Source organism: Nitrosomonas sp. Nm58 (genome assembly GCF_900107335.1).
In the GTDB taxonomy this organism is placed as follows: Bacteria; Pseudomonadota; Gammaproteobacteria; order Burkholderiales; family Nitrosomonadaceae; genus Nitrosomonas.
In genome coordinates this window covers 57,672-101,968 of record NZ_FNPQ01000005.1, presented here as the reverse complement: position 1 = coordinate 101,968, position 44,297 = coordinate 57,672, and the positions used below count along the sequence as shown (strand labels likewise).

Annotated in this window: 27 protein-coding genes (1 of these 27 only partly in view); 17 read left to right on the top strand and 10 right to left on the bottom strand. The window is 48.4% G+C overall.

The features are described from left to right. Window positions 1-419: 419 nt before the first annotated feature. The gene (locus BLW34_RS03840) at window positions 420-1,868 is read right to left on the bottom strand and encodes a mannose-1-phosphate guanylyltransferase/mannose-6-phosphate isomerase (protein ID WP_090575829.1); all 1,449 of its coding nucleotides are present in this window, start codon (window positions 1,866-1,868) and stop codon (window positions 420-422) included. Between the two features lie 68 nt (window positions 1,869-1,936). After that, window positions 1,937-3,055 carry a non-hydrolyzing UDP-N-acetylglucosamine 2-epimerase gene (gene wecB, locus BLW34_RS03835; protein WP_090575851.1) on the bottom strand — a complete coding sequence of 373 codons (1,119 nt, stop codon included), beginning with the start codon at window positions 3,053-3,055 and terminating at the stop codon, window positions 1,937-1,939. Between the two features lie 260 nt (window positions 3,056-3,315). Between wecB and BLW34_RS03830 the strand changes: the two genes are divergently transcribed. From BLW34_RS03830 to BLW34_RS03815, 4 genes are all read left to right on the top strand, one after another. Beyond that, window positions 3,316-3,540 carry a (2Fe-2S)-binding protein gene (locus tag BLW34_RS03830; RefSeq protein WP_090575826.1) on the top strand — a complete coding sequence of 75 codons (225 nt, stop codon included), beginning with the start codon at window positions 3,316-3,318 and terminating at the stop codon, window positions 3,538-3,540. 10 nt (window positions 3,541-3,550) lie between these two features. After that, window positions 3,551-4,015, top strand: coding sequence for a bacterioferritin (gene bfr / locus BLW34_RS03825; RefSeq protein ID WP_090540312.1), 465 nt, complete (start codon window positions 3,551-3,553; stop codon window positions 4,013-4,015). 136 nt (window positions 4,016-4,151) lie between these two features. Continuing rightward, window positions 4,152-6,620, top strand: coding sequence for a TonB-dependent siderophore receptor (locus BLW34_RS03820; RefSeq protein WP_090575822.1), 2,469 nt, complete (start codon window positions 4,152-4,154; stop codon window positions 6,618-6,620). Between the two features lie 151 nt (window positions 6,621-6,771). Then, a complete protein-coding gene (locus BLW34_RS03815) occupies window positions 6,772-9,036 on the top strand; it encodes a hypothetical protein (protein ID WP_177165950.1) in 2,265 nt (754 codons plus the stop codon). A 138-nt stretch (window positions 9,037-9,174) separates the two neighbouring features. Here the strand turns inward: BLW34_RS03815 and BLW34_RS03810 are convergent, their stop codons facing one another. After that, entirely contained in the window at window positions 9,175-9,789 is a 615-nt protein-coding gene (locus tag BLW34_RS03810; RefSeq protein ID WP_090540316.1) for a calcium-binding protein, read from the bottom strand. Window positions 9,790-9,946: 157 nt separating this feature from the next. Between BLW34_RS03810 and BLW34_RS03805 the strand changes: the two genes are divergently transcribed. The 4 genes from BLW34_RS03805 (at window position 9,947) to BLW34_RS03790 (ending at window position 18,787) form a co-directional block, all read left to right on the top strand. Continuing rightward, window positions 9,947-11,518 carry an adenylyltransferase/cytidyltransferase family protein gene (locus BLW34_RS03805; RefSeq protein WP_090575819.1) on the top strand — a complete coding sequence of 524 codons (1,572 nt, stop codon included), beginning with the start codon at window positions 9,947-9,949 and terminating at the stop codon, window positions 11,516-11,518. Window positions 11,519-11,876: 358 nt separating this feature from the next. Beyond that, window positions 11,877-16,676: a DUF4347 domain-containing protein gene (locus BLW34_RS03800; protein WP_256203561.1), complete on the top strand. Its 4,800-nt coding sequence runs from the start codon at window positions 11,877-11,879 to the stop codon at window positions 16,674-16,676. 400 nt (window positions 16,677-17,076) lie between these two features. After that, the gene (locus BLW34_RS03795; RefSeq protein ID WP_218138765.1) at window positions 17,077-17,703 is read left to right on the top strand and encodes a phage tail protein; all 627 of its coding nucleotides are present in this window, start codon (window positions 17,077-17,079) and stop codon (window positions 17,701-17,703) included. Between the two features lie 121 nt (window positions 17,704-17,824). Continuing rightward, window positions 17,825-18,787, top strand: coding sequence for a tetratricopeptide repeat protein (locus tag BLW34_RS03790; RefSeq protein ID WP_177165949.1), 963 nt, complete (start codon window positions 17,825-17,827; stop codon window positions 18,785-18,787). Window positions 18,788-19,087: 300 nt separating this feature from the next. On the opposite strand, the gene BLW34_RS03785 is transcribed toward BLW34_RS03790, so the two are convergent. Next, window positions 19,088-20,350 carry a PepSY-associated TM helix domain-containing protein gene (locus BLW34_RS03785; protein ID WP_090575814.1) on the bottom strand — a complete coding sequence of 421 codons (1,263 nt, stop codon included), beginning with the start codon at window positions 20,348-20,350 and terminating at the stop codon, window positions 19,088-19,090. Window positions 20,351-20,807: 457 nt separating this feature from the next. Here BLW34_RS03785 and BLW34_RS03780 point away from each other — a divergent pair, with 457 nt between their 5' ends. The 8 genes from BLW34_RS03780 to fghA all read left to right on the top strand — a co-directional run bounded on the left by BLW34_RS03780 (window position 20,808) and on the right by fghA (window position 34,321). Then, complete coding sequence (locus BLW34_RS03780) at window positions 20,808-23,042, top strand: TonB-dependent siderophore receptor (RefSeq protein WP_256203560.1); 2,235 nt, start codon at window positions 20,808-20,810, stop codon at window positions 23,040-23,042. A 72-nt stretch (window positions 23,043-23,114) separates the two neighbouring features. Continuing rightward, window positions 23,115-24,104: an alpha/beta hydrolase gene (locus BLW34_RS03775; RefSeq protein ID WP_090575808.1), complete on the top strand. Its 990-nt coding sequence runs from the start codon at window positions 23,115-23,117 to the stop codon at window positions 24,102-24,104. Window positions 24,105-24,188: 84 nt separating this feature from the next. Beyond that, a complete protein-coding gene (locus tag BLW34_RS03770; RefSeq protein WP_090575805.1) occupies window positions 24,189-25,535 on the top strand; it encodes an efflux transporter outer membrane subunit in 1,347 nt (448 codons plus the stop codon). 48 nt (window positions 25,536-25,583) lie between these two features. Continuing rightward, window positions 25,584-26,858: an efflux RND transporter periplasmic adaptor subunit gene (locus BLW34_RS03765; protein WP_090575803.1), complete on the top strand. Its 1,275-nt coding sequence runs from the start codon at window positions 25,584-25,586 to the stop codon at window positions 26,856-26,858. Then, entirely contained in the window at window positions 26,855-30,001 is a 3,147-nt protein-coding gene (locus BLW34_RS03760; RefSeq protein WP_090575800.1) for an efflux RND transporter permease subunit, read from the top strand. Before BLW34_RS03765 ends, BLW34_RS03760 begins: the two co-directional genes overlap by 4 nt. A gap of 363 nt (window positions 30,002-30,364) precedes the next feature. Continuing rightward, a complete protein-coding gene (locus BLW34_RS03755; RefSeq protein WP_090575796.1) occupies window positions 30,365-31,687 on the top strand; it encodes a DUF2325 domain-containing protein in 1,323 nt (440 codons plus the stop codon). A gap of 672 nt (window positions 31,688-32,359) precedes the next feature. After that, window positions 32,360-33,466, top strand: a complete 1,107-nt coding sequence (locus BLW34_RS03745; protein ID WP_090575790.1) for an S-(hydroxymethyl)glutathione dehydrogenase/class III alcohol dehydrogenase — start codon at window positions 32,360-32,362, stop codon at window positions 33,464-33,466. 9 nt (window positions 33,467-33,475) lie between these two features. Continuing rightward, entirely contained in the window at window positions 33,476-34,321 is an 846-nt protein-coding gene (gene fghA, locus BLW34_RS03740) for an S-formylglutathione hydrolase (RefSeq protein ID WP_090575787.1), read from the top strand. Between the two features lie 61 nt (window positions 34,322-34,382). Here fghA and BLW34_RS03735 read toward each other — a convergent pair whose 3' ends face one another. The 3 genes from BLW34_RS03735 to BLW34_RS03725 all read right to left on the bottom strand — a co-directional run bounded on the left by BLW34_RS03735 (window position 34,383) and on the right by BLW34_RS03725 (window position 37,399). Further along, entirely contained in the window at window positions 34,383-35,612 is a 1,230-nt protein-coding gene (locus BLW34_RS03735; RefSeq protein ID WP_090575784.1) for an EAL domain-containing response regulator, read from the bottom strand. Between the two features lie 74 nt (window positions 35,613-35,686). Beyond that, entirely contained in the window at window positions 35,687-36,733 is a 1,047-nt protein-coding gene (locus tag BLW34_RS03730; protein ID WP_090575782.1) for a metal-dependent hydrolase, read from the bottom strand. Window positions 36,734-36,745: 12 nt separating this feature from the next. Then, the gene (locus BLW34_RS03725; protein ID WP_090540346.1) at window positions 36,746-37,399 is read right to left on the bottom strand and encodes a TetR family transcriptional regulator; all 654 of its coding nucleotides are present in this window, start codon (window positions 37,397-37,399) and stop codon (window positions 36,746-36,748) included. A 193-nt stretch (window positions 37,400-37,592) separates the two neighbouring features. Between BLW34_RS03725 and BLW34_RS03720 the strand changes: the two genes are divergently transcribed. Next, entirely contained in the window at window positions 37,593-38,456 is an 864-nt protein-coding gene (locus BLW34_RS03720; protein ID WP_090575779.1) for a hypothetical protein, read from the top strand. A 102-nt stretch (window positions 38,457-38,558) separates the two neighbouring features. Here the strand turns inward: BLW34_RS03720 and BLW34_RS03715 are convergent, their stop codons facing one another. The 3 genes from BLW34_RS03715 to BLW34_RS03705 form a co-directional block, all read right to left on the bottom strand. Continuing rightward, complete coding sequence (locus BLW34_RS03715; RefSeq protein WP_090575842.1) at window positions 38,559-41,069, bottom strand: ABC transporter permease; 2,511 nt, start codon at window positions 41,067-41,069, stop codon at window positions 38,559-38,561. 61 nt (window positions 41,070-41,130) lie between these two features. Continuing rightward, entirely contained in the window at window positions 41,131-44,226 is a 3,096-nt protein-coding gene (locus BLW34_RS03710; protein ID WP_090575777.1) for an efflux RND transporter permease subunit, read from the bottom strand. Window positions 44,227-44,233: 7 nt separating this feature from the next. Next, window positions 44,234-44,297, bottom strand: the end of a protein-coding gene (locus tag BLW34_RS03705) for an efflux RND transporter periplasmic adaptor subunit (RefSeq protein WP_090575774.1). 1,097 nt of this gene lie beyond the right edge of the window; 64 of the gene's 1,161 nt are visible here — the last part of the coding sequence; its start codon lies beyond the right edge, outside the window — the gene reads right to left on this strand; it ends in the stop codon at window positions 44,234-44,236.

The following is a 44,297-nucleotide window of genomic DNA, read 5'->3' as shown; positions in this document are numbered from 1 at the left end:
TTATGATCTTCCGGCACATTCTCAAATAATTGTGCTTTTCGATGTTTGCCATTAACACTCACTACAACACACAATTCTTTACTTGAAACATCAATTCCGATGTAATTCATTGCTATTTCCTCAATACCATTTTTGTTATCATGCTTTCTGGTTCCCTGACCCTGGCACTTCATCTATCTTCCTTGCAAATTCAGGTTCAGAAGCAAAGCTTACAGACCTTGGATACTCCACGATATCGATGACGAGGGCGGGGAGCCTATCTTCTCACAAGCTCAAAGCTTAAGGTCGGACCGGCTTCCCCAGAAATCAGCGCAAGTTTAAAACAATTTAGTCGTTGGTTTTAATATACAAGGTCGGATGAGGGATTATAAAAACCGAATTTTGAAGTGCGATGAGTATAAATTGGATGAGATCCCTGGTTAACCCTCATTTCTCCCATACTTGTCATCAAAGCGGACAATATCGTCTTCCCCCAAATAAGAGCCGGATTGAACTTCGATCATCTCAAGCGGTAAACGACCCGGGTTCTCCAAGCGGTGGCGAACGCCCAATGGAATATAAGTCGACTCATTTTCACTGACAAGATAGCTGTTGTCATCACGTATCACCTTTGCCGTCCCGCGCACGACAACCCAATGCTCTGCGCGATGATGATGCATTTGCAATGATAAGGCGGCGCCAGGTTTGACTACGATTCGTTTTACCTGGAAACGCTCTCCCGCATCCACCGCATCATACCACCCCCAGGGACGATATATCTTGCGATGCAACAGCACCTCAGCACGCCCGCTGCGCTTCAGTACATCAACAATCGTCTTGACATCTTGCGTTCTATCTTTATGCGCAACTAGAATGGCATCGGGTGTTTCAATCACAGCCAAATCGTGAACGCCAACACAAGCCACCAATCGATTCTCGGAAATAACCAGCGTATTCTGGCATTCATGCAACAGGACATCTCCACGCACCACATTGCCCGTTTCATCCTTGGGCAGTACATGCCACAGCGAATCCCATGCACCGACATCAGACCATCCCGCAGAAAGCGGAATGACCACCCCAGAAGGCAATACATCACGCTGTTCAGTCAATCGTTCCATGACCGCATAATCAATGGAATCACTTGGGCACAGCATGAAAGCTGTTTTATCCACACGTAAAAAGTCACCATCTACCGAGCCTTGATCCCATGCGGCACGGCATGCTGCCAGAATATCCGGGTGGCATTGCTCCATTGCTGATAACCAGATTGATGCGCGCATCATGAATATCCCGCTGTTCCATAAATAAGAACCATCGTCCAGATAGGCTTGCGCAGTGGCTTGACCCGGCTTTTCAACAAAACGGGTGATACCAAAAGCATCCTGCTCTTTCAATGCTTCACCCGCTTGAATATAGCCATAACCTGTTTCCGGCGCGTCCGGTGTAATGCCAAAAGTTACCATGGCCCCTTCCTCAGCAAAGGCCATTCCCTTGCGCACGCTCGTTTGGAAAGCAGAAATATCTACGATGACATGATCAGAGGGCATCACCAACAAAACAGGATCGGCATCATTACGGCCAGCAGCCAATGCAGCAAGTGTTAATGCAGGAGCGGTGTTACGCCCAGCGGGTTCTAATAAAATACTACATTCTTTATCGATTACCCTAAGCTGCTCGGCAATAACAAAACGGTATTCTTCATTACATACAATCATGGGTGCTTGGATACGTACATCTGTTAACCCGTCCAAACGACGCACAGTCGCTTGTAATAATGAATCTTTATTAACCAGGGATAACAGCTGCTTAGGATATCTCTCACGCGAAAGTGGCCATAAACGCGTACCAGATCCGCCGGACAGGACTACAGGAATCAGCGATTGCATGTTTTTAATTCTGATCTCTTAAAACGATGTCAAATTATAACTGCTCATTTTGCATAAGCAGCGCTACTTCAACTACCCGCAAGCTTTGAGGCAAGTACCTCAACGATACGTTCAGCCGCTCTACCATCCCATAAATGAGGCCGACGCCCCTGTTTGCCCTCACCACGTAAAATTTTACCCACTTCAGCGATAATACGCGCGGGATCGGTCCCAACAAGTGTATTCGTCCCCTCCTCTACCGTGATTGGGCGCTCGGTATTCTCACGAATGGTAATACACGGCACACCCAATGCAGTCGTTTCTTCTTGCAAACCGCCGCTATCCGTTAACACCACGGCAGCGTCTTTCCATAAATCGAGAAAGGGCATGTAAGCTTGAGGTCCTACCAACGTAATATGCCTTCCCAGATCAATATCAAATTTTTTCAAATTATCACGGGTCCGAGGGTGAACTGGAAAAATCAGCGGCAGTTCAATAGAAATTTCTTTTAATGCCTTACTTATATTAGATAGCACCTCAACATCATCGACATTACTGGGCCGATGGAGCGTAATCACACCATAGCGTCTTGCCTGCGCTGCATGGACTTCTTTAAATTTGCTTGTCTCAGAAGCCTCCATTTCGGTTTGGGTTAGTTTGTTAATCTGATAAAGCAGATTATCCACCATGACGTGCCCGACATGATAAATGGCTTCATCGGGTTTTCCTTCCCGGCGCAAATGCATCATTCCGCTTGGTTCTGTTACAAAAAACCAATCTGAAATACTATCCGTGACCAGGCGATTGATCTCCTCTGGCATTTTTATATCGCCGCTACGTAAGCCTGCTTCTACATGAGCTACAGGGATATGAAGCTTTTTAGCCACAATTGAACAAGCGAGAGTTGAATTAACATCTCCTACTACTACGATAGCATCAGGTGGTTCTGCCTGACAATACTCTTCAAAAGCCAGCATGATTTTGGCTGTCTGCTGGGAATGGCTACCTCCTCCTGCTGCCATGAAAATATCGGGTTCTGGAATGCCAAGTTCCTCAAAAAACACATCATTCATCTCCCGGTCGTAATGCTGACCGGTATGAACGATTCGATACACCAAATCCCCACTTTTCTGCAATGCCCGCACGATAGGTGCAATTTTCATAAAATTGGGCCGTGCACCCGCAACGAGATAAATTTTCTTAGACATGGTTCCTCCCGGTTTCTCTGGTCTCTGGTAATAGCTGTCGCTGATTGTAAACCATCCGCCAGTTGAAAAAGATGAGAATTCAGGCGATTTTATAGGCTTATTATCTTGAACCGCCACTAAAAAAACGCTCGCTAATTATAACTACTTGCATTCTCCACAAATATGAATATAATTACGAATCATTCTCATTAGCGATAATGTTTGTACTATACTCATCATTAACAAACGAATTCTAAACCAATCGACAAAAGGCGTGCTTCATGTATATTTGTGTCTGCAAGGGAGTTACTGATCATGCTATTCGTCAAGCCGTTCTTCAAGGCGCTGAGCGAATGCGTGATCTAAAAGCTTGCCTGGGTGTTACTGAACAGTGTGGTCTCTGCGCCTGTCACACAAAAATGGTGCTGGATCAAACACGAAAGCAGAAAACCTTGGCGCAACCCCCTTCGCCTGAACCCACTCGTCCCCACGAGTCCATCATTTGAGGAGAGAGTTATGAAAGGTAATGCAGACATTATTCGTTGGTTGAATCGCCAGTTACAGCATGAATTAACTGCAATCAATCAGTATTTTCTTCATGCACGCATGTACGAAAACTGGGGTTTTAACAAACTCGGAGAGCACGAATATCAAGAATCCATTGAGGAAATGAAACACGCTGACGAGCTCATTAAGCGTATTCTGTTTCTAGAAGGATTACCCAATTTACAAGAGCTGGGTAAACTTTTGATTGGCGAATCCGCGCAAGAATGCGTAACCTGCGATTTGAATCTTGAAAGTGCTTCACGTGAGACGCTCATTGCCGCGATTGCTGCTTGTGAAACAGCTCAGGATTATGTTTCACGAGAAGTTTTTAAACAGATTCTGGAAGATACTGAAGAACATATTGATTGGCTGGAAATGCAACTGGAAGTCATGCAAAAAGTCGGTATTCAGAACTGGCTACAAAGCCAAATGTAACATTCTTAACCTGTCGCTGGCCGGACACTGCCAGCGGCATTCGACATTATCAGCCAGCCAACTCAACCAGCCAGCTATCCCCTCCCCCCCCTGACAAATCAATCTTTTGCTTTGACCAATCTTATTGGAAATAATAATGCCTGCCCTTAGTTCTGTATTTTCTACTACTCAGAATTGGATAAAAACTTTCATTCAAGCGCAAAACAAATGTCGAGGCACTCAATCCAATCGTATAATTTTATATACGACATTATTTTTTCTCGTATATGCTGTTGTTTTACCAAACATTGTTTTTGCTGAATCGCCGGAAGTTACTGAATCTGCTACACGCACTTATAACATTCCCGCAGGCTCTCTGGAAAACGCCCTCAATCAGTTTTCGAATCAATCAGGCGTAAAAATATTTTTTGATGCTGCAAGCGTTCAGGGCAAAACGACACAGGGTTTAACGGGTAATTATGAAACCAAAGCCGGATTAGATCGATTACTTGCCGGCACTGAATTGCAAGTAATGTCGCATGCTGATGGCTTCACACTTGTAAAATTATCTGCCAGTTCCGCAACGAGTCCCGTTGTCACGACCTTACCCTCGATACAGATAACAGCCAATCGCGAAAAGAGTCGCTATATGGCCACCAACAGTATCACAGCAACCAAGACCAATACGCTGTTACGCGATGTGCCTCAATCAATCTCTGTGATAACAGAAGGTCTCATCAAGGACCAGGCAGTACGAAGTATAAGCGATGCTGTGCGCTATGTACCGGGTGTCGGTGTCTCACAAGGTGAGGGAAATCGTGATGCCCTGGTTTTTCGTGGCAATCGCTCAACGGGTGATTTCTTTGTTGATGGGGTTCGTGATGATGTTCAATACTTCCGTGATCTCTATAACATCGAGCGAATTGAAGTGCTGAAAGGCGCCAATGGAATGATTTTTGGGCGCGGTGGCTCTGGCGGGGTGATTAATCGCGTGACCAAACAGGCAGGCTGGGAACCCATTCGCGAGTTTTCTTTTCAGGGAGGCTCATTTAATCTGAAGAGAATAACAGCGGATGTCAACCAAGCCATTAATGATCAAGTTGCTTTCCGGGTAAATGGCCTATTTGAAGATGCTGGAAGCTTTCGTGGTGGCGTAGATTCAAATCGCCTGGGTATTTCGCCAACCGTAACCATTAAACCCACTAACCGCACCAAAGTTGTTTTAAATATGGAACGATTTCATGACGATCGCACTGCCGACCGAGGCATCCCTTCCTTTCAGGGCGGCCCGGTAGATGTTAAAAGATCTCAATTCTTTGGAGATCCGAGACGAAGCAATTCTAATGTCGAGGTCTTATCATTTAATTCCTTGATCGAACATCGATTCGATCTTGGGATAACCCTGCGTAACCGGACAAATTACGCTCAATACGATAAATTTTATGAGAACGTGTTTGCCAATGGCCCTGTCTCTCCCTTTACAAGCCTGATATCACTGGGTGCCTATAATAATGCCACTGACCGTGAAAATGTTTTCAATCAGACGGATTTCCTGTATTTACTTGAAACAGGGCCTATCGCGCACACCCTGCTGGCAGGTATCGAAATAGGACAACAGATCACCAATAACAAACGGGAAACCGGGTTCTTTAATAATGATCTTACTCCTAGAGGAGCTAGCTTCCGCGTTCCTCTCAGCAATCCCATCACCAATGCTCCCATAACGTTCATTAATGCGGAAGGAGATGCGCATAACCGCAGTAAAGTTGATATTACATCTTTTTATTTCCAGGATCAGATTGAATTCATCCCTCAACTCCAGGCAATAGTCGGCGTGCGCTACGATCTGTTCGAGACAAATTTTCACGACAAGAATGGTAATCAAGATCATCTGAAAACCAAAGATGGCTTATTGTCACCAAGATTTGGCTTGATTTACAAACCGATCGAACCTGTTTCAGTTTATGCAAGCTTCAGTCAGGCATTTGTGCCGCGCGCCGGCGAACAACTGACTTCTTTGACTGTAACCACACAGACACTCGAACCAGAAAAATTTACCAATCTGGAAGCCGGTATCAAATGGGATATTCGTCCCAATCTATCCATAACGGGGGCTGCATTCCGAATAGACCGTACCAATGTGATTACAGTTGATCCCAATGATTCATCCCGGGCTTTTTTAACCAAAGGACAACGCACTGAAGGCGTCGAAGTAGGTATCAATGGTCAATTAACTTCAAACTGGAGCGTGATGGGCGGTTATGCTTATCAGGTTGGCGAAATTACCAGCTCACAACTTGGCGCACCCAAAGGAAACACGGTTGGTGAACTTCCTCGCAATACATTTTCAGCATGGAGCCGATATGACCTAACACCCAGATTTGGTGCCGCAGTGGGGGTCATCTATCGCAGCAGTATGTTCGCTTCAACTGATAATACGGTTAGCATCCCGGATTTTACCCGGGTTGATGCAGCCGTATTTGCTCAGCTAAGCAAACAAGTCCGTGCTCAAATCAATGTAGAAAATTTACTTGATGCAAAATATTTTGCGTCGGTTCAGAACAATAACAATATTACGCCTGGATCGCCTGTTGCAGTCCGTGCATCCTTGATTGCTAATTTCTAACTAATAAATTAAACCTGGAAACCCTTCAGGTCTAATTTATTACCAATCCATTTTTATATTCTAAAGGAATACGAGCGACAGTGATTATATGATTGATAATAATTATTATTTGTATTACTGTTATTATTTTCAACAATGGAGGGTTATATAAATGCTTTTATCTAGATTTTTAATCATGCTGGGCAGTATCTTGATGCTGTACGGCGGGATTACTACGTTGAGTAACGAGAGCGGCATTGTCTATGCTGCAACACTTCAAACAACCTCTAGCAAAGAGGCCATTGAAACGGCTGTTTCTGCTTTCAAGACTATTGGCACATTGCGAAGAGAATCACCCATTAACGCAGATGCCATTGCAGGCGCCTATGCGGGTGCGCTGCAAACCCTTACACAGGAAGTCGATACCACCAATAGCTTGAGTCTGGATAGCGATATTCTGGCTGCAATTGATGATATCAAAAAGAACAATGCGCCCAAGTTAGCGGGCCAGGTCATCGACAAGACTTTGCAGCGTGTTTTCTATCAAATTATTTTTAATCGCATTGCAACGATACGAGAACAATTTAATGATGGAACCCCTGCCGCGCTCATTCAAAAGTTAGATGAAGCAGTCGCATCGTTTCAAGCGATTACTGGAACTGTTGCAAGAGCCAATCAGGTTCTGACTGCGGATAGACGGTCCCTGCAAGAAGGCGCCAATTCCGGATTGGATATTTTAATTAATGAATCATTTGAACGCGTTAGGGCAACGTTAAATAAAAGCAACCCAGTCGAAGATTTTGCGAACTTCGGGGTTGAGCGCTACGCTATCAGGATGTCATTAGCTCGCGCCTATTACAATTCGGTTTTACGTGAAGTGGCCGGTGTTATTGAGAATAGAGACCGGGATCCGGAAACCACAGCCATAGAGCTAAAAGAAGGTGAAATTTTTTATCGTATTATTGAATCACTTATCGCCAGAGATAATCCAGCAGGTAGTTTGCTCATTAAAGCTCAGCTGACAGGAAATGCTTCAAGAATTGTAGCAGATGAAATCGTCAGTGAATTAAGTAAGGGATTGATTGGCCGAGTCAAAGCTGAAATGAACGGTCAAGAACAGAATATTGGCAAAGATCGTGCTCATGCGATGGCAGAAGCTGCAGGCGCAGTGTATTTCGCCAATATCCTTCTGCCGGATGTAGAACTCCGCCTGGGTGCTGGCGTGCGCAGCAATCTGGAGAATGCGTTAAGTCTTCTGCAAGGCGCCAGCAGTGAAAATAGTGCGCCTAAATCGGCAGAAGCACGTCAAGCCATATCAACCATTCTGGCTAGCTATGAAAACGAGCTTAATGTAGCCAAATATAATAATACGAGCGACACCGCTTTTATTGATAGCGCTGTTTCAGCTTATCAGGCTATTGGTGAGTTACGTAGACAAACGCCTGTTAATGCAGATGCTATCGCTGCAGAATATGAAGGAGAGTTGCAACAATTGACTCTGTTGGCTGATAGCATTTATGGATTGTCAATGAACAGCGATATATTGACCGCCATCGGATTTATCAGGAATGAAAATCAGGTTGCGTTGGCTGCACAAGCCATTGACAAAACATTACAGCGCGTTTTCGCCCTGGTCATCTATAACCGGGTAACGCTAGCCCTTGATGCCTTTGATAACCTGGCACCTGAGGCGCTTGAACTTGAATGGGATCGGGCGTACGCGGCGTATCAGGCAATTATCGGCACGGCATCCAGAGAAAACAAGGTGCTGACAGCGGATAGACTGGCTATTGAGACGGGCACCAACCCCAACCTGGATGACCAAATAACACTGGCATTTATTCAGGGCAAAGAGGCATTAGGCAAGGAAAATGCCAATGACAAAACCCATGTTGCGATCGCGCGCGAAAACATCATTATTCCAGTGGTTAGAAGTTTCCTCATTGGCGTATTGCGTGAAGTGGAAGGCATTATTGCTGACCGGGACAGGGATATCGATGAAGCCAGAGAAAAACAGATTGAAGGTGTGTTTTTCTACCGGATTATTGAAGTATTTATCGCGCAATTCAATCCAGCCGGCAGCAATCTTATTAAAGCCCAGTTGGCTGGAGATTTAGCCGGTACGGTTGCAAATCAGATTGTGAGCGAAATGAGCAAAGGCATCATTGGCCAGATTCGCAATAATCTAGCTCAAATTGAGTCGACATTTAACACGGATCGCGATCGAGCCATAGTGGCGGCTGAAGGATTGTCGCTTTATGCCAATATCTTTCTTCCAGATCTGGGGTTACGTCTAAATTCATTAGAACGCGTAAAAATGGAAAATGCGCTGCAAAACTTGAAAGAAGCTTGTGCTTCAGGTGCAGTTGACAAAGCGATCGCTGCTCGTGAGGCCCTATTGGCAGTTATCGCCAATTATGAAAAAGAGCTGATTTAATACAAAATACCCGCCATGAAATCTTCATGGCGGGTATTTTTTCTAAAAAGAAACAGGCCGTGATCTTGATGTTTTCTTGATCACGGCCTGTTCTGTTTTATAATCGCCAGCTTCGCAAAGCTGGCTCTAGCTAAGTAATTAGAGATTAAAAACCACCATATCTGCGGTGATATCAGCGGTATGTATACCCACAAGATCAATGGAAGCGCCTACGTCGCCAAACTCAACGGTCACGCCATCAACCCTTTCATTGAAGCCGGTTATAAATGGCAGAAGCTGCTCGATACTATTAATGCCGAGTACTTCTGAATCAAAGAAGAAACGGTCCTCGCCAATAACAAAATCTTTTACCTGAAAATGACCGGGCGCATAAAAACCAAACGTATCGTGACCACTATCTCCAGTCATCCTGTCATGGCCATGACCTGCCCGCAGAATATCATTGCCTTCGCCGCCAAACAGCTTGTCGGTGCCTTCCCCGCCATCCAGATCATCATCCCCGGCATCGCCAAACAGAGTGTCGTTACCTCCCAAGCCTTTAAGCGTATCGTTCCCGCCATTTCCTTCGATCCTATCATGATCCTCGTTGCCGCCATTTCCTTCGAGGAAATTACCGGCCTCATCCCCAATAATAAGCAGGTCATTTTCATCGAATCCGCCTGAACCAAAGCCAAAAAATTCGATACCATCAATAATTTCAGAAGTTTTCCCAGAATTACTGAGATTTGGGCGGGGTTCGCGAGTAACAGCCATGTTGTTTCCTCCAATTGCATTAGTTTAAATCAAAAATTTACAAATTCACTTATTATTCTTATTTAAAAATAAGAATAATAATGAGAGTAATTCTCAATAATAACAAAATAATAAGTAAAATACCAAAAAATCACGGAAATCTGTAGAAAATCAAATCATGACTGAGAAACTGATGGAATCATTGCAGCAAGCACGAAACTTTATTCAAGCGGGTAATTTTACCGAAGCAGACAAAATACTGAGTCCGTTAAAAAAAGAATCCCCCCTATCACCCGATATCGCCAAACTATGGTGCGCGCTGGCAATGCGAACAGGTCAGGTAGCCGAGATTTTGCCGTATGCAGCGAAAATTTATGCCCATAGCCAAGGTGATTTCCAGAAAGCGTACTGGGCGCAATTGATGGGGACTGCAAGCTTCCTGGCATTGGACCTGGCAACTGCCCTGGATAATTTCACTGGTGCAATCAATCATCTCATTGCATTGGCCAAATCCGGAAAAGCGCCCGCAAAGCGGAAACAGACAGAAGAGCAAACTGGTGCAGAAAACCTGTTTGTTTCCGGCAAGGCAGAACAGTTGTTATGGACCACCTGTGCAGAACTGGCATCACAGGGAATACCCGCATTCCCGTTTGCGGGAACGCTGCTCGGCATAGTGCGCAACGGCCATCTACTGGATTTTGACAAAGATCTGGATATTGCAGTCTGGATGGAATCCTGGGAAGCCTGTTGCAACGCGCTTGAAAAAATGGGGTGGTGCAAGGTGCCCACGGGCATTACCTACAGTAATTATCGTGACTATGTGCACTCAGAGACCGGCATGACACTTGACTTATGTGGCCTGCAGTACAGAAATGAGCAGCAGATCACAGGTGGTTTTTCCTTGCCGGATCATCCGGCAGAGTATCAACGGGTCTCGGTTTTTCCCCGATTCGATTTGGTACAACGCAGCACCGCGTACGGTAACGTATGGTTTCCCCAACCTCCCGAGAAAATTTTAGCTGCATTTTATGGCGACTGGCGCACTCCCAATCCCCACTGGGATACCGTCATCTCGGCATTAAATCTTGAAAAATTCACCTGGCTGGTACGCTGCTATGCCTATCATCGCCTGATTAAGTGCTGGCTAGCAGGAAATCTTGCCAAAGCATGGCGTTATGCTCATCAAATCGCCCTGAAAGATCCCGATGATGTCGCCATTTTGCGTAGCCGCCAATGGCTGGAACGAACCCTGTCACGTTTAGGCCAGGATATTCCATCCTGGCCCGGAAACCGGCCTCAGCGACGTGTTTATACACGAATGGTGGCCGATTTGTTTCATGAAGGTCACGTGAATTTCTTACGCGAAGCGCGCGCACTGGGCACCCATTTAACGGTTTGTGTCGTCCCGGACGAGCGGGTGCTGGAAAACAAAGGAAAACTCCCTGTCATGACGCAGGCAGAGCGTGCTGCAGTCGTTTCAGCTTGCAAATACGTGGACGTGGTCATTACCGACAGCCCGGTGAATACCACGCCTGAATTTATGGCGCAATACGGCTTTGCCATTTATACGTTCGCCTGCGCTTCCGAGGAAGAACGGACAGAAAAATACAAACTATGCACGACGCTTCCACCCGATATGATTAAAGAACTCGTCTATACGCCCGGCATCTCCACATCTGATCTCGTCACACGTATTTTGAATGGCGCGGGAAGTACAGACCGAGAATCTGAGAATCCGCAGGCTGGCTAACAAAACCTGCACCTGACATCAACTTGGGCGCTTCATTCCCAGTTCAGCCTCACCGCTGCATAATGGTTGAAGCGTTTGCTCCACCCCTGCAGGTATTACAAAATAATATCTCCCCCCACCAGCCAAAGCAAAACCACTTGCCGGTTGCCCTTCATTATTCTCCTGATAGCGTAAATAACCCGAGAATCTCCTACAAATCGGCCCTTAGGCAATTTATCCAGTGAATATAATCGACTGAATAAAAACAATCCTGCGCACCATCAATATGCCGCATACATTTTTCCTCAAGAAGAGATTATCGGTAAATTGTCGGCGCACTTCCAAGCGTTTAATAAACAACTCTCAGGAGACAACCTTAATGGCCAATACTAAACTCAGTCTCACGGCACATGCTGAGCACACATCAGAAGTAACGATAATTTCATCCAGCAAGATTGCTTTAGAAACAACTCAAGCACTGGCAAGCAAGTCTCCTGAAAATGGCTTCTCTCTGACTGCCCCTCCCCTACCCTTTAAAAATGACAATATATCTCTTTCAACCGAACGTAAAGAAATTGTCTTTATCGATCAAGGCGTCGAAGATTACCCATCGCTGATTGCCGGTACCAAGGCTGGCATGGAAATCCATGTAATCAACAGCGCCGAAGACGGCGTGCTGCAGATAACCGGTATACTGAAGCAGCAATCTGCTATCAGCGCTGTGCACATCGTTTCTCATGGCAATGTGGGTTATCTGGCGTTGGGTGATAGCGTGCTTTCCGCCGAAACACTAAATCATTATCAGGATGCCTTGTTCTCCTGGCGGCGAGCGCTTAATGACGATGCCGATATTCTGGTTTATGGTTGTGAAGTAGGTAAAGGCGCTGCCGGCTATAGCTTTATTGAGAAACTGACAGAGATCACGTCAGCCAATATCGCAGCTTCGCATAATCTAACCGGTCACCTAAATAAAAATGCTGATTGGAACCTGGGGGTCAGGATTGGCCATATTCGATCCTCCATCCCATTCAATGACAAGATAATTTCAGCCTATCAAGGTACTCTGGCAACTGAAGTTGAAGATTTCAATACCGATCCCTCGGTCAACCTTACTCCATCATTTACGCTGAATGGATTCACCTATACCTTCACTGCTGATGGAGATGGTGGTGATTTTATCTGGGAATCTAACTTAGGGGTGGATAGCACCGGAGGAATCAAACCGGATAGTGGTGCTGGTGCAGGCCCAAATTTGGTAACCACAGAGCGCTATACCATTGCTAAATCCGATGGAACCGCCTTTGTATTTAACAGTGTCCAGCTGTGGTCCGGAAGCCAAAGTGTAACGGTTACGGGGAAGTTGAGTAACAGTACTGTTGGAACGACAACCTTGACTGCAGATAATACTGCATTCCAGAATGCCGCTTTTACAGGTGGCGCCACCGTTGTAGATATAATTGAAATCTCTTCACTAGACTTTGATATTTCCAAGTCAGACATGTTGGATAATTTTTCCTATGATCTAACTGTCCCCACTTCTAGTCCGTTTATCAGCAGTGCCACTTATAATGCCAATACAGGCGTATTCGTCGTGACCGGCGCCGACATTCAAGCAAACAGTAGCGGGGCTGATATCGATGCTTCCAAATTGACCTTTACTGGCGAGGGAGGCGCAACTTATACCCTGACCGATTCAGCAGATGTTGAACGTGACTCGGCAACGCAATTTACTATCACCTTAAGTGCCACTGACAAGGCAGCCATCAATCAGACCATCAACAAGAACGGCACGTCATCAACCAGCGGCACCTCCTACAATCTGGCCGCCGCAGATGACTGGAATACCAATGTGACAGATGGCGATACCGCCGATGCTACCGGAAACGGCATCACCGTCAGCAACGTCGCCGTCCCTACTATCACTTCAGCCACCTATGATGCCGACACAGGTGCGTTGGTGGTAACCGGCACCGGCTTCCTGAGCCGATCTGGCGCAACCAATGATATCGTCGCGTCTAAATTCACGTTTACCGGGGAAGGCGGTGAGACCCATACCCTGACAGACACAGCCAATGTCGAGATTACATCAGGTACGGCTTTCATAATCACCTTGAGTGCCACTGACAAAGCCGCCATCAATCTGATTCTCAATAAAAATGGCAACTTATCAACCGATATCAGCACTTACATGCTATCTGCAGCAGAAGATTGGGCAGCCGGCGCCGATGCTGCCGTTGATGTCGAAGATACATTTAACAACATCACCGTCAGCAACGTCGCCATCCCCACCATCACCTCAGCCACCTATGATGCCAGTACCGGTGCTTTGGTGGTAACCGGCACCGGCTTCCTGAGCCGCTCAGGCGCAACTAATGATATCGATGTTTCCAAATTCACTTTCACGGGTGAAGGCGGCGCAACCTATACCTTGACCACGGCCAATGTAGAGACCACGTCAGGTACGTCTTTTGCAGTCACGCTGAATGCCACGGATCAAGCAGCCATCAATCAGATCATCAACAAGAACGGCACGTCATCGACCAGCGGCACCGCCTACAATCTGGCTGCCGCTGAAGACTGGGCAGCCGGCGCTGATGCCGCTATTACCGTTGCCGATCTGATGGGTAACGGCATCACCGTCAGCAATGTCGCCGTCCCCACCATCACCTCAGCCACCTATGATGCCAGTACAGGCGCTTTAGTGGTAACCGGTACGAATTTCCTGAAAGCAAGCGATGCCGCCAATGATATCGATGTTTCCAAATTCACTTTCACCGGTGAAGGCGGCGCAACCTATACCTTGACCACGGCCAATGTAGAGATCACGTCGGGTACGTCTTTTGCAGTCACGCTGAATGCCACGGATCAAGCAGCCATCAATCAGATCATCAACAAGAACGGCATGTCATCGACCAGCGGCACCGCCTACAATCTGGCTGCCGCTGAAGACTGGGCAGCCGGCGCCGATGCCGCCGTTACCGTTGCCGATCTGACGGGTAACGGCATCACCGTCAGCAATGTCGCCGTCCCCACCATCACCTCAGCCACCTATGATGCCAGTACAGGCGCTTTAGTGGTAACCGGTACGAATTTCCTGAAAGCAAGCGGTGCTGCCAATGATATCGATGTTTCCAAATTCATTTTCACCGGTGAAGGCGGCGCAACCTATACCTTGACCACGGCCAATGTCGAGATCGCGTCAGGTACGTCTTTTGCAGTCACGCTGAATGCCACTGATCAAGCAGCCATCAATCAGATCATCAACAAGAACGGCATGTCATCGACCAGCGGCACCACCTACAATCTGGCTGCCGCTGAAGACTGGGCAGCCGGCGCCGATGCCACCGTGACGGTCGCTGACCTGACAGACAATGGCATCACCGTCAGCAACGTCGCTGCGCCCTCATCTGGAAGCAGCGGCACACCCACGCTAATTGACGGTGTAATCGTCACGACAACAATCCGGCCCGATGGCGCTGCATTGCTAACCACGCCAGTCGTTGACATCACTCGGCAAGATGATCCAACCACTTTATTCAGAGACCATGCTGACATTCCTGTCGTCTCCAATTCACAAGATGATCCCATCCTGACTGTCAGTATTCCAGCTGGCGTGGGTTTAAGTGCGGAAGGCCGACCGCAGGTATTGAATAAGCAAGACGCCGCCAGCGACTTAATCCAGCGTATTGAGCAAAAGACCACGGCAGGCAGCGAGTCGCGTCAGACCCTGACAAGTCATGGTCAGAATTTTCTTGATTCGTTGGCCCCGGGCGAATCTGCCAGCGTTCATACACTTGAACTCTTTGTCAGTGATCATCAGAAACCTGGTGCGCCTATTATTATCACGGGTCCAGATGCGCCCACTGAAAGCAAGCAGATATTAATCATTGATGCTAGCAATCTGCCTGCTGACACGGTATTGCATATGAATAACGTTGCATTTGCAGTCATTATCGGATCGGTCCGTGTGGTGGGCGGTAATGGTAAAAATTTCGTAACGGCTGATGTTCAAGATCAGGTTGTGATACTGGGTGCAGACGATGACATCCTGTTTGGCGGTGGCGGTAATGATACCGTGGGTAGCCTGGGCGGTGATGATCAGGTTTCGGGCGATGCAGGCAATGATATTGTCTATGGCGGAAGCGCGAACGATACTTTAAATGGTGGCAGCGGGAATGATCGGTTAAATGGCGGCCTGGGTTTCGACAGCGCCATTCAGGAAGGGCAATTGACAGATTTTCAGGTTGAAATTCACGGTCACGAAGTCGTTCTGACACATCGTAATGGCGCAGTCGACACCCTCACGGATGTTGAACTGGTGCACTTTACCAGTGGCCCCAGTCTGGCCATTGTGCATTCTGCCACTGAGGCTGCCGCACATCATCTGGTTAAAACCTGGCTGGGGCGTGATCTGACGGTGGCTGAGGGGAATGCTGTGCAGAACTGGCGCGATGCTGATGTCGACGATATTGTAGCCGCTTTTCTTGACCTTCCAGAAGCGATGGGCCTGCGTGATAAAACAGGCAATGAGCTGCTGGCTGGTCTGGAAAATAACCCGAACATCCTGCAGCTTAACGTGGCACGTGAATTTATTGGCACTACTGCCAATAACGATCAAGGCTATCTCCCCTTAGGATTAGCTTTGAATGCGGACGGCGGCATGGGCCATGATGTGCTACGCATGCCAGGGAGTCGTCATGATGTTCACCTCGAGTTTGTCGGCGATACTTTGGAGCTGACCCGCCTGAGTGATGGTGCCATGCTTGGCCTTAAAAATGCCGAGGCGATTGCTTTTGACAACGGCGAGACGGTTATATTGGCCCACAATTCGACAGAAGCTATTTTAGCGCGCTTATTCCATAGCTTCTTTAATCGGGATGCCACCGCCGCAGAGTGGCAATTAGGACGGGAAGCGCTTGCAGCCCAAGTGAGTCCCGATATTATCCTTGATTGGTTCCAGCAAAAAGCCGGTCTAGGTGACCTGTCGAATACCGACTATCTCCAGGCTATCTTTACCCAAACACTGGGGCGCCAGGCAACAGAAACTGAATTAAACGAGCAGTTGCCCCGGCTGGAAAAGGGTCAAATTAATCGCGAATGGCTGGCAGTTGAAATTGCCGGGAGTACTGAGGCGATCAATCTGGTGGGTAATGTGATCCTGCACGAAGGATGGATTTAAATTCAATGCGCCATGGAATTAGCCAGAATAGTTCATAAATTGGCACGTGCCCTCACTTGCCTTTTGACTAATGAGAAAGATTTTGCTCAGTCGGGTGTATGAATCACCACACCCCTTCTTCTCAAAACTTCCCTATTAATCAGAATCCTGCGTGATCATCACGCGAATTTATGAAATATTCGGGCTAAAGGTTGAAGTATGAATATCACGACCGACAGGGTTTTACTGTTATGTCAGTATTCATCTTGATAAATAGGACAAGTTACCCCTGTTGTTATCGTTTTTCTAAATCAGGCTTTAAAGGCACAATGACTGCTATGCTGTATGGATAGTCCGGAAATAGACTTTGCGGACAACTCTATACTTTTTTCCCTGTCACAAAATCAAGAAAGGAGTAATCGTGACCCATCATTTACGTCGTTCCGCTTTATCTCTTACCCTCAGCGTTGTGCTATCTTCCAGTGCTCTGATCAGCAATCCGGCACAAGCATGCAGTGGCGATAGTCCCATGCTTGGCAGCTTGTGCGTTTTTGCCGGAAATTTTGCACCGCGCGGCTGGGCATTAGCAAATGGCCAAATAATGTCTATTTCCCAGAATGCCGCCTTGTTTTCGATACTGGGCACGACCTACGGAGGCGATGGCCAAACGACTTTTGCGCTGCCTGACACAAGGGGACGCTCCGTGATAGGTGCGGGGGTCGGCCCAGGATTATCAAACTATCAGCTCGGCCAAAAAGGTGGCGCTGAAACCATTACCCTGACTCAGGCGCAACTTCCCATCATCACGCCTACCGCTACTGTTCATGCCCAAAGTAGCGCCGGCAACAGCGATAATCCCAGTAATGGTGTCTGGGCAACGCTGGGTCGCCAGAATACTTATTCAAATGCTGCTCCTAACGTCACCATGAGCCCCAATGCGGTAACCATCAATTCGTTTGGTGGCGGAGAACCTCATGAAAACCGCTCTCCCTATATTGCCATGAACTGGATTATTGCACTACAAGGTATCTTCCCTTCCCGTGATTAAAGACTGATTCCGTCCATGACTTTAACCCGAATATTTCATAAATTCGGGTTAAATGGGCTGCTGAGTGGTTATACTCAGTAGCCTTTTTAATAGAATTTCGTTCCGATTGAAAATGCAGCTTATGGCAAGCAAATATAAAACGAGTGACTGGATAATTGGCCTGACGATTGGATTGCTATCGATACCCATGTCATTCGCCCAGCCACCTAAGGATGAATTAGCCGTTGCACAGCAATGGCTGGCAGAAGGTAACTACCCGCAAGCATTCGAAGTATTTCACTCCTATGCGCAAGACAAACAGAATCATCTGGCGCAATTTACTTTAGCGCTTTTTTACCAGCAAGGCTGGGGCATGGAAAAAGACGAGGCACTTGCCTGCCGGTGGCATGGGGAAGCAGCAAAAGGAGGGATACCGGCAGCCAGTCACTTTTTTGCCCAATGTCTGCAAGAGGGCATTCATCGACCCGTCGATTATAAAGCCGCCATTCATTGGTATCAGCAAGCGGCTGATCTGGGACATACCCTCTCCCTTTGCGCCATTGGCGAACTAGCCATGCAGGGAAAAGGCATGGAAAAAGATCCGCAGAAAGCCTTGGAATATTGCGAGCGTGCCGCCGCTGCAGGTTCCGTGCCCGCTCAATTACAGATGGGAGGATTTTATCTGGAGGGCGATCAATCAATACGTGATCCCCAGAAAGCAGCCATCTGGTTTGGCTACGCCGCCGAAAAAGGCTCTTTGCAAGCAAGCCACTACCTTGGCGTGATCAACCGTGATTTTTTCCGTGATACCGATCGCGCTTTATACTGGTTTGAAACAGCCGCCAGCCAAGGCTATATCCCCGCTTACTACCCGACTGCCAAATTATACTTTACTGCGCCCGTGTCAAATGAAACAGGCATGCCTGAAGCAGCAAATCTGGCTAAATCTTATTTATGGCTATCTGCCACCCAACGACAATCACACCATGAAAATGAACTGCAAGCAGCGGCGAACATGCTTGAAAAGGTGCTACAAGTAATGCCTGCCGGCTGGCAAACGGATCTTGACCAGAAAGTCACTCAACACCTGCAAAAATATCAGTAGCCATAAAATGGCAAAATACAGCGATGCCCTGTCTACTCTAACAACGAACTTTCGTGCTATGAATCTCCTGTATCCAAATAAGGCTAATCTATCCCACTAACCCGAATATTTCATAAATTGGCACGTGCCCTCACTTGTCTTTTGATTAATAAGAAAGATTTTGCTCAGTCGGGTGTATGAATCACTACCCCCCTCCTTCTCAAAACTTCCCTATTAATCAAAATCCTGCGTGATCATCACGCGAATTTATGAAATATTCGGGCTAAGGTACTGTTGTGAACATCCTCGGAATGATGCTCACTATTTGTTTGAAACAGCTTTGGCGCGCGCCAGGCGTTTCCTTTGCCAAATAATCACACCCGTCACAGAAAGCATCGCGACCAACAACCCTAGCATGGAAACCAGAATGCGCCCTGGTAAACCAAGGATGCGACCAGAATGCAAAGGATATTGGGCCTGGAGGAATAGATCACCCGCACTGCCTGCGCCTGGTATATTGTCGCTTAGAAAGGATCCATCCTGACCGTCAAAATAAAGCCATGGATTACCTAGACCCAAATCAGGATGATCATGTCCTGGCTCATGAAACGTTACACCATAAATACCATACGCCGGCTCGTAAAACATACCCCCTGGCGGGATATCCCAATTTCTTTTTTGTGCTTCTGCACGGGCGCGCTGAATAATCTCATGTCGCGCGATCGCAGGCTCGATCGGTTCGTCAGGTGGATTGGGTATGCGCATTGCAAATGGATCGGGTGTGAGCGTAGAAAATAGGGATACGATTGGCCGCATCACCTCCAATTTAAGATTCATCGATACTGCGGTCACAGCAAGTATCAACAATAAGCCCCACAACCATACGCCTCCTGAACGATGTAAATCAAAATTCAGCTTATAGCTACCTTGCCGCCAGCGGAAAATAAACGATTTGCGCCAGGCCTGAAAATGGGGGAATGAAATCCATAATGCGATGAAGCAATCGATAGACCAGACGATCGCCAGAATGCCCATGAACAGAATGCCTAATTCGATCCCGAATGCATCCGGAATATGCATGCTGTAGTGCAACCTGTACAGGAAAGGCAGAAAATTTTCCCGGTTGAGCGAAATTTCACCCCACCTGCGGGTACCCTGCACTTCTCCACTAACGGGATCAAGCGCAACCTGGTTAAACCCCAGATCAAAAGGCTTGCCCGTAGCGGGATCAAGGCGAGCACTGACCCCTAATCCCAGATTCTGGTCAGGCTCCAGGGACAAAGGCAGCCAGGTGATGAGCATTCTTGCATCAGATGCTTCGAATTGATCAGCAAGTTCTATGGGAGACAACGCGTCTCCTTGGCTTTGCCTTTCGAATAACTGTGGATTAAGCCATTCATCGAGCTCATGATCCCATGAGATCACCGCACCGGTCAGCCCTGAAATAAACAGGAAGACGGCTAGAAAGAGGCCTGCCCAACGGTGTAACAGCGTGAATATTGAGCGGCCTGCTCTGGATTTACTGGATTGTTTTTCTGGTTGCTCAATTTCCTCAGGCAATGCCAATTCAATAAATTTTTTCATCGTATCAATTTATGCTTCATTATTATCAATGATGTTTTAGCCGTTATACATGCCACGCTTAATGGCTTGATATCATCAAACGACAGATAGCCGCCCAGTAAACATAGCGCTTTTCATGCTAAATCCCTTATATAGAAGAAGACGAATGTGGGCGCGCAATATTTACTTTACCTCAAAAGAAAGCCAGCCAATTCTTAAGCGACCGTTTGATTTAACCCGAATATTTCATAAATTCGCGTTAACTCTCTGCAATTTTCCCCCTCAGTAAATCTATCAAAAATATTAAATGATAATGTTTCTCATTCGTCTCCACTTATTGAGGTAGGAGAATCACTCATATCCGGTTACTCAGTCCGCTAAAAAGCAGCTGCCATAAATTGATTGCTTTTCTGGATTCTTCCTTCTTCACGGCTCGTAATTCTTTGAACACAATCATAACCAAATCATGAGGAATCATATGAAACCGGGTGGTATCGCTTTTCATCTCAAGCATCCCCTTCTGTTTGCTTTGCAATTTGCTGCGTTTGCGCTATCAAGCAATAGTTACGCACAGTCACAACAATCTACGGAGAAACCAGCAAAATCGGAAAACCAGCAAACTCAAGCTGGTACGACATCGGATCATCCAGGCCCGGATCAATCGAATATCACTGTATTACCCTCTGTGACAGTCAATACTAAAGCATCCGACACGGCAGGATATGTCGCCAAACGTAGCCTGACCGCAACCAAGACCGATACGCCGGTTATTGAAATTCCGCAATCGATCTCGGTAGTCACACGTGATGAACTGGACATGAGGAGTGTGCAGAATTTTACCGAAGCTTTACGCTATGTCCCGGGTGTAGCTGTTGATCAGTTCGGGTTTGAGGGACGGGGTTACGAATATCTGCTGATGCGTGGTTTCCAAGGACTGACCACTGCGAATTTTCGGGACGGCCTGAGTCAAGCGGCGCAAGGCTTGTATTTTGGCCCCTTTATCACGGACCCCTATGGCATGGAGCGGATTGATGTGCTGCGCGGGCCTTCTGCAGTGATGTTTGGCCGGGGTGATGCAGGCGGGATCGTAAATCGGGTCACCAAACGTCCTAGTGCTGATCCAATCAGGGAAATTGAGCTGCAGTATGGTAACTTTGATCGTAAGCGCGTCGCTGCTGATTTGGGTTTTGCCAATAAAGAGGGAACGTTGATGTTTCGTCTGGTGACGCTAGGACTTGATTCTGACACGCAAGTCAGATTTCCCAATACCGGTGGTGATCGTGCCCAGAATCGGCGTTTTTATATTGCGCCCTCAGTGACATGGCGTCCGACAGTGGATACCACGATTACCCTCATGGGGGATGTCCTCAATAATCGTAGCGAAGCCTCACCGTTTTATATTACTGCACCCGATGGCAGCCGCACCAATGTGCTGCTGGCTGATCCCAAATTCGTTAAATATTCAACCAATCAGTCTTCGTTTAGCTATCAGATCGAACATAACTTTAACGAGATATTTACGGTACGCCAAAACTTTCGGCACATGCAGCAGGATGGAAAGTTTAACGAATTGAATCCACTGGAATTCAATATTAACCAGCCGACAGTCATGGATCGCATGGCGTTTTCTACCAACGAGCGACTGAATCAAACTGTGCTCGATACGCATATCCAGGCCAAGCTCAATACCGGTCCCGTGCACCATACGATGCTGGTCGGGGCCGACTGGAATATGACCGATGCCTCCCTCAAATATTTTGCTGGCGCTAACACACCCGGAATCGATATCCTTAACCCGGTGTATCCTCAGCCGATTCCTAAACCCGATTTGCTGGCAATCCAGGCCAAGCAAAAAATTGATCAACTGGGGGTCTATATTCAAGATCAACTCAGATATGACCAGAACTGGATCCTCACATTAAGTGGCCGCTATGACAGAGTAAATACTACCAATGATGATATTCTGAATACCACAACAGACAGAAGCAAGGATCAGGCGTATACCGGACGGGCTGGTTTAACCTATCTTTTTTCCAATGGCATCGCGCCTTATGTCAGTTACTCACAATCATTCCTGCCGCAAGCAGGCTTTGATTCCAGCAATAATCCGTTTGACCCCACGCGTAGCGCGCAATATGAAGTGGGAATCAAATACCAGCCAGTCGGCGGCAGAAGCCTCTATACCCTGGCATTGTTCGATCTCACCAAAACTAATGTGTTGACCCGTGATCCGAACGATCCTTTCCGCAGTGTACAAAGCGGTGAGGTCGGTTCGCGCGGCGCTGAATTGGAAGCACGAGCAGAACTGCTGCCCGGTCTGAATTTCATCGGCTCATTTACTTATCATGAAGTCACCGTCACCAAGAGTAATGATGGCAATGAAGGCAAGATGCCAGTGCAAGTGCCAACCACCCTGACCTCAGCCTGGCTGGATTATTCCTTGGGAAGTCTGGGCATCGAATGGTTGCGCGGCTTTGGCATTGGAGGCGGCGTTCGTTATGTGGGCAGAGTATTTGATGATGATCAGAATACCAGTTCTACCCCGGCATTTACCTTATTTGATGCCACGCTGCGCTACGATCATGGTCCCTGGCTATTCAATATCAACGCGAGCAATCTATTTAATAATCAATATGTCTCGTCCAATGTCTTTGGTACTTTTTATCTCGGAACGCAACGCACGGTGGTCGGCACCTTGAAGTACCGATTCTAGACAGCTTGATGCTGTACTCACCTCCCTTCCTGGCTATTAGTCGGGATTTTATTCACTAGCGGAGAATATTAGATGTCACTTGACCCGGATCTGGCTGCTTTTCTTGAACTGGTTGAGGCCCATGCCGGCAGTGGAAGCAAACCCAGGATGCATGAGTTAACCCCTGAGCAGGCACGTAGAGAATACGAAGCGTCAACGCAGATACTGGATCGTCCCGGGCCGGAAGTTGGCAGCATGCGGACTATCCGTATTCCCACTCGCGATGGTCAGGCGATCAGCGCACGCCTGTATACGCCCGCAGGGTTGATGGCAGAAACGCAACCTCTGCCAGTATTGCTGTATTTCCACGGTGGTGGATATTGTGTCGGCAGCCTTGATTCTCATGATTCATTATGCCGGACCTTGGCGGCATTGACGCCCTGTTGCGTGTTAAATGTCGCCTACCGGTTAGCGCCTGAATACCGTTTCCCGACAGCCGTTGAGGACGCGCAGGATGCCTATCAATGGATACTGTCAACAGGATCTGAGTGCAACCTGGATAGCGCTCGTATTGCTGTTGGCGGAGACAGCGCGGGTGGAACCCTGGCAACCGGACTGACCATCGCGGCGCGTGACGCCAAATGGCCACTACCCGTGGCTCAGGTGCTGCTTTATCCTTGCACCAGTACTTGGCAGAATACTGAATCGCATCGCCGTTTTTCCCAAGGCTATCTGCTTGAAGCACCCACCCTACAATGGATGTTTACCCATTATCTGCGTGATATTGCCGATCGTGCCGATTGGCGGTTTGCGCCACTGGAAGCGAACAATCTGAGCGATCTTGCGCCCGCATTCCTTGCTTTGGCCGAATATGATCCGCTGGTAGATGAAGGTGTCGCTTACGGCAATAAACTGAAAGCCGCAGGCGTTACCACATTGGTTAAAATTTACCCTGGGATGACGCATGATTTCGCCCGTCTTGGCAACATCGTCAATGAAGCCAATCAGGTTCGCCAAGACATTGCCCGTATGCTCGCAAACGCATACCAGCATACCAACGAATACAGGAGAGAAGACTCTTGAAGAGTGAGCGTGATCGCTGCGAAATGGTTATACCCCTGGTTAACTGGAATTGGATGGTTTTAAGTGCCTAGGATTTTTATTGGGATGGCGTTATTTGTTATTCTGGCGGGATGCAATATGCTGCCCCAGCGATCTGAGCAGGACGTGGGAGCAGAAATACCGGATCAATGGGTTGAAGAGAGAACAATCAGCCAGCCGGTATTTGAGCATTGGGTAGAAATTTTCGGCGATCCGCAACTCAGTAACCTGGTTTCCAGTGCGCTGGCTAATAACTACGAACTGAAAGCAGCCGCCGCTCGCGTCGATGCGGCTATCGCCCAGGCGCGCATTGATGGAGCGAGCCGCTGGCCCCAGCTTTCTTTTTTTGTAGAACACGAGCAAATGCAAATTCGCGAGGCTGGTTTCGGCTCAGCGAGATTTGGTGTGTTTGAAGCCTTATTCGGCCTGAGCTGGGAATTAGACGTTTGGGGGAGGATACGCGATTTTCAGCAGGCTGCCGTGCTAGAAGCAGATGCCACCGCTGTCGATTATCACGGAGCGAGACTATCCCTGGCAGCGCGAGTGGCACAAAGCTATTTTGAATTGATTGAAGCGAACCTTCAGGCAGCAGTAGTCGAGCAGTCAGTCAAAGACCGCAACATCATAGTTAGCCTGGTACGGGGACGTTTTCAACGCGGCCTGGTGCGTGGACTTGATTTACGCTTGGCGCTTACCGATCTAGCGAATGCGGAAGTAGAACTCAAGGAGGCGCGTAACCAGATCCAGATCATTACCCGCCGCCTGGAAATTTTACTGGGCCGCTATCCGGAAGGAAAGGAAATGGATGTAGCTACCCTCCCGTCATTGCCCACGGATATTCCTGCCGGATTACCTTCCGAACTGCTGGAGCGCAGACCGGATGTGGTCGCAGCATATAGCCGCCTGCAGGCTGCCGACTTTCGCACAGTCAGCTCAAAAAAACTGCGCTTGCCGCGCATCACCCTGACAGCCGCCGGCGGTACCCGCAGTACCGATCTCACTGAATTGATTGACCCCAGAGCAGCTGCCTGGAATGTCATTACCGGGCTCGTGCAGCCTTTATTTACCGGGGGACGTATCCGGGGCGAGATTTTCCGGAATGAGGCGTTCGCAGAAGGAGCCCTGAATTTTTACAAGAGCACGGCGCTCAACGCTTTTCGGGAAGTTGAACAAGCGCTGGCTGCAGAGGAATGGTTACGGCAACAGGAAATCTCCCTGAGGAAAGCCGTTGAGCAAACTGAAGCCAGCCAGAAGCTGGCTGTTTATTCCTATCGTAACGGTCTGATTGAAATCCTCACATTACTGGACAGCTACCGCAGTACCCTCAATGCTCAGAGCGCCCACCTCTTTATTACACGGCAGTTACTCAACAACCGCATCAATCTTTACCTGGCCCTGGGCGGGAAAGTGTAATGGAGTTAATGCAGTGACTGTACACCAAGATTTAATCGCCATTCATCTATGAAAACTCGTCATCAACTGTTCATCGCACTACTGATTGCGATTGCGGGCGGATTGGCTGCTTTTGCCATTGTTAAATCTCCCCCCCAAACCAGTCAGCAGGAAAACATTATCAAAGTGCCCGCAGTTCAAGTGGTCGAGGTAAAGCCAGAACGGTTGCGCATGGATGTTCACTCGCAAGGACGCGTTATGGCACAAACTGAAATAGATCTGATTACGGGTGTTTCTGGAAATATCATCAAAGTTTCGCCTGCTTTTGTCAGTGGAGGTTTCTTCAGGAAAGGAGATTTGCTGGTTTCGATCGACCCGGCGGAATATGACTTGAGAGTGGCTCAAGCTCAAGCCCGGGTAATGGAAGCCCAATATCAGCTCACACGGGAAGAGGCTGAGGCAGAACAGGCACGCGATGAATGGCAGCATCTGGGACAGGGAGACCCTAGCCCATTAAGTCTACGGATTCCACAACTCAGGGAAAAGAGAGCAAAGCTGGCAGCTGAGCAGGAAGAATTAAAGAATGCCAAACTGCTCAGGCAACGAACTGAGATACGTGCACCCTTCAATGGCCGGGTCCGTAGCAAAGAAGTGGGAATGGGGCAGTATCTCAGCAGCGGAGCAGTATTAGGAAGAATTTACAGCAGCGATCTGGCAGAAGTGCGTCTTCCCTTGAGCATGCAGGAACTGGCTTTTGTAGATTTCCCGGATTTGCCTCATCGCACTCATCCCACAAAGATGACAAAGGTAGTACTCACTGCAAATTATCAAGGAGAGCAGCAAACCTGGACAGGCCATATCGTACGCAGTGAAGGCATTGTCGATCAAGAAACGGGCATGACAATGATCGTTGCTCAGATTCCTGATCCATTTAGTCTTACTACAAGTAAATCCAAATCTTCCAAAACCAAGGTCTCATCATCAGTCAGTTCGCCATCAGTCAGTTTGCCAATGGGTTTGTTTGTCGAAGCCATCATTGAAGGACGCTGGCTAGATGATTTGGTCATTCTGCCAGCCAGTGTGCTGCTCAAGAATAATCTTGTAGCCATCATTGATCAGAAAAATCAATTACGTTTCCGCACTGTGGAAGTACTCAGGAGGCAACGTGATCAGGTGATCATTAGCGCAGGCTTAAATGCAGGTGAGCGAGTGTTTGTTTCCGGCCTGCATCACCCGATCGAAGGGACGCAGGTCACGCCTGTAGAATTTGTCCAGGAAGATAGCAAACTAGCGCACGAAGCAATGATAAAAGAAGAAAGCGTAAGCACGCAGTTCACGCCATGAAGCTGATCATCTGGTTTGCCAAGAATCCTGTCGCCGCCAACTTCCTCATGTTGCTGATTGTTGCAGGGGGGTTATTCGGTTTAACGATATCAAAGCGATACACGGTTCCCCCTGCACCTCAAAATCAGCTGCAAATCGAGATTACCTATCCTGGCGCAGGCCCAGGTGAAGTGGAGCAAGCGTTATGCATTCCTATTGAAGAAGCCATTCATGATCTGGAAGGTATCAAGAGTATTATTTCAGTTGCCAATCAGGCCCGATGTGAAGTTACAGTAGAGTTTGATCCAGCTATAGACTCGGCACATTTTCAGGCTGCGGTTCAAGCCAAAATGAATACGATTACGGCATTTCCTAAAGATGCTGAGAAACTGAAACTGCAAGAGTTGAAGACTGGCACACCAGCCGTGGTTGTAGTGGTACGCGGTGAGGTCGATATCCTGGCCTTGCAGCAGCAGCGTGACCAGCTAAAAGCCATGCTGAGTAAACATCCCCATATGGGCGCGCTTATTTCCTGGCCTCAGTATTCCTACGAAATATCGATTGAAATAACAGAACAGAATTTACGTCGTTACGGACTCAGTTTTGAGGAAATATCCGAAACTATTCAGAATGCCTCAAAGAATATACCGGCAGGTGAGCTTAAAAAAGCTGACGGAAAATTATTGCTCAGAAGCAAGGGCCAGGCTATGACGGTTGCTGATTTCGCTGCAATTGAATTGCGTTCCGCTTATCAAGGTACACGCCTGTTGTTGGGAGATATTGCACAGATTCGTAAAATCATTAATGAACAAGATCTGTTGGTAAGGGTTGATGGTAAGCCCGCAGTAGAAGTCTTTGTTATGCCAAAAGACCAGATTAAAGCAACGGTGGAAGCCGTCAATCAGGTCATTGAAGTATTTCGCTCAGAATTACCCGATGGCATTGACATTACGACATGGGACGACTGGTCAAAATACTATGAACAGCATATGTCCATGTTAATGGAGGACGCAATATCCGGTTTTATTCTGGTCTTTCTGATATTGATGTTTACATTGAAGTTCCGCCTGGCATTGTGGGTGAGCAGCGGCATAGTGATATCGATTATGGGCACGCTCTGGGCGATGCCGATATTGGAAATTTCGTTGAACACTTACTCCATCTCGGCTCTTATTCTCGTTCTGGGTGTTTTAGCAGATGACGCCATAATTGTGGGTGAGAATATCTACACGCATCAGCAACAAGGGCGCGCTGGTTTATCCGGCGCGATCAGTGGAACGCTCGAAGTTGCACAACTGGTGGTGCTGATGGTGCTTTCTACAATGATTGCTTTTGTTCCTGGGCTTTTTCTGCCGGGATTAAGCGGACAACTGATGTACAACGTTTCCATGGTCATTATCCTGACATTGGCGTTTTCCATGCTGGAAGCGCTGCTGATTCTACCTTCCCATCTGGCAGCCAATCATGCTCCAGTCACAGGTCGCAATACCTGGTGCGCTACTGCGATAGGACATATTCAAGAGCGGGTAGATTCCGGATTGCAATGGTTTATTAACCATATTTATATCCCGGTACTGAGAACACTGGTGCATTTTCGTTACATCACGTTGTCGGTGTTTTCTATTATATTGCTCATTACTGGCGCATGTGTTTTTTCCGATCGTATTCCTAGTGTTATGGATGCCCAAGTGAACGATTATTATCTGCTGGGGCAGCTTGAATTTCCACCTGGCACCCCATTTGAGACAGTTGATCATCATGTCTTGCGTTTGACCCACATTGCCAATGAAATTCGGGAGGAATTGAATATTGAGCTCGGTATGGGTTCTTCCAATGGAATACGCGATAGCTTTCAGCATACGATTTCTCAAATTGATGAAAATATGGGTTGGGTCGATATTGAGTTAGCCGTTGATGAGCGTGTTCGTTCACGGGTGGATGATATCAAGAAACGTTGGCAGGAGCGTTTTGGCGAGGCTCCTGCTAATGCGGCACTTTCTTTTCAGACTTTCTGGCCACGAAATCTCGGTATGCCCTCTAGCGGTTCTGCAAAAGCGATTGAGTTAATGTTGATTGCACCCGATGCTGCACTACAAAGTATGGCTGGAGAGATGCTCAAAGCCAAGCTTGCTTCTTATGCCGGAGTCCACAGCGTGACTGGCTCCATGCAAGCGGGTAAACCTGAGTTACGCATCAAACTTAAACCTGGAGCAGTATTCCATGGATTAACCATGCAAAGTCTTGCCGAGCAAGTCCGCCATGGTTTTTTCGGACTGGAAGTACAGCGATTTTTCCAAGATCGAGATGAAATCAGGGTCATGTTGCGTTTCCCTTCCGCCCACCGTCGTTCTCTGGATGATCTGTACAGCATGCCGATCAAACTCGCCAATGGAAGTACCGTATCGTTTACCACTGTAGCTGAAGCTGAGTATACACCCGGGTTTGCTAATATTACCCGCCAGGATCGGGAGCGAATACAATTAATCAGCGCTGAGGTCTATAAAGAAGAAGCAAGCGCTGAGACCATCCTTGCTGATTTGCGTGCGACTGTCATTCCTGAACTGGAAGCTCAATATCCGGGATTAAAGATTGGGCCCGGCCAATCCAGGCAGAGGCAAGAAGAAACCATGTCATTTCTATGGAGTTACGGCGCGCTGGCAATGCTTGGAATTTACGCGCTCCTGGCGATACCGCTACGTTCCTATACGCAGCCGGTTGTCATTATGTCAGCGATCCCGTTTGGTTTTATTGGCGCAGTATTAGGACATTTGTTGCTGAGAATTCCATTAACCCTCGAATCTTATGTTGCACTTTTTGCTGTTGGCGGGATCGCTATCAACGATAGTCTGATATTGGTTGCTCAAATCAATAAGAACTTGCAGAACGATCATTCTATTCATGAAGCAACCATACGCGCAGGTAAAGCGCGTTTCCGAGCCATATTTCTGACAACAGCAACCACAGTTATCGGTCTATTGCCACTTATTAACGAGCAAAGTTCCCATGCAGAGAAAATTTTACCCATGGCGGTAACGCTCGCGTTTGGTATTTTATTCGCAGCGCTGGTAACTTTGCTGCTGGTGCCAGTCAGCTGCGTTGTATTAAAAGAATTATCCAGCAGAAAATTTCCTGGTTTGACAGCTAAGCCGTCATCCAATTTATAAAAGCCACTAGATTGAAAATGATTATTTACAAAGCAAATAATAATCATTATCATTTGCATCTATCAATAGTGTATTTGAATCCTGCTGCGAGGCTGGCGACAATATAAAAAGCCAGGTGATACGAGCAGTCATACGCTCAAAAACACTACGATCAGACTCATTCCCTAACAAAATGCTTATAGCCAGCTAATCAAGCTATATCGCTTACAAGCCAGCCATTATTCAACTACCAGGAGATGGCTTATGCATGGAATAAAACGTTTAGCTCATAACGAAAATCGGGCGTTCATAAGATGAACGGGCATTTTCTGCAATGTTTATATCAAGCAAGTGACTTACCCCCCTACATGGCATAAAAAAATTATGAATGCACCTTTCTTACTTACCCAACCCAAGTCCGGCATGTTTACAGCGGAAAATCTTAATGAAACCGATTTTCCGCACTTTGTAGTCGAATTGAAACCCGCCAAGCGTAGCAAAATCTGGCAGCTCAAAGAAGCAAACCGCTGTCCGCTCATTGGCACCTGTTTATCGGTGGATGACCTGCTTCGTTTTGCCAAGCGATATCACTTTAAAGCATTGTCCAATGATGCATTCTTGCTGCATGTTGAAATGGTGAATTACATGGCCACGAGAAATCCCATCTCCGAAGCTGTCCAGAAGCATCTCGACGCACGCTATCAGCTTTTCATTGCCCGTTTTGAGTCAGCAAAAACGGATGCAGAGGTCCTGAACTTGTGGAAACAATGCTTCACTCATGGAGAAATTGCTGGCGCCTTGTGGGCAGCACTGACTCACAAAGAAGTCAGCGATGAAACCCGAGGGAAAATTTATGCTGACATTCATATGCACGCTCACCAGATGGGGGCAGGCCAGGCAGCCGATGCGCGCCGGTTAATCCAGCTGGAAAAAGATCATGCCGAAATGAAAATCGCGATGGAACAGCAGAAGCAGAAGCATGAGCGCACTGAGGCAAAATTACGCCAGCGACTTCAGGGATGCTTGGCAGAAGTGCAGCATTTGCACCGGGTCGAGAAAAATTTGACGGTGTTGCAGGCACGTCTGGCAACCATAGAATCAGGTAAAACCATGACCGAGATGGGGCAACGCCTGATGAAGCTCACCATTGACAACGAACAGTTACAGACAACAGTCAGGCAACTCGATCAACTCAAGCAATCACTTCAGCTTGCTTGTAACAAAATAGCATCACTGATCCGTGACCGTGAAATACTGACTGAAGAACGAGATACGCTCAAAGCACGGTTGCTGACCGTGACCACCCACGATGTACCTGACGAACTGCCGCATTCCTGTGGTGAGCCGCAAATTCAACACGATTGCGTCATTTGTGTAGGAGGACGCATCGCCCTGCTCCCACAGTATCGCTCATTGGCCGAACAACTTGGTATTCATCTGATCCATCACGATGGTGGCCAGCAGGACGCCCTTTCTCGCCTGCCAGAGATGATCAGCCGTGCTGATGCAGTCATCTGCCCCACGGATTGCGTCAGCCATGCTGCCTATTATCAACTGAAGCGTCTGTGTAAACGTAACGGAAAACCCTGTTTATTATTCAGAGGAACGGGCGTTTCCAGCTTTGCCACAGCGCTTGCAAAGCTAACCTCGGGTAAAGCCAGTATCAATAGCGTTGATCTCGATCTCTCTGAGAAAATAACCGAGTAGGTATTTGGCGTAGTTAATTATACTCATCACACTTCAAAATTCGGCAGCTACACCTTCTCCCGCTGGGAGAAGGCTGGATGAGGGATGATAAAAACCGAATTTTGAAGTGTGATGAGTATAATTTCATAAGGGGAAATTATGTACCTGCAAAGACCCATCGCAATTCTGAAGTGCATCGGCCGGGCAAGCTTGTTTGTTTCAGTGACGATGATCTTGATCAGCCTTGTTCTAGCAAAAGAAAGCAACCGGCATCAGGCATCATAAAACTGGCTTTCTCGTTCTAACTGCGGAATGAACTTGGCTCAGGATTCGCGTCCCACCCCTTGTTTGCCCAACGGGTCGGGGAGCAAATTTCACTAACGTATCATGAGCTGTTGATAAAGATCTATATATTGGCCCAATGATACGTTAATATTTTGCCTATATTGGACTCATCTTGAAACGTTGTTTGCTTAACCCGAATATTTCATAAATTCGCGTGATGATCACGCAGGATTTTGATTAATAGGGAAGTTCTGAGAAGAAGGGGTGTAGTGATTCATACACCCGACTGAGCAAAATCTTTCTTATTAATCAAAAGGCAAGTGAGGGCACGTGCCAATTTATGAAATATTCGGGTTAAGCGCCATGATGAGCATTTAAACATCATTTCAAATAAAGGAATCCGTTACGATGAAAACACGTGCTGCCGTGGCCTGGCAGGCAGGACAACCCCTCACGATTGAGGAAGTCGAGTTGATGGCTCCCAAATCCGGGGAAGTGCTGGTTGAAATCAAGGCAACCGGTATTTGCCATACCGATTATTACACCCTTTCCGGCGCCGATCCCGAAGGGCTGTTTCCAGCCATCCTGGGACATGAAGGCGCGGGCGTGGTGGTGGATACCGGCCGGGATGTCAAGTCGCTGCGACCGGGCGATCATGTCATTCCTCTGTATACGCCGGAGTGTCGTGAATGCAAGTTTTGTCTGTCCAGAAAAACTAATTTATGCCAGGCGATCCGCAGCACGCAGGGTCGCGGATTGATGCCGGATGCGACCTCCCGCTTCTCACTCAATGGCAAACCGATTCTGCATTACATGGGCACGTCCACCTTTTCCAACTACATCGTCGTGCCAGAAATAGCGCTGGCCAAAATTCGTAAGGATGCGCCATTCGACAAAGTCTGCTATATCGGTTGCGGGGTCACGACGGGGATCGGTGCAGTGGTATTCACCGCCAAGGTCGAAGTGGGTGCGAATATCGCCGTATTCGGTCTCGGCGGCATCGGCCTGAATGTCATCCAGGGCGCCAGAATGGTCGGTGCTGACAAAATTATCGGCATCGATATCAATCCGGCGCGCGAGGCGATGGCGCGGGAATTTGGCATGACTCATTTTCTCAATCCCCAGGAAACAGAGAATATTGTCGATGCCATCGTGCAACTGACCGGCGGAGGCGCCGATTATAGCTTCGAGTGTATTGGTCATACGCAAGTCATGCGCCAGGCACTGGAATGCACGCATAAGGGATGGGGGCGCAGCATCATTATTGGTGTGGCGGAAGCCGGTGCTGAAATCAGCACCCGCCCCTTCCAGCTCGTCACGGGTCGCAAATGGGAGGGTTCCGCCTTCGGCGGCGCACGCGGCCGCACCGATGTCCCCAAGATCGTCGATTGGTATATGGAAGGCAAGATCAAGATCGATCCATTGATTACCCATACGCTGAAATTGGAAGATATCAATGAGGGCTTCCAGTTAATGAAGGCAGGCAAATCGATCCGCTCGGTGGTCATTTACTAGCATAAAACGATGACAATACATCTGGAAACGCGCAGCACACACCGCTGTTTTGGCGGCATACAAGGCTTCTATCAGCATCATTCGGCAGTTATCGGCCTGTCGATGCGATTTTCGGTCTACCAGCCGCCTCAGGTTGAGAACGGTCCGGTACCCGTTCTTTTCTTTCTTGCCGGGTTAACCTGCACGGAAGAAACTTTCATGATCAAGGCGGGAGCGCAGCGTATCGCGGCCCAGCTCGGAATAATGCTGGTCAGTATGGATACCAGTCCGCGCCAAACGGGTATCGCTGGTGAAGCCGATGATTGGGAATTGGGTGCGGGTGCGGGATTTTATCTGGATGCGACGGAAGCGCCCTGGTCACAATATTTCCGTATGGAAAGTTACGTGACGCAGGAACTGTACCAGCTCATTCTGTCGCATTTTCCGGCAGATCAAGATCGTACCGGTATCTTTGGTCACTCCATGGGCGGTCATGGCGCTCTGACGCTCGCATTGCGGAATCCAGGATTATATCGATCCGTATCGGCATTTGCCCCAATTGCCGCCCCACTCCATTGCCCGTGGGGGCAGAAGGCATTCAGTCATTATCTGGGAGCATCTCCGGAAAACTGGCGCAAACATGACGCGACCGCCTTGATTGCAACAGGTCATCAACTGCCTGCACTGCTCATCGATCAGGGCCTCAGCGACCCTTTTCTGGCTGAGCAACTGCACCCGGATCGTTTTGAAGCAGCTTGCCAGCTAGCCGGACAACCCCTGACATTGCGCCGCCATGAGGGGTATGACCACGGTTATTACTTTATCAGCACCTTCATGGCAGATCATTTACAACATCATTACGATTCGCTTATCTAGCTCGAATATTTCATAAATTGGCACGTGCCAATTTATGAAATATTCGGGCTGGATGTCACATTTAATTAACTGAGTCCGCCACTGCAAGCTCAGTTTGTACCCTTTTCAACCAGACCTCTATCCATTGAGGAATTTCCTCGGCCAGTAAGGGTTTGGAAATAAAATTACCTTGGGCAAGATCACAGCCGGTATGGCGCAGCAAATCCCAGTCATCCCGATCTTCGACACCTTCAGCCACTGCTTCCATATTTAATTGTTTAGCCAATGCCAGACTCGTATCATAGATCACCCGCAATGTCTCATCTTTCCAGGCGCGATGTACGAATCCCTGGTCGATCTTGAGCTCATCAAAGGGAATATCGCGTAATTGCGCCAAAGAAGAATGTCCTGTGCCAAAATCATCGATGGAAAGATGAAAACGCTTTAACCGCAGACGAGTGAGTATCTCAAGCGATACGCGCATATCCCCCATCAGTTGACTCTCGGTGACTTCCAGCACTATTTTATGCGGAGAAATCCCCGTCTCGCCAGCAAGCTTGACCACCAGATCCTGAAAATCCAGGGAAGCCAGATTATCCATGGAAACATTGACAGCGACGCGTAATTCAAACCCAGCCTGCTGCCAGATCTTTGCTTGCGCAAATGCCTTGAAAAGGACTAACCGGGTTAAATCATTGATCAGACCATGGGCCTCCGCCACGCTGATAAACTGGTCTGGAAAAACCAGACCATCTTCAGGATGATGCCAGCGCACCAGGGTTTCCACACCTACCACCGCACCGCTGGCAACCGACACCTTGGGCTGATAATAATTAATCAGCGCACCTTCTTTAATGGCCGTTTCTATTTCTTCTGCGCTATATATTTTTCTAACCTTGGACGGTTTCACTGGCGAGGGGGGTGCCCATTGCATCAACATAGCCAGGAGAGCCGCAGGTTTGACAGGTTTTTGCAGATAACCCGGCATATGAATTTTATGAGCCTGCACCAATTTCTCGGCTGTTCGCAACATACGCTCATCTTCGCCGCTCACCAGAATCAGGCTCCCCGTAAACTGCCGATCAACAAGGTAACGCACGAATTCGATGCCATCCATTCCCGGCATGTTCAAATCGAGCAATATCAGATCAGGCCGGGTCGATTCATTATCTACCTGCACCAATGCATCATGCCCATTATCGCAGCAAACGACGGAAGTAAATCCCTGGTTTGCCAGCATACGCGTCAATAGTTTGAGCATAAATTGCTCATCGTCAAGAATCAGAATCTTGATCGCAGATCTTTCGAGCATGATGTTCCTTCCCAAAGGAAAAATAATTAGCCATGTTAATTCTATTTCATTCACTTACCGCATCAGGTAATTGTCTAATCAATCCAGAAAGTACCTTTCTGACGTTGCAAATACCAATGAGCACTCCCCTGTTCTCTGCAGCTGCCATAGCGAAATGAGGGTGGCAGTAAAGGAAATTTAAAGCGTAAATCATAAAACCAGACACACACGCCTTTTTCAGAGGTGTCAATTCTATCCAATTGCGGGAATATCGCAAACCGCCGGAAATCTGCCAAGGCAGGTTGATGCCAGGCTTCGCGCACCAATATGGCGTCAGCCGGAGAATCACCAAATCGGTCAAGCTGTTGCCAGTTTGCCATCGTTTGCGGCCGATAAACCGTATCCATCCTTGATAACAGCCCAGTATCAGGGAATGGCGTCCAAGAACTACACCCCAGATTCACTAATAGAATATGGTAGATCTCTCCTTCCGGGACGATAATTTTCCAATTGAAAGGTGAAAAAGGTTGCGGTAACACGCTGATTTCTGCGTGAGTCAGGGCCATTTTCCCGGCATACGTCAGACCTATATGCTTGGCGCGGCCATGCAATGTTCCCAAAAACACGACATAAAAGCCCAGGCAAGCAAGCGCCAAACCAGCGACAGACTGCTTTTGGGGAAAAATCTGGCTCATGACCAGCCCCGAGATGACGATGGCGCTGAACCATGGATCAATGACAAACGCCAGCGGTACAGAAAATCGCTCGGTAGAAAAAGGCGCCAACAGCATCAATCCATAAGCAGTGATCAAATCTGCCGCAATGTGAATAGCCATACCCAGGCAGGCCGGTATAAAAAATAGCCGCCATGAATAATGACTGCGTGTCACCCTGGAAAATAACTGCGCCAGCAGAAAGGCCCATAGCGGCAGCATCACCAATGAGTGGGTCGGACCCTGGTGCCAGTTGAGATAGCTCAGGGTATCGACCAACCGTAGCGCAACATCAATATCGGGGAAAGCTGCTGCCGTAAATCCGGCGATAAGACGGGCGCGCAATGGCAGCGCTTGCATCTTCGGCAACACGGGTTCAGCCGCGCGTACCAGCAAGGCGCCGCTTAAGGCGTGGGTCAAGGGATCCATTGCGTTAAGTTATCAGTGAGCCGATTCGTTGGATGGCAAGCTAATTTGATCAACCGGCGTCTCGGTTGCACTGGGCTTGTTATCACCATAAATAACCTGATCTAGCCCCATTGCCAGACTTAGATTGCGATCCAGAAATTGCCGGGTACGACGCGACCCTGGTGATTCGTCCCGCATCCAGAAAAAGAAAGTCATCAGATAGAGAGTGGTCAATACCGACTCCTCCAGCGCCCGTCGCACAAATGTGGCATTGCGTTGTGCCGCCTCGCGTACCCATTGCACAGTGCGGCTGATCCGCATCACGGCGGGAACCTGAATATGGATGTGTCCGGGTTCCAGCTTTGCCAAAATCATTTGTCGCGTCACCTTGCGCTGAACGGCCAGAGCATCCAGCCAAACCATGATGAGACGATGGATACGCTGCTGCGATGTGAGCGCCAGAAAATCAGCCGTATCCGCCTCTCTCAACATGATGCCGTCGGCACGATCGAACCAGGCATCGACCAGATCTTCCTTTTCACGAAAGCAGCCGCGTATCTCATCCAGGGAAATATTCAGCTCAGCTGCAATATCATGAAGACGAACGGCTTCCCACGAAGTACGCGCACCTAATGCAACCGCAGCATTGATAACTGCATCACGAATATTTTCGTTCTCTGTCATCATTCTGATCTCCTTAAGCGATTTCTTCTCAATTGCAAGAATACCTAGAAATACCCAGTTTAATTAGCTAAATCGTCCTTTATCTCCAGTGTGTAAAATGAGAACATGCTCGCCGTATCTTATCTCGATAAAGATAGGATACTCTAATCAATTCAATAAAAATTCATTTCATCAAATTAAACGGGAGGTTATTAACATGAAATATCGCACGAAGCAGTTAATTTTATCTGCCTGCTCGCTTGCCTTGCTTGGCGGCACCCACTTCGCTTTAGCCGATACGGCCAGTGATACCGAGACTCTGCTCAACTGGGCTGAGAAAACTTATCCTCAGTTTTTCCCCAGCCACCAGACTACGCAAAGTATCGACCCCTGGTTATTCAGGCATTACCCTGAAGCAAATATTTATGCCGGCGTCAACAAGCATGAAAACAACGCTTATGTCATGGGCGGTCCATGGGGAAATGAGCCAACGCTCATCGACACACTGCCCAATATCATCAACCATATTGCCGACACGGGTGGCAATGGCGGCATTGCGGCCTGTAACACCGCCAATGTACCTGCCGGACTGGTTTTCACGCAAAAAGACAATGTCGTCAATGTCACGACCAATGGACGATGCATTGAAATTCCCAGCAACACCAATTTTTGTGAAACACCTAAGCAGCCCGCTGAAACCGGTATTTCTGTGCTCAGCGCCAGTAGCGTTGCCACAACGACATGGAGTGGTATCACATTAAGCATACCATTCGATCCATCGACATTCTCAGCTAGTAACGTTAAACATTGCACCATCCATGCCCCTGCAGAACAAGCCAATCTGATAGTCAATACGGATATCTGCATGGATATGACCAAACAACTTGAAAATCAGTTAATGCCATTGATTGCGCAGGGGCTCGCTACCGTTACGCCCCCCATCACGTTGACGACTCAATCCACTTTCCAGAGTCAGCAAGTAGCGGACTGCTTCGCTACCGATGCCACTACCATTTACAATGCCGTCACTCAGGAAATGTGGATCAAGGGAGATGGCGGATTTACCAAAATCAATAATTAATTTGTTGATCCGCTGATTAGCATTCGATTAGCAGGACGTGTAGAAAGCTATTGATATCAAGATAGCTTTCTACCTCACCCTTATCCCGCAAATCGGTTATCTCTATCCAATTTTGCGCAACGTCAACAGCGGCGGTTGCGAGAGCGTTGAGTGGGTTCCCACGAGTCCTGCGACTGTCACGCCGATCACCCCGGCCAAAATACCGACCAACCAGATCCAGGGATTAAAGGTATAAGAAACATGCAATGCATATTTGCTGATCACATAAGCCAGCACGGTTGCGCCGGCTGAGGCAAATATTCCTACCAGACCACCGAGTATGGCGAACTCAGCCGCCCAAGCACGCATTAGCTGCCTGCGTTTAGCGCCCAGCGTGCGGAAAATGGCCGCCTCATAAATCCGCTCATCCTGAGTAGCCGAAATCGCGGCATAAAGCACGATAAAGCCAGCCAGTAAAGTAAACACGAACACGAATTCTATCGCCCTGGATACCTGAGCGATCATTTTCTGCACCTGCTCGATCACGGTCGCCACATCAATCACCAGCAAATTTGGGAAATTCCTGACCAATTCGTGCATGGTGCCCGCTTGTGAGGGCGGTAAATAGAAACTGGTTATATAATTAATCGGATATGCTTCAAGTTGACCGGGGCGCACCACTACAAAAAAATTGACACGGAAAGTATCCCAGTCAACTTTGCGCAGGCTCGTAATCGTCGCCTTAAACAGACTGCCAGCGATGTCAAACGTTAATCGATCGCCCAGTTTGACTCCAATCGTTTCGGCGATTTCCCCCTCCATGGATAGCTCGTTATCCAGCGAATCCCCATTCTGCCACCAGCGGCCCGCCACGATCTCATTATCCGGCCGCAGCTCATTCATCCAGGATAGATTGAATTCACGGTTCAGCAGCTGCTTCTTGCGTGCCTCAGCAACATCATCACCCACTTGCACCGGATAATCATTAATAGTCACCAGACGACCGCGCACCATCGGATATAAATCCGGCTGCCTCATGCCGCGCTGCGCAAAAAATTCTGCCAGGGGTTGTAACTGATCTGTCTGAATGTTGAGCAGAAACCGATTAGGCGTATTGGGCGGCAAGCTGGTCCGCCAGTCTTTCAGTAAATCATTCTGAATCAAGGTCAGGACCAGCATCGCCATTAAACCCAGCCCTAATGCAATCGCCTGAACGACACTGGCAATGGTCCGCCGCCGGATATTGGCCAATCCGTAACGCCACGCACTCGCACCCTGCTGCCGCACAAGCAGCAATAGCTTAATCAATAGCCAGCCGAATAATGCAAAAATCGCGATAGCTGCCAGAAATCCGAGCATTACCAAGATCCCCAGACGGAGTTCACCTGCCTCCCATATGAATAAGATAGACAGCGCCAGCAGGCCAAACGCATAACCCGCCAGACCATGCAGATTGGCCATGCCAATATCGCGGCGCAATACCCGTAATGCAGGAACACGCCGTAAATTGAGTAACGGCGGCAAGGAAAAACCGAGCAACAACACCATCCCACTCAATAACCCATGCACAGCAGGCAGTCCACTGGGCCAAGGTAACGCGGTATCAACCAGGCCAGCCAGCCAACGCGAAAGAAATTCTTGCGCCACAAAACCCAGCAAGCAGCCTAGCCCGCTCGCCACCCATCCCAGGATAAGAAAATGATACAGATACAGACGCAATATCGTCGACTGACTGGCTCCCAGGCAGCGCATGATGGCACAGCCGTCGAGGTGGCGCTGAATGAAGCGGCGCACAGCAAGCGCGACAGCAGCGGCGGCTACCACCACACTCGCCAGGGCAGCCAGGCTCAAAAATTTTTCTGCGCGCTCCAAAGCTGATCGGATTTCCGGACGCGCATCGCGTATACCTTCAATGCGTTGCCCAGGGGCAAGCTGAATCTGCGCCCAGCTGCGAAACTCGGCAACCTGCTCTTCTTCACCCGCGACCAGCAATTGATAAGTCACACGGCTACCCGGCTGGATCAGATCGGTACCTGCCAGATCATCTGCATTCATCACCAATCTTGGGCCCATATTGACAAAACCGACAGAATGATCCGGCTCGCGGGCGATCACCGCAGCCACGGTCATTTGAGTAGCGCCCACTTCCAGTTTCTCACCTGGCGTAATCTCGAGTCCAGCCATCAATTTTTCATCGATCCATACCGTGCCTGAAGCAGGAATATCGGTTGCAACATGGGTGATTTGTTCCGTAATGATTTCACTGGTATCGCTAGCAAGCCTCAATTCACCCCGCAGCGGGTAACCAGGCGACACCGCCCTGATCTCGGTCAGGAGATTATTTTCTTCCTTGCCCGTCATACTGGGGAATCGGGTCAATGTTGCAATTCTTAAACCGATCTGCCTGGCTTTATCAGCATAGCTGGCTGGCAAAGGGCGATCGCCAATGATCAGCAGATCGGCTCCCAGTAATCGGTTACTTTCTCTGGAAAGGGCAAGCTCCACCCGGTCTGCAAAAAATCCAACCGTAGTGATGCTGCCCACCGCAATCATCAGCGCCAACGCAAGAATGCGCAATTCACCTGCGCGCCAGTCGCGATGCAGCATACGTAAAGAGAGTCGAAAAAGATTCATAGAGATTATTCCATCAAAAATTCTCAGCGTCATATCCAGGCCCTTCTTCCAGGAAACGCCATCAACCTTTCAAGAGATCGGCATGCTCAGGTTGTTCGCTGATTTGAATCGGCCCCCTTCCTGAAAATCGATCGAGATAAAGGTAAATCACTGGCGTAATAAACAGAGTAATCACCTGGGAAAATAATAACCCCCCGATCACTGCCAGCCCCAACGGCTGACGCAGCTCGGCACCCGCACCCAAGCCCAAGGCAATCGGCAGTGCGCCCATCATGGCTGCGAGCGTCGTCATCATGATCGGACGGAAACGCAACAGGCAGGCTGTACGAATCGCTTGATAGGGTGACAGACGCTGCTCACGTTGGGCATCCAGTGCAAAATCGATCATCATGATGGCATTTTTTTTGACAATGCCGATAAGCATTAAAATACCGATCATAGCAATGATGGAAAGCTCGATATGGAATAACCATAATATGCCCAATGCACCGACGGCTGCAGAAGGAAGACCGGAAAGAATGGTAATGGGATGGATGTAGCTTTCGTATAACACTCCGAGTAACACGTAAATAACCAGCAATGCAGCCGCAATCAGTAGGATCTGGCTTGTTTGCGAAGATTGAAAAGCTGCTGCATCGCCTGCAAAGCTAGTCAGAATGCTGTCAGATAGATTCATTTCCTGCTCGAATTGTTCGATCAGCTTGGCGGCATCCCCCAAAGCAGCGCCCTGCGCAAGATTAAACGAGATCGTCAGAGACTCAAGCTGTCCCACATGGTTAATTGCCAATGGCCCCATTTCGCGCACTACTGTAGCCACGCTCGACAGGGGCACCAGCGCACCATTCTTTGCTCGCAAATGAATGGCGTGAAAAGCGCTTTCGTCGGTACGATACTCTCCTGCAACCTGCAGAATGACCCGATAACTATCACTCGAAGTAAAAATGGTTGAAACCTGCCGTTCGCCAAACGCGCTATAGAGCGCCGATCGAATCGCACCCATTTCCACGCCGAGTAAATTGGCTTTATCGCGATCAATCTCGAGCCGAGCCTGAAGTCCCTTGAGTTTCAGGTCGCTGGTAACATCCCGGAAAACCGCATGCTGCTGCATACGCGACATCATGGCATCAGCTGTCATGTATAGATCCTCGGCGCGCACGCTGCGCATCACATATTGATAGCGACTTTTGCTCGGCATACTGCCAATCCTTAGATTCTGTGTGGGTGTCATGAATATCTTGACACCAGGGATATCGCGTACCCCCTGGCGCAGCACTTCCAGCACTTTACTCATTGGTGGGCGTTCGCTATGCGGCTTAAGGCCGATAAATATCCGTGCACTATTGGCGCCTTCTGTGAAGGTAATGGTATTGTCGACAACAGCATTGGCCCGAATGATCTCATTCGTGTGCTCTACCAACCGGGTCAAGGCAGGAAAAGAAATATCTTCTGCTGCTTCAATGGCAATCATGAGCCGACCCGTATCTTCTTCAGGAAAGAATCCTTTGGGCAGCACTATAAAAAGCGCAGCCGTCGCAGCCAGGGTACTCATGGCAACACCCAACACTGTTCGCCGATGACGCAAGGCCCAGTCCAGCAAATACGTGTAAGCCGCCAGTAAGTGATTAAATCCGTTTTCAAACCATTGCGTCAGCCGCATACTCCGCTCCCCTGCTGAATGCGGCGTCAGATAACGGCTCGCCATCATGGGAATAAGCGTCAGTGAAACAACTGCCGACATGAGCACCGCAATACTCACGACCGCGGCAAATTCGTGGAACATCATGCCGATCACCCCTGGCATGAAAAAAACCGGGATGAATACCGCTACCAGTGAAATAGAGATCGATACGATGGTAAAGGTAATCTCCCTCGACCCGCGTAATGCAGCCTGCAGCGGCGATAAACCTTTCTCGATGTAGCGCACGATGTTTTCCAGCATCACAATGGCGTCATCCACCACCAGCCCGACCGCAAGGGTAATGGCTAGCAGGGAAATATTATCCAGCGTATAGTCAAAAACGCGCATGAACGCTACCGTACTCAGTAACGAGATGGGCAGTGACAGCGCCGGAATAAGTGTAACAGTGGGTTTACGCAGAAATAGAAACATGACTAGGATGACGAGAGCAACCGTTAATCCAAAAGTCAATTGCACGTCAAAGATTGCTTCCCGGATCGACTGAGCACGATCAAGGAAAAAGGCCAATTGAACAGAAGGCGATAATTGCGCGTTGATTCCGGGCAAGGCTGCTTTGACCGCATCTACAGTTGATACGACATTTGCTCCAGGTTGCGCATAAACAAGCAAGATGATAGATGGTTGGCCGTTTGTCCAACTAGCAGTCTTGACGGATTCCACACTGTTTTCAACAGTCGCCACTTCTGACAATCTGACCGGATGACCGCTGGGGGTGGTAGCAATGATCAATTCTGCAAAGGCATCAGCATTATCAAGTTGGCGATTGGCTTGAATGATCAGCGTCTGCCGAGGTCCATCCAGTGTTCCCACGGGTGAATTATTATTGGCCGTCGCCAATGCAGCGGCAATATCATCCACCGTTAAGTTGCGTGCTGCCAGTGCCAGCGGATTGACCTGCACTCGCACCGCATACTTTTTCTGTCCATTGACACGTATCTCTCCTATTCCGGGAAGGGTAGACAAGGTCGGCACAATCAGCTTGTCAGCGAAGTTATTTAACTCCGGAAAGGGCATCGTGTCAGATGTCAGCGAAAGGATCGTAATCGAAGTATCGGCTGGATTGACTTTCCGATAGGAAGGCATCATCGTCATTTCAAGCGGTAGGGATTGCTGTGCCCGCAATAATGCTGCCTGGACATCTACTGCAGCACTATCCATATCACGGTCCTGATTAAACTCCAGGGTCACCACGGTATTCCCTTGAGTACTGGTTGAGCTGATGACTGATAAACCGGCAATCGCTAAAAACTGACGCTCAAGGGGAGTGGCTACTGCCGAAGCCATCGTATCCGGGCTAGCGCCCGGCAACATGGCATTTACCGTAATGGTGGGCGTATCAAAGCGGGGTAATGCCGCAATAGGGATACCACTATAGGCAAGGAGGCCTGCAATGACTGCTGTCAGGGACAACAATATTGTCATCACAGGACGGCGAATACACAATTCTGCTAGATTCATCACTCGCCTAAAGAGGTTGAGAACTTCTATCCTCTGAACCAGATTTCAACTTGGCTTGATCAGAAGGAAGT

What these genes read in the sequence shown, in the direction of transcription:
- BLW34_RS03840 (WP_090575829.1), bottom strand. Translation starts at nt 1,868, where the DNA reads ATGCAATCGCTGATTCCTGTAGTCCTGTCCGGCGGATCTGGTACGCGT.
- wecB (WP_090575851.1), bottom strand. Translation starts at nt 3,055, where the DNA reads ATGTCTAAGAAAATTTATCTCGTTGCGGGTGCACGGCCCAATTTTATG.
- BLW34_RS03830 (WP_090575826.1), top strand. Translation starts at nt 3,316, where the DNA reads ATGTATATTTGTGTCTGCAAGGGAGTTACTGATCATGCTATTCGTCAA.
- bfr (WP_090540312.1), top strand. Translation starts at nt 3,551, where the DNA reads ATGAAAGGTAATGCAGACATTATTCGTTGGTTGAATCGCCAGTTACAG.
- BLW34_RS03820 (WP_090575822.1), top strand. Translation starts at nt 4,152, where the DNA reads ATGCCTGCCCTTAGTTCTGTATTTTCTACTACTCAGAATTGGATAAAA.
- BLW34_RS03815 (WP_177165950.1), top strand. Translation starts at nt 6,772, where the DNA reads ATGCTTTTATCTAGATTTTTAATCATGCTGGGCAGTATCTTGATGCTG.
- BLW34_RS03810 (WP_090540316.1), bottom strand. Translation starts at nt 9,789, where the DNA reads ATGGCTGTTACTCGCGAACCCCGCCCAAATCTCAGTAATTCTGGGAAA.
- BLW34_RS03805 (WP_090575819.1), top strand. Translation starts at nt 9,947, where the DNA reads ATGACTGAGAAACTGATGGAATCATTGCAGCAAGCACGAAACTTTATT.
- BLW34_RS03800 (WP_256203561.1), top strand. Translation starts at nt 11,877, where the DNA reads ATGGCCAATACTAAACTCAGTCTCACGGCACATGCTGAGCACACATCA.
- BLW34_RS03790 (WP_177165949.1), top strand. Translation starts at nt 17,825, where the DNA reads ATGGCAAGCAAATATAAAACGAGTGACTGGATAATTGGCCTGACGATT.
- BLW34_RS03785 (WP_090575814.1), bottom strand. Translation starts at nt 20,350, where the DNA reads ATGAAAAAATTTATTGAATTGGCATTGCCTGAGGAAATTGAGCAACCA.
- BLW34_RS03780 (WP_256203560.1), top strand. Translation starts at nt 20,808, where the DNA reads ATGAAACCGGGTGGTATCGCTTTTCATCTCAAGCATCCCCTTCTGTTT.
- BLW34_RS03775 (WP_090575808.1), top strand. Translation starts at nt 23,115, where the DNA reads ATGTCACTTGACCCGGATCTGGCTGCTTTTCTTGAACTGGTTGAGGCC.
- BLW34_RS03770 (WP_090575805.1), top strand. Translation starts at nt 24,189, where the DNA reads ATGGCGTTATTTGTTATTCTGGCGGGATGCAATATGCTGCCCCAGCGA.
- BLW34_RS03765 (WP_090575803.1), top strand. Translation starts at nt 25,584, where the DNA reads ATGAAAACTCGTCATCAACTGTTCATCGCACTACTGATTGCGATTGCG.
- BLW34_RS03760 (WP_090575800.1), top strand. Translation starts at nt 26,855, where the DNA reads ATGAAGCTGATCATCTGGTTTGCCAAGAATCCTGTCGCCGCCAACTTC.
- BLW34_RS03755 (WP_090575796.1), top strand. Translation starts at nt 30,365, where the DNA reads ATGAATGCACCTTTCTTACTTACCCAACCCAAGTCCGGCATGTTTACA.
- BLW34_RS03745 (WP_090575790.1), top strand. Translation starts at nt 32,360, where the DNA reads ATGAAAACACGTGCTGCCGTGGCCTGGCAGGCAGGACAACCCCTCACG.
- fghA (WP_090575787.1), top strand. Translation starts at nt 33,476, where the DNA reads ATGACAATACATCTGGAAACGCGCAGCACACACCGCTGTTTTGGCGGC.
- BLW34_RS03735 (WP_090575784.1), bottom strand. Translation starts at nt 35,612, where the DNA reads ATGCTCGAAAGATCTGCGATCAAGATTCTGATTCTTGACGATGAGCAA.
- BLW34_RS03730 (WP_090575782.1), bottom strand. Translation starts at nt 36,733, where the DNA reads ATGGATCCCTTGACCCACGCCTTAAGCGGCGCCTTGCTGGTACGCGCG.
- BLW34_RS03725 (WP_090540346.1), bottom strand. Translation starts at nt 37,399, where the DNA reads ATGATGACAGAGAACGAAAATATTCGTGATGCAGTTATCAATGCTGCG.
- BLW34_RS03720 (WP_090575779.1), top strand. Translation starts at nt 37,593, where the DNA reads ATGAAATATCGCACGAAGCAGTTAATTTTATCTGCCTGCTCGCTTGCC.
- BLW34_RS03715 (WP_090575842.1), bottom strand. Translation starts at nt 41,069, where the DNA reads ATGAATCTTTTTCGACTCTCTTTACGTATGCTGCATCGCGACTGGCGC.
- BLW34_RS03710 (WP_090575777.1), bottom strand. Translation starts at nt 44,226, where the DNA reads ATGAATCTAGCAGAATTGTGTATTCGCCGTCCTGTGATGACAATATTG.